Here is a 55,690-nt window from a genome sequence, read left to right on the forward strand (position 1 = left end):
GCAAGCCAGCTCCCACATTTTGATTGGATTACCAAAGTTAGAACGTGTATTCGACCATCCCCATCACCGACGTCTGCAAGCGTCTCTCCACAATCGGGCTTTGCCCGGCCTTGTCTGCCAGGTACTGCACATCCAGCAGCGTCGAAAACTGTGTGTGTTCGCTGATCGGCAAGCTCCACACCAGATTCATCCCGTTGCTGATGTTGCCGCCGCTGGCCTTGTAGGCCTTGAAGCGACTCTGTGCGGCCTGGCCGGTGGTCACGCCGTACCAGGTCTGCAGGTAGTTGCTGTCGCCAAAATGGCTGCTGAGGCTGGCATCCAGCGAACCGTAGTCGCCGTCGTACAGGTTGGTGCCCAGGCTCAGCTCCAGGTGGGTGAACGCCTTGCCGGAATCCTTGTGATCATCTTCCTCAAGCGCATGCTCCAGGGTTGCGCCGAGAATCACCCCGCCCAGGTTATAGCTGCCACTGACACCCACCTGGGCGCGAGTCTTGATCTCGCCCATACCCTTGAGTTTCTTCGAGCCCGGGCGCCCGGTCTTGCTTTCGTCCTTGCGTGAGCCGCTGGCGCCGACGTAGGCGCTGAAGCTCGCACCGCCGCCGTCATAACCCCAGCCCAGGCCCTTGTCGGTGTCGAGGAAAATCCCCCACGGGCTGACGATGGCCGCCCCCAGCACCGGCGCGGTGACTCGCTCGTCGCTGCCGCTGTAGCGGGGCAGGTTGGCCACGCCGGCCTTGAGGGTGTATTCCCAGTCGTCGGCCAGCAGGGTGTCGGCGCTGGCCAGCAGGCACAGCGACGTCAGGGACAGGCACAGGTGTTTTGAACGCATGATGGTCTTCATGTGAGGTCAGAGACTCAAGGGGTTGTGGGGAGAATCGGTACGTTTGAAGTGGTAGCCGGAGGCGCTCAGGCCGTTGACCTGGCGACTCACGGTATCGCCCAGGCCATAGCCGTTGCCGGCCAGCACCGCGTGGGCGTTGTCCACAGGCAGCAGGATGTAGTCGGTCAGCGGCTCGTCGTGCAGTTGGCCGCGGATCACCAGGAAGCCGTTTTCCAGGCGCACGCTGATGCCGCTCAGGGGCGCGTCGGGCTCATGGGTGTTGAGCACTTGATAGGTACCGATGGTGTCGGCCCAGGCATTGCTCAGCGGGGTCGGTTCGATGCGTTCGCCCACCGGGACGCGTTGGCCGTGGCTGCGGGCGGTGAGCATCTGGCGCCCTTGCACCGTTACCACATCCAGCTGCACGCGGCCCAGTTCACCGAGGTCCTTGAGCCAGAAACCGAGGAATTTCTGCTGCGCCCGCAGCCAGCCCTGGCCGTCGCGCAGCAGTTCGAAACGGGTGTCGGCCAACTCGCCATACAGCTGGCCGTTTTCGTCCTTGATACGGAAGACACCCCAGGCCGTGGCGTAGAAACCCGCCAGGCGCCTGCGGTCGATCGCGGCGGGCACCTGGCGGATTTTCAGGCCGTGGGCGGGCGCCTGGCAGTCGTCGGAACACACCGGGTCGCCGGTCTGGGCCTGAAGCATCAGGCGCAGGGTGTCGGTGGTCAGGGACGCCACCATCTCTTCGGCGCTGCTGTCGTTGGCCATCACGATCACGGCCAATTGCTGGTCCGGCAGCATCGTGAGTTGTGCGGCGAAATCATCCCCGCCACCGCTGTGCTGGAAGGTGCGAATGCCGGGGCCCACCGGCTCATCGCCGCAAGGGGCGAGAAACCACCCCAGGCCCATCTGGCAGTCGAAGTCCAGGGCGTTGCCGGTGTTTTGCTGGCTGAACATCTCGTCAATCGACTGGCTGCCCAGTACCTGTCTGTCTTTATAGAGGCCCCGGGCGAAGAGCATGCGCACGTAGTGGCTGAGGTCCTTGGGGCTGCTCCACAAGCCACCGGCCGCAAGGTCGCGCACCTGGGCGTCGGCGCTGACGGTGCCGTCTGCATAACCCCTGGCGCGAAAGCCCGGTTGCGCGCCGGTGCCGACGAAGCTCGACTGGTTCATCTCCAGGGGCTTGAGCAGGCTGCTTTGCAGTCGGGTTTCGAAATCCTGCCGACTGCTGCGTTCGATGGCGGCGCCGACCAGGGCGTAGCCGAGGTTGGAATAGGCCACCTGGGTCCCCGGTGGCGTGCTCAGCCAAACCCCTGAAATACGCATTGGCATCTGGCCCATGGCGAAGGTGTTGCGCACGTCCCGCAGGTGTTCGCTGGGCAGGCCGGACTGGTGGCTGAGCAGGCGGCGCAGGGTGATGTCGCGGTCGGCGGCAGCCTGGTCGGAATGAAAGCGCGAGCGTACGTAGAACTCCCGCAGGGTGTCCTGGATCGGGGCGTCGAGGGCCAGGCGCTGTTGCTCCACCAGTTGCAGGGCGGCGGTGGCGGTCAGCAGTTTGGAGAGGGCGCCGGCGCGGAACGCGGTGTTGGGCGTCACCGGTTTGCCCAGGGCTTTGTCGGCAACGCCGAAGCCGTGGGCCCAGATCAGTTCCTGGCCATTGACCAAGGCGATGGACAGGCCGGGTATGTTTTGCCTGGCCATTTCAACGGGGATGCGTTTTTGCAGGTAGCGGATGATTGCGCTGTAGTCGCCCTTGGGGATAGGCGGCGGGGCCGGCGGTTGGCCGTGGCAGCCGAGACTGCCCAGCAGGAAACCCAGCAGCGGAATACTGCGCAATGTGCGAAACATGAGGAGCACCCGAGGGGTGGTTTGGATGCTCGAATGCTAGGGGCGGGCCGTCCATGAGTCTTTGTGAGCTTTGTCGGGAAACTGTCAAAGACTGTTAATGCAGGCCGCCCCGAGCGGGCTCGCTTCATTGCCGCAGCTCCAGCATCAGCTATACCTAATGCTCAGCGCTTCCTCAACGTCAGCCAAGGAGTATCGCGATGAAACTGGGAATAATGATCAGCACCGTGTGTATTGCCACGATCGGGGTGATGGGGTGTTCCAGCAAGGTGACGCAGCCGGACGAATACTCCGGGTTTCTCTCCGACTACAGCAACCTCAAGGAAGCCAGGTCGCCCTCGGGCGCGCAGGTAATGCGTTGGGTGGACCCCAACCTGAGTCTGAGCCGCTATAACGCGGTGTACATCGAGCCCACCCAGTTCTACCCCAAGCCGCAAGCCAGCACCAAGATCCCTGAAAGCACCCTGCAGGGCATCAGCACCTACTACAGCCAGGCGCTCAAGCGCGAACTGGAAAAGTCCTTGCCTCTGGCCGACGGACCAGGCCCGGGCGTGATAGTGGTGCGTGCGGCGATCACTGCCGTCAGCAGCAAGACCGAAAGTCTCAAGCCCTATGAGTACATTCCTGTCGCCCTGGTAGTCGCCACGGTCAGCACGGGCGCCGGGATTCGTGACCAGGAAACCACCTTGGGCACCGAAGCCCAATTCCTCGACGGTGCCAGTGGCAAGGTGGTCGCCCAAGTCGTGCGCAAAGGCACCGGTAAACCGTTGGCAAACGACTCCCAGGTGATGAAAGCCGATGACGTGAAAAACGTCATCGACGGCTGGGCGTCGGACCTGCATCAATCGTTTTTGAAGCTTAAAAAAGGCTAAGCCTCAAACGGTGCGCGACTTGAGCGGGTGCTATTTGATCGGTGTGAGCGGTGGCTGCTTCCATTGCCCGTTACCCACTTCAGGCTTGGGCAGGTAAATGCGCAATAGGGCATAGAACGGGCCGGGTGGTGCTGGCAGCCAGTTGCTTTGTTCCGCCTTCGGTGGCTCGTGGTGCGCGACCAACAGCGTCAGGCCGCCATCGGCGTCGAGCTTGAAGTTGGGCAACATCCCCGACGTGAGCACGTAGCGCTTCTTCAGGTTGGGGGTCAGCAGATTGGTCTTGGCGTTGTACATGGTCAGTGACCAGAATGCGTCGGTCGGTGGCAACTGGTCCTTGGCGAAGTGCAGGGTGTAGCTGTGGCGTGCGCCGTTGGCGGGTTTGCCCTCGCTGTCCACGGAGTAGCGCAGGTAGGCCGTTTCATCGCCGGAGTTGCCAAACAGGTGCAGGTTGGCGCCAGCGTAGCGGTACAGGTAGTTGTTTTGAAGGTGGTCGCGATTGCCGAACAGGTCTGCACTGGATACTTGATGGGTATCGATCTTGTCTTTTTTGAAGGCTGCATACTCGGCTTTGCCGTCGGCGATGCCGTCATCCAGCGCTTTGCGTTGCTCAACCGTCAGGGCCTTGAGGTCGAACGGTTTACCCGCCTCGACGCCGATCCTGGCAAAACGCGCGAGCACGTCTTTCTCACTGTCCTGCGGTGCTGCGTAGGCCAGCATGAAGTTCAGATAGCGGAACAGATGCACGCTGTCGCTCATGTTCGGCGTAGGCTTGGGCCAGGCAATTTTCGGCGGCTTGATGGGTTTGGGCTGCTTCACGTAGCTGCTCAGGGTCTGGACCTTATAGCCGCCCTGGATCTGTCTGACTTTGCCCAAGTCCTTTTCATCGAACAATTGAGTGCGGTACAGGGCGTAGGCGATGTTGCTTTCGCTGTACACGACGCGGTCGATATCGGTTGGCTGCTGGCCTTTCCAGCCCGGGCCGGCAATCATGTAGTGGCCACCGTTGTTACCGGTGCTGCGGGTACCCAGATAGCCGAAGTTCTGCGTATAGAGGTCGACCAACTGCACGGCGTAGTAGCGGTTGTCTTCGATCCTGGGCAGGGTCAACACCACGGGCTCAGCCCGCAGATCGAGCCAGACAAAGGAGTTGGGCGTGTCCGGGTTGGGGGTGGGGATCGCTGTATCTTTAGGGGTTATCGCCTGCGCGGTGTTCCCGATGTGGTTGAACGGCGCCTTGAAGTTCGCCCCGGTCTTGTCGACAGCCTGGGTGTAGAGAGTCTTGTACATCTCCACCACCGGGAAGCCATAAAGATAGGCTTCCTTGGCGATGGCCCGGGCTTCACTCGGCGTGGCGGTGAAATCGGCCCAGGCGCCGGTACTCATGAAAATCGAGAGGCTCGCCAACAGCAGGCGCGTCGGTGTTCGAATCATGTTGTTGCGTCCTTACTGAGTCAGTCGGATGTCGTCGAGTTTTCAGCTGTTATAAAAGCAGGCTCCGGTGGGCGCGTACAGTCGCAACTAGCTGAACCTTTGCGTGTCAGGCAGAGTTTGCACTCAGTTGCTCGGGAAGTCTTTTGGCACGTGAGGTTCAACGCAAAGATCTATCGATCAGTTGACATCAACGAGATCAAGTGCCGCCTGTGAAAGGCGGCATCGGGGGGCAGTCAAGGCAGTATGGACTTAACCTTGTCACGCAACTGATCAATCGAGAACGGCTTGCCGATCACCTGCATGTCGGCTGGCGAATCGATATTTTCGGCATAACCGCTGGCGAACAGGATGGGCAGGGCGGGGCGTATTTCACGGGCCTTGAGGGCCAGTTGCTTGCCGTCCATGTCCGGCAGGCCGACGTCGGTCATCATCAGGTCGATGGTCTGGTCGGTGTCTTGAACTATTTTCAAGGCTTCTTCGGCATCGGCCGCTTCAAGCACTTGGTACTCCAGCTCTTCGAGGACATCGACGATCAACATGCGCACGATGGCGTCGTCTTCGACTACAAGGATGGTGGAGGGGGCGGCTGACATAGTGGAGGTTCCCGAACAGTGGAAGGGGCAGGTCTTGGGCGATGGGAAGACCGTTTTCATCCTGAGTATTGTCGGTCCCGGCAAGTTCCCCAGATAAGCAAAACATTGTGCCGGTAACGGCTACAAATGTCGCGTATCACCGCCACTCACTTGCCAGGGGCTTGCTGGAACAACCAGCAAGCCCCGGCCATGGTCTCAAGCTGCCGGTTTTATCGGTTAAAGGGATCCGTACACCAACCCATGTACCCGGCTCTGGTTCTCGCTTGCCTTGAAGGTGCTGACCGTATATTCCGGGTTTGTCGGCGTCCCAAACGCTCCCGGGATGAGCGGCGTCTTACTGTTGGCCAGCGATTCCTTCATTCCTTTTTTCATGGCGTCCTCGGTCGGAAAATTGACCAATCCGAAATTGGGGTCGAAATAGAACCATTTTCGCGTGCCGCCTTCCACGATCACTCCCGCTGTCATCGCGTGGACGGGCGTGGCGATGATGAGTGTCTTGGACGTCGTCGCGTTGGCCAAGTCATCGATGATGGCCTGATAGGACTTTTGCGTGACGACTTCAGCCGAGTGCGGTCGCTTTCTGAAGTGATCCTGGGCTTCGCTCATGTCCTTGATGAACCTCGCCGATTTTGGGTTGGTTTCCTTGGTTGCCGCCGCAATGAAAAGCTTGTCGATGTACTCGTCCTGTTTTCCAACGGACACGGTGTAGGCCATTGCGTTGGCTAACACGCCACATTCGCCTCCGGTCACCGTGTCCACCTGGCTCAAATAGAAATTCTGGGGCATGCCCCGGAGCTTGATGCCGGGGATGCGCTCAATTTCGGCTTTGTAGAACTCATAGTTTTTAAGGCCGACTTCTGATCGCTTTTTGCCTATTGACTGTGCCAGGGCGCCGATTTCTTCGGGGCTTCGATTCGGCTTAAGTGCCAGTTCCATGAGCTCTGCGATATCCATGGAGCCCGAGTAGCCCGGGATGTCATCCACTACCCCGTTGTTATAGCCACGCATATACGCATCGTGGCTCGTTGTTCTGGCGTGTTCCTGCGTAGCCTTGAATGAGTTGGATAATTGCTTGGAGGGTGTGTTTTGCGCCTTGGTGGCCGGCCCTCCGACAAAGTACTCCCAGAAGCTTTCAACGTTGTCCTGGACCGACACGGTCTGTGGCGTGAACCCCTTCAGCGGTGGGCCATAGGGTTGTTTCTTGAGGGCGTCGTACGCGTACCATTCGCCCTTGTTCAATACAGCGGAGGCTTCGACGGTTTGATCCGCCAGCTTGATGGTGCCGATTGCCGCGACGCCATGCTCCTTGCCGGCGGCTTTCAACAGGTCATGGCTGCCGGCTGCCCCCTTGAGTTTGTTTAGCCCGTTAATGCTTTTTTCGACTACAAACTTGCCGCCCCGGTTAATCAGTCCTGCGCCTCCCAGAAGCAAGTCGCCCAAGCCGCCCACCGGGTTCAAGGCGCCGATGGTGGCGACACCGATCTTTTTGGCAACATTCAGCGCCTTGGCGCCTGCACTGAGGGCTTTTGTGCCCGCCTGTGCCGCTTTGGACGAACCCAGGCTGACAAAGCCCAGCAGGTCCAGCTGGAGGTCAATCGCCCCCTCCAGGTAATTACCCTTGGTAAAGTTGTCAATCGCTGACTTGAAGGGAATGAGGTCGAGGAAGAAATGGGTCACCTTCAACTCGGTTTCCATTTGCTTGTCGTAGGTCGTGGCGCCTTTGGCTTGCTTGACGACATCCTCGTTGCCCAGGTCGAGGTTTTCGACAAATGCCTCCGCGATGTACTGGGTTCGGGCGGTGGCAAAGCTGTTGGGAGGCAGTGGGTTCGTGTCTGTACTGGCTGAGCGCTCGGGCTCACTGGCCTCTGAAGCGTCGAATTTTTTTATTCTGTTTTCCTCGATCGCCAGTTCCCAGGTACTCGCAGAGAAATCCTGGGGCATTACTTTTTTGATGCTGCCGTTTTTTATGTCCAGCCTATAGGTAACAGGTTCCGTGCCACCCTCTACCTTTATCAGCAGCTCATTTTTAATCGGTTTGAAAAGCGAGGTGACCAGGTTTGGGCCCAATTGATAAACAGAGGGCTGGTAAAAAGTGAGGTTGCCCTGCTCGATGTTTTTTCGATCTTCCAGCGGCAGGCTGGCGATCAGGTGCTTTACGGTGGTGGCGACCCCGTCGTTCAGCGACTTGATCGACTCTTCAAACTGCTTCTGAAATGTCGCGTTTACGTCGAACTTGAGCGACTGGCCTTCCAGTGCCTGGGTGATGTCTGGATCCTTGGATTCCCAGGTGTAATCGCCCAAGCCACTCATGGCGATGTCCAGCAACGAATGCAGGCCCGCAGGTGCGCGGTTTGGGTCGTAGAGCGGTGAGCCAAATTGTTGTTGGCGGGTGTCCTTCACCGTCAGGGCCTTTTTTTCAAACGGCACATCCTCGCCAAATCGCTCTTTGAGCTGGGCCAGTGCAATGGCCTTGCGGCTCGGGATATCGGTCTCCAGCAGGGTGGAGGCCTTCATGCGTTCATCCACCTGCTGAGTGAACTCGACGCGTATCGCTTCCAGCTGGTCGGGGCTGTAGGCATCGTTGGGTTGTTTGCTGATAACGCCGTTGGCCACGGCCCAATCAATCAGCGCTGCCCTCTGTGCGCTTTGGGTCACGGCGGGCTCGGCGAGTGCAGCGCTTTCGGCCATGAGCATCACTTGGGCGAAAGTCATGTTCGGTACCGAGCCCGGCGACTGCGCTTCAATCGACGCCGCCGCAACCGCCAGGTTGACCCAGGCCGGGCTGCCATAGGTCACGCTGGCCGGGATGTCTTTGATCAGGAACTCCGGGGCTGTTCTTGCCAGCAATACGTAAGCACCCGCCTGGGCCATCTCGGGGCTCGTTCTGCCCTCGCTCGACAGGTGTGCGCTCAGCCCGTTGACGATGGCAGAGGCCGGCTTGCCCCAATGTTCTTCACTGGCCACGTCGAAACCGGCCAGTTTGTTCCGTTGAGGCGCCTGGATTGACTCGGGATCCATCTGTGCACTGATGGCGGCCAGCAGGTAGTCGTAATGGCTGTTCTTGGTCTCGATACCATTGAGCCCGCGCTGCAGGGCCTGGCCCATCAGTTGGCCTTCGGGCGAGCTTAAAAGAAACTCGAGGATCTTCGCCGGGTCGTTCAAGGCGGCTGCAGGAATGGGATTCTGGTACGCGAGAAAGTCCAGGACGCTCTTTGTCTGCGTGACTTGCGGCTGATCGCCGAGGTGGTGGGAGTGGTTCATCGCAAGCAGACGCAACTGAGTTTGCTGGTTCTGGTCCAGCGGTGCGGGCCAGGACAGGGCACCGCCCAGGTCACCGAAAGGGTGGGCGGCGATCCTGACGGTCGCTTCCAGTTTCAGCTTGAGCAACTCGGCCTTGGAGGTTGGCAGAGGCACCCCGTTGGCATTCAGGAATGCCTCCAGGCTTTGGTTGACCCTGGTCCCCATGTTCATGGTGTTGTGATGGGACGAGTCCGGATGAATGGCCATTTGTGTGAGCTTCAGGACGGACTGTACATAGGGGGCGGTGTCGTAGTCTTGCAGGGGTGAGGCTGCGAGGTTGATGGCGTCCAGCAGGTTCTGCCAGTTCTGCCGGTCGGCCAAGGGCTGTTTCAGCACATCGGAGCGGGTGGCGACTGATGCTGGCGCTGCTGCAACGGCAGGGGGTGTGGCTGGCTGGGGGCTCAGGGACGATGCCCCGGAAGCTGGGGAGGAAAAGAATTGGGGCGCAGCCTGTTGCACGGAGAGGTTGCTGACATTTTGCATCGGTGGGTACCTGTTTTATTAGGAGATACGTGCCTTTTCCGAGGAGGTTCCCTGTTCCCCACGGCACCCCTTTGGGTGGGGCGGCCCACACACAACGTTCCAGGCTCACTTCGGTTCCCATGTAAGAAGGAAAGTCAATTGCCGAGTGTTAAAAACACATACATTCGTCGATTTATCAAAGAGTTATGTAATCCATGTCGCCAGGGTCAGTAGAAAAATAGCGCTCAGGCGCAACTTTGGGGCAAACTCCTCGTTTTTCCGTATTGGCCAAGGCATGCCCATGACTCCCGCGTCGTCTGTCGATGAGAAAAGCTTCCGTAAATTGCTGGGCCGCAACGTGGCACTGCCGTTGGGCGTTGGCGTGCTCAGCGCGGTGTTTTTCGTCGTTCTGATCACCTACCTGTTGTCGGTGATCCAGTGGGTCGAACACACCGACCGGGTAATCAACAATCTCAACGAAACCTCGAAACTGACCGTAGACCTGGAAACCGGCATGCGCGGCTTCCTGATTACCGGTGACGAGCATTTCCTCGACCCGTACGAAGTGGCCAAGCCGCGGATCATTTCCGACTTGCGCAACTTGCAGGCACTGGTGGCGGACAATCCGGAGCAGGTGGACCGGCTCAAGCGTCTGGAATCGTTGCAACAGGCGTGGAACACCTACGCCCAGTCGATGATTGACATGCAGCGGCAAAACGGCGATTACCGCACCGCCGTGAAAGCCGGGCGTGGCAAGAGCCTGACGGACGAGATTCGCAAGGAGTACGACCGGGCGGTGGCGATGGAGCAACAGTTCCGCATCACCCGCAATGAAGACGTTACCCGCACCACGATCATCAGCGTCACCTTGTACCTGGTGTTTGTGCTCGGCCTGAGCGGCTTCCTGGCGTATGTCGGCCGAAAGAATCTTCTAGAACTTTCAAACAGTTACAGCGAAAACCTGATGTCGCAGCAGAGGATCGCCAAGCGCCTCGAGCAGCAAGCCTGGTTGCGAAACGGCCAGACCGAGCTGGCCGAGCAGGTCCTTGGCCAACTGACGCTGAACCTGCTGGGGCGCAACATTTTGCAGTTCTTCGCCCAGTACATGGGCTCGGCGGTGGCGGCGTTGTACGTGCGTGAAGAGCACGGCGGCCTCACACGCGTGGCGACCTATGGCTTCTCCCGCGAGCAGGAGCAGCAGGAACAGTCGATTTACAACGACGAAGGCATCGTCGGCCAATCGGCCCGGCAGGACCGCCTGATTCGCCTGGACGATGTGCCGGTGGATTACTTCAAGGTCAGTTCCGGCCTCGGCGAGGGTTCGACCCGCAGTGTGATGGTCGTACCGACCAGCGATGATGGCCGGGTCAACGGGGTGATCGAACTGGGTTTCCTGCGTGCACTCGATGACCGTGATGTCGAACTGCTGGAGTTGATTGCCGACAATATCGGCACCTCCATCGAAGCCGCGCGTTATCGCCAGCGCCTGCAAGAAGTGCTGGCCGAAACCCAGCAGCTCAATGAAGAGCTGCAAGTGCAGCAGGAAGAGCTCAAGACAGCCAACGAAGAGCTGGAAGAACAGTCGCGCATCCTCAAGGAGTCCCAGGCCCACCTGGAAACCCAGCAGGCGGAACTGGAACAGACCAACGAGCAACTCGCCGAACAGACCCAGACCCTGGCCGAGCAGCGCGATGCCATGGACCAGAAGAACGTCCAGCTCAACCGCGTACAGATCGAGCTGGAAGAGCGTGCCGACGAGTTGCAGCGTTCCAGCAAGTACAAGTCCGAATTCCTCGCCAACATGTCCCACGAGCTGCGCACGCCGCTGAACAGCTCGTTGATCCTGGCCAAGTTGCTGGCGGAGAACCCCCAGGAAAACCTCAGCGCCGAACAGGTCAAGTTCGCCGAGTCGATCTACTCGGCCGGTAACGACTTGCTCAACCTGATCAATGACATCCTCGATATCTCCAAGGTCGAAGCCGGTAAGCTGGAAATGCGCCCGGAGAACACCAGCGTTGCGCGCCTGGTGGATGGGCTGCGCGGCATGTTCGAGCCGCTGGCGGACGACCGCAAGCTCGGGTTCCAGGTGGAGGTGCAGGAAGGCTCGCCACACATGCTGTTCACCGACCGCCAGCGCCTGGAGCAGATTCTGAAGAACCTGCTGTCCAACGCCATCAAGTTCACCGAGAAAGGTGAGGTCAGCCTGTCGGTATCCCGGGCACCGGGGGAGGGCATCGCCTTTACCGTACGCGACTCGGGGATTGGCATCGCCCCGGACCAGCAGGAAAGCATCTTCGAGGCCTTCCGCCAGGCCGATGGCACCACCAACCGTCGTTACGGCGGCACCGGCCTGGGCCTGTCGATTTCCCGGGACCTGGCGAACCTGCTGGGCGGCTATATCAGCGTCACCAGCGAACCTGGCCAGGGCAGTATCTTTACCCTGGTGGTGCCCGAGCACTATGTAGAGCGTGACGAAGACACCCCCGCGCTGGAACAGCCGCGCGCGGTGGCCCCTGCGCCTGCACCGGCGCCGATCAAGGTGTCGCCGATGCCGATCGCCCACGAAGCGCAGATTCCGCGCTTTATCGATGACCGCGACAAGGCTCCGTTCGCCACGCGTTGCATCCTGGTGGTGGAAGATGAGCCCAACTTTGCCCGCATCCTCTTCGACCTCGCCCATGAACTGGGTTACCACTGCCTGGTGGCCCATGGCGCAGACGAAGGCTACGCCCTGGCGGAACAGTACATTCCCGACGCGATCCTGCTGGATATGCGCCTGCCGGACCATTCCGGCCTGACCGTGCTGCAACGTCTCAAGGAACATGCCGGGACCCGCCATATCCCGGTGCACGTGATTTCCGTGGAGGACCGTGTCGAAGCCGCCATGCACATGGGCGCCGTGGGCTATGCAGTCAAGCCGACCACCCGCGAAGAGCTCAAGGATGTGTTCGCCCGCCTGGAAGCCAAGCTGACGCAGAAGGTCAAGCGTGTGCTGCTGGTGGAAGACGATGACCTTCAGCGAGACAGCATTGCCCGCCTGATCGGCGACGATGATATCGAGATCACCGCCGTAGGCTTCGCCCAGGAGGCCCTGGACCTGCTGCGCACCCACATCTACGACTGCATGATCATCGACCTCAAGCTGCCGGACATGCTCGGCAACGAGCTGCTCAAGCGCATGTCCATCGAGGACATCTGCTCGTTCCCGCCGGTGATCGTCTACACCGGGCGCAACCTGACCCGCGATGAAGAGGCCGAACTGCGCAAGTATTCGCGCTCGATCATCATCAAGGGCGCGCGTTCCCCCGAGCGCCTGCTGGACGAGGTGACACTCTTTCTGCACAAAGTCGAATCGCAGTTGTCCCATGAACGCCAGACAATGCTCAGGACTGCCCGCAGCCGCGACAAGGTGTTCGAGGGCCGCAAGATCCTGCTGGTGGATGATGATGTACGCAATATCTTCGCCCTGACCAGTGCCCTGGAGCACAAGGGCGCGATTGTCGTGATCGGCCGTAATGGCCGCGAGGCGATCGAGAAACTCAATGAAGTCGATGACATCGACCTGGTATTGATGGACGTGATGATGCCGGAGATGGACGGGTACGAGGCCACTGCCTTGATCCGCCAGGACCCGCGCTGGCGCAAGCTGCCGATCATCGCGGTGACGGCCAAGGCCATGAAGGACGATCAGGAGCGCTGCCTGGCGGCAGGCTCCAACGATTACCTGGCCAAGCCCATCGACCTGGACCGGTTGTTTTCATTGATTCGCGTGTGGCTACCCAAGATGGAACGGATTTAATTGGAACGAAGCACTGACATCGAACTGCGCTTGTTGATTGAGGCGATTTACCTCAAGTACAGCTACGACTTTCGCGACTACTCCGGCGCTTCGGTCAAACGCCGCGTGGCCCATGCGTTGCGTCAGTTCGACTGCGCCACCATCTCGGCCTTGCAGGAACGGGTGCTGCATGACCCGACGGCGTTCATGCAGTTGCTGCAGTTCCTGACGATTCCGGTCAGCGAAATGTTTCGCGACCCCTCGCACTTCCTGGCGATTCGCAAGGAAGTGGTGCCGCTGCTCAAGACCTACCCGTCGATCAAGATCTGGATCGCGGGCTGCAGTACCGGGGAGGAGGTGTATTCCATGGCCATCCTGTTGCGTGAGGAAGGCCTGCTGGAACGCACCATCATCTACGCCACCGACATCAACCCCCGGTCCCTGGAAAAAGCCAAGCAGGGGATCTTTTCCCTCGAGAACATCCGCGCCTATACCCACAACTACCAGCAGGCCGGTGGCCAGCGTTCGTTTGCCGATTACTACACCGCGGCTTACGATCATGCGATCTTCGACAAAACCCTGCGGGAGAACGTGACGTTTGCCGATCACAGCCTGGCGACCGATAGCGTGTTTTCCGAAACTCAATTAATTTCCTGTCGCAACGTATTGATTTACTTCAATAAAAAGTTGCAGGATCGGGCGTTTGGACTGTTCCATGAGTCGCTGTGTCATCGCGGCTTCCTGGTGCTGGGCAGCAAGGAAACCCTGGATTTTTCCGCCTACAGCAAACAGTTCGAACCCCTGGTCAAGCAAGAACGGATCTACCGAAAATTATGAATGAAGCTACTGCCAGCCCGGTATCCGGGATCGAGGCCATTGTGATCGGCGCTTCCGCAGGCGGTGTCGAGGCATTGCTGAGCATTTTTGGCGAGCTGCCGGCGAGCTTCGGCCTGCCGATCATTACCGTGCTGCATTTGCCGGACGAGCGCCGCAGCCAGTTGGCGGAAGTGTTTGACCGTCGCGTATCGATGAAGGTGGTGGAAGCGCGGGACAAGGAAGTGATCCAGCCCGGTACCCTGTATTTTGCCGGCCCCGGTTATCACCTGTCGGTGGAGCACGACCGCAGCCTGTCACTGAGCCAGGAGGACCGCGTGCACCATTCCCGCCCGGCAATCGACTACCTGTTTGATTCAGCCGCCGATGTCTACGGCAAGGGCTTGCTGGCGATTTTGCTGACGGGGGCCAACCAGGACGGCTCCCGGGGCCTGGCCCACGTCAAGCAGAGCGGCGGTACCACGGTGGTGCAGGACCCTTTGGAGGCCCGCGTCGCCGTGATGCCCCGGGCCGCCCTGGCGCTGCATGAACCTGACCATATCCTCACCTTGAGCCGCATCGGCACCTTGCTGGCTTCCCTGGAATCCTCCCCATGTTAAGTACTGTCCAGGCCAAACTGCTGATCGTCGACGATCTGCCGGAAAACCTGCTGGCCCTTGAAGCGCTGATCAAGCGCGAGGACCGCCAGGTCTATAAGGCATTGAGCGCCGACGAGGCCTTGTCGCTGCTGCTGGAGCACGAGTTCGCCATGGCCATTCTCGACGTGCAGATGCCGGGCATGAACGGCTTCGAGCTGGCCGAGCTGATGCGCGGCACCGAAAAGACCAAGAACATTCCCATCGTGTTTGTCAGCGCTGCCGGCCGTGAGCTCAACTATGCGTTCAAGGGCTACGAAAGCGGCGCCGTGGATTTCCTGCACAAGCCGCTGGATATCCACGCGGTCAAGAGCAAGGTCAACGTATTCGTTGACCTGTACCGCCAGAGCAAGGCGATGAAGCAGCAGGTTGAAGCCCTGGAGCAAAGCCGGCGCGAGCAGGAAGCCTTGCTCACGCGCTTGCAGGCCACCCAGGCCGAACTGGAGCAGGCCGTGCGCATGCGCGATGACTTCATGTCGATCGTCGCCCACGAAGTGCGCACGCCCCTCAACGGGCTGATCCTGGAAACCCAGCTGCGCAAGATGCACCTTGCCCGGGACAACGCCGCGGCGTTTACCCTGGACAAGATGCACGCCATGGTCGACCGCGATGAGCGGCAGATCCAGAGCCTGATCCGCCTGATCGAAGACATGCTCGACGTGTCGCGCATTCGCACGGGCAAGCTGTCAATTCGCCCCGGTCGCTTTGACCTCACGCAACTGGTGCACAACCTGCTGGAAAATTTTGCGCCGCAGGTGGCGGCGGCGGAGTCTTCGGTGGCCTGGGTCCAGGAAGGGCCGGTGGTGGGCAACTGGGATGAATTCCGTATCGAACAGGTGGTGTCCAACCTGTTGACCAACGCCTTGCGCTACGGGGCCAAGAGCCCGGTGGAAGTGCGGGTGTACGCCGAGCATGGCGAAGCACGGGTAGAAGTACGTGACCACGGGATCGGCATCAGCGAAGACAACCAGAAGCGTATTTTCCAACAGTTCGAGCGCGTGTCGGCCAACCATGCCGTGGCGGGCCTGGGCCTGGGGTTGTTTATCTCCGAGCAGATTATCGCGGCCCACGGCGGGACCATTGAAGTGGAAAGCCGGATAGGCGAGGGCGCGTTGTTCCGCGTCTGCCTGCCCCTGGAGGCCGGGGCATGAAATCAATCGCAAATCCGACGCAACCTCTGCGTGACCCCATGGTCGTATCAGCAGCAATTGACCGGACAAAGGCTTCCCATGAGTGAAGATGCACAAGATGTTGTACTGATCGTCGAAGATGACGAATCGATTATGTTTGTGTTGGGCGAGTACCTGGCGGGCCTGGGGTATCGGGTGTTGAAGGCGATTGACGGTGAGCAGGCGTTTGAAATCCTGGCCACCAAGCCGCACCTGGACCTGATGGTGACCGACTACCGCCTGCCTGGCGGCATTTCCGGGGTGCAGATCGCCGAGCCTGCGATCAAGCTGCGACCGGAATTGAAAGTGATCTTCATCAGCGGTTACCCGCAGGAGATTCTCGACTGCGACAGCCCGATCACGCGCAATGCGCCGATCCTGGCCAAACCGTTTGACCTGGATACGTTGCAGGAACATATCCAGCGGCTGTTGGCTTAACGTCTTGAGAAGAGGGAGCACACTCCCTCTTCAAGCCTTGATCATCTCCCTCACCTTTGCCGTCAACAGATCAAAGGTGAACGGCTTGGTGATCATCTGCATGCCCGGGTCCAGAAAACCGCCCCGTACAGCCGCATGCTCTGCATAGCCGGTAATAAACAACACCTTCAACTCGGGCCGCACCTGCCGGCCGATCTCCGCCAGTTGCCGGCCGTTCATGCCGGGCAGGCCAACGTCGCTGATCAGCAGGTCAATGCGCTGGCTGGACTCGATGATCGGCATGGCACTGTCGGCATCACCGGCTTCGACGAAGGCATAGCCCAGTTCACTCAGCACGGCGCTGACCAGCACCCGCACGGCCGGGTCGTCCTCGACGATCAGCACGGTCTCGCCGGCATTGGCGAACGGCAGCAATGCCGGGTTGAGAGGTTCATCTGCAATGACCTCGCCGACATACCTCGGCAGGAACAGGCTGACGGTGGTGCCTTGGCCCACCACACTGCGGATCGACACATGCCCGTGGGATTGGCGCGCAAACCCGTAGATCATCGACAACCCCAGCCCGGTGCCCTGGCCGATGGGTTTGGTGGTGAAGAACGGATCAAATGCGCGGCTGATCACGCTCTCGGGCATGCCGCAGCCGGTGTCGCTGACGCTCAGTTCCACATAGTCGCCAGGGGTGAGGGTGCCGTAGGCTGCGGTAAACACACTGTCCAAGTGGCGGTTGGTGGTTTCCACCACCAGTTTGCCGCCGTTGGGCATTGCATCCCGGGCATTAATGGCCAGGTTGAGCAGGGCGCTTTCCAGTTGATTGGGGTCGACCTCGGCGGTCCATAACTGTTCGGTCAGGCGGATATCCAGGGTGATGCTTTCGTTGAGGCTGCGGTGCAGCAGCTCACCCATCGAACTCACCAATTGATTGATCTGTACTGGTTTTGAATCCAATGACTGTCGACGGGAAAACGCCAGCAAGCGGTGGGTCAGGGCTGCCGCCCGGTTGGCTGAAGTGACACCCAGGTCGATCAGGCTGTCGAGGTCTTCAGTGCGGCCCCGGGCGACGCGCCTTCGCAGCAGTTCGAGACTGCCGATAATCCCGGTCAGCATGTTGTTGAAGTCATGGGCGATGCCGCCGGTCAATTGGCCGACGGCTTCCATTTTCTGTGACTGGCGCAACGCTTCTTCGTTATTGCGCAGTTGAGCCGTGCGTTCTTCCACTTGTTGCTCAAGGGTTTCCAGGGTGCGTTGCAGGCGCTGCTCGCTCTGGCTCAGTTCGATCAAACGGTCGCGGGCCTCGTACTGCCGGCGGCGCCCGCGCAGCGCCGTGGTTACGAGACTGATCAAGGTGATCGGATGGAAGGGCCGCTCGAGGAACGTCACGTTGCCCAGTAACTTGCTCAAGTGCGAGGAACCGTTCTGTTCGCTGCCGCCATGGTGCGTCATCAGCACAATCGGCAGGTCTGACCACGCCGGTTGTTGATGAAGGTGCGTGAGCAGCGGCTCCAGGTCTATACCGCGCATGGCTTCAGCGGCAACGATCAGCAGCCCGGCGCCGCGCTCCAGCTCTTCGCAGAGCATCTGCAAATGGTTGGCGATGATGCCGCTGAAACCGGCCTCATTGAGCATCATCAATGCCAGGGAGCTGTCGCGGCCCAAGGGCGCCAGGATGATCGCCCGTTCGGAAATGGCCGACGCTCCACTCATGAACTTTCATCCTTGAGCAGCGGGTTACCGGTACCCATGTACGTCGGCACGCCGCACAACACACCCTGGAACGTATCCAGAGGTTCACCGATGGTCATGCCCTTGCTGCCGATACGGTATTCGCGAATCGTCGATTCATGGCTGCCGGTGCGTTTCTTGATGATCGAGATAGCCCGGCGGACTTTGCCGAGGGCTTCGAAGTAGCGCAGCAGGATGACGGTGTCGGCCAGATAAGTGATGTCCACTGGCGCCTGCATGTCACCCACCAGGCCGTGTTGGGCGACGGTCATGAAGGTCGCGGCGCCACGGCGGTTGAGGTACAGCAGCAGCTCGTGCATGTGCAGGATCAGCGCGTTCTCTTCCGGCATCGCGGCCTGGTAGCCGTTGACGCTGTCGATCACCACGGTCTTGATCCCGCGCTCGTCCACGCAACGCCGCACCCGGTGGGAGAACTCGCCGGGAGACAACTCGGCGGCGTCCACTTGTTCGATCAGCAGATTGCCGGTGGCTTGCAGGGCGTCCAGGTCGATGCCCATGTTGCGCATGCGCTCGAAGAGCAGGCCCAGCTCTTCATCAAAAATGAACAGCGCGGCTTTTTCGCCACGGGCGACTGCCGCTGCGGCGAAGATCATCGAGATCAGCGATTTGCCGGTACCGGCCGGGCCCAGGATCAAGGTGCTGGAACCGGTCTCGATCCCGCCGCCCAACAGGGCGTCCATCTCGCGGATGCCGCTGGTGAGGGTCTGGCGGTTGTAGCCGCCACGGTGCTCGGCTGCCACCAGGCGCGGGAACACATGTACGCCGTCTTCCATGATGGTGAAGTCGTGAAAACCGCCGCGGTATTTCTGGCCACGGTACTTCACGATCCGCACGCGGCGGCGCTCGGCACCGTAGTTGGGGGTCAGTTCTTCGAGACGAATCACGCCGTGGGCCACGCTGTGTACGGTCTTGTCGAGGGACTCGGTGGTCAGGTCGTCCAGCAGCAGCACGGTGGCGTCGTAGCGCACGAAGTAGTGCTTGATCGCCAGGATCTGCCGGCGATAGCGCAGGGAGCTTTGCGCCAGCAGGCGGATTTCCGAAAGGCTGTCGATCACGACGCGGGTAGGTTTGACCCGTTCCACCACTTCGAAGATCTGCCGGGTGGCTTCGCCCAGCTCAAGGTCCGAGGAATACAGGAGGCTTTGCTGGTGCTCGGCATTGAGCAGGCTTTCGGGGGGAGTCAGTTCAAAGATGTGAATGTGTTCGTCCAGGTCCCAACCATGGGACTTGGCACCCTGGCGCAACTCGCGCTCGGTTTCCGACAGGGTGATGTACAGCGATCGTTCGCCGTTTTTTGCGCCGGCCTGGAGGAAATGCAGGGCCACGGTGGTTTTACCGGTGCCGGGTTCACCTTCCAGCAGGAACAAATGGCTACGGGAAAGCCCTCCGGCAAGAATGTCGTCCAGACCTTGAATACCGGTGGCCGCCTTTGCTGTGAACAGCTCTTTGGATGTAGACAAGAAGTGCCCTCGGGTCACAAATAAGTAGTCGGCAGCGCCGTCTGGGGCGCGCCATATTTACTTGACCTTGCCGCCGTGTGGCGGTTCAACGTTTTGTATCAAATACCGCTTTTACAGGCCCTGTTGCAGCGCCGGGTCGTCCGGATTCTGCTGTTCAAGCTGTGCCAGCAGCACCTGCACATTCTGCAACTGGCCGGTTTCCTTCCAGTAATTGACCAGCAGCACCCTGGCTTTGCGATTGGCCGGGTTGCGCTGGATGATTTCTTCCAGCTGGCGCTGGGCGGCCTCCAGCTCCTGCTGGGCGTGCAGGGTGGTGGCCAGGTCGTAGCGGTAATCCTGATTGTTCGGTTCGAGCTCCACCGCCCGGGACAGGCTGAGCAGGGCAAAGGCGCGCTCGCCATGGTGCAGCAGCCACATGCCCAGGGCATGTTGCAGGTAAGCCGAATCGGGGTGCGCCTGCAACTGTTTGGCCAGGAGTTGGCGGGACTCGTCGACCTTGCCCTGCTTGTCCAGCAGTTCAATTTGCGCGACCACGGCTTGCAGGTTGTCCGGTTGCAGGCGCATCGCCTGCTCCAGGGCGTTTTGTGCGTCGGGCAACAGCGCGCTGTGAATGTACAGGCGTGCCAGCTGGATCCAGCCTTCGGGGCTTTCGGGTTGGCCCTTGAGCAGCTTTACGTATTCGTCGAGCACTTGCTGCAACGGGCCGAAGTACAGGCCCAGGGTATCCGGGGACAGCCCGAGCAAGGCATTGGCCGCGGCAAACCTGACGCTTTGCTCGGGGTCATCCAGCAGTGGCCCGAGCAACAGCGTGCGCTGGCCGCTGGGCACCAGGCCGACAATGCTGTGAATCGCCGCCTCGCGCACCATTGGCGCGTCGTTGGCCAGGTCCTTGTCCGCCAGCTTCAGGGCCTGGGGGCTGGGGTAGTTGGGCAGTTCGGCATGCAGGGCGGCGCGGCGCACATCGGAGAGGTCCGGGCGGCTCAACTGTTGATACAGCACCCGTGCAGCGCCGGGTTCACCGTTGTGCGCCTGTTTCAAGGCCTTGGCGTAACCATGGGCGATGGCCGGGGGCACGACCACCGGCGTGGTGCGGGTGAAATACCAGGTGATCAGCACAATAAACAACAGGGCGCACAGGCCGACGATGGAGTAACGGCGTGACTTTGACATGCAGGCGTCCGAAAGCTGGGCAGCTAGTGCAAAGCCATCAGCTTCGGTCAGGTTATCGCGAGTGTCAAACCCGCATCACGTCAGCACGAACTCAATCGGCTCAAGGGCCGGCGGCAGCGTGGTTTCGCCGAGGGCGGCGAGAATCTCGCGCTCCAGGGTGCGCACGATGGCGTTGCAGGGCAGGTCGTTTTCGTCGAAGCCGAACGGGTCTTCGAGGTCGTCGCCGATTTCGTCCAGGCCGAAGAAGGTGTAGCTGACGATGGCGGTGAACAGTGGGGTCAGCCAGCCCAGCGGCTCGGCCATGGCGAAGGGCAGCAGGATGCAGAACAGGTAGATGGTGCGGTGCAGCAGCAAGGTGTAGGGGAAGGGCAGCGGGGTGTGTTTGATCCGCTCGCAGGAGGCCTGGACCTGGCTCAGGCCGTACAGCCGGGTTTCCAGTTGGGTGTAGCGCCAGTCGCTGATGTGGCCCTGTTCGGCGAGGTTCGAGCAGCGGGCGCCGAGGTCTTGCAGGATGCTGTCGGGCAGGTTCGGGTGGCCGGGTTCTGGGTTGGCCCACGGTTTGATCGCCTGGCTTTCGTCTTCCAGGCGCAGGCGGGCGATCAGGCCATGGGCGAAACCGCACAGGCTGCGCAGGACGTGTTTGCGTTCGGCAGGGTTGAGGACCTGGGTTTCGCGGATCAGTGAGCGGATCTCGATGATCATCTGGCCCAGTTGTTTGCGGCCTTCCCACCAGCGGTCGTAGCAGGCGTTGTTGCGAAAACTCATGAAGATGGACAGTGACAGCCCCAGCAGTGTGAAGGGTGTGGCGTTGACCTTGGAAAAGTAGGCCGGGTGCAGGGTTTCTACCAGCACGATGACTGAGGCCAGGAGGGTGACCAGCAGGCTGCGCAGCGCAATGCGTTTGGCGATCGAGCCCTTGAGGGAGAACAGGATGCCGAGCAGGTTGGGTTTGGGACGGACGATCATGGGCGGGCTTCTTGGGTGGCGCAGGCTGTCAGGTTAGAAGCATGTTTGCGTTGCGTCCAATTGCTTGGGCTGACCGGGTGATTGGTGGGGTCTATCGGGATTAAGTACATATCCGTTTTTTCGGTGACCAGAGCGAAAGCAGATCTGCTTTTCTGTGGGAGCGGGCTTGCTCGCGAAAAACCTGAGGGCGCCGCGTTCATCCAGAATGCCMGCGTCATCGTTAACGACCTTCGCGAGCAAGCCCGCTCCCACATTTGGACCGTGCCCGCTTTAGCTTTTGATTTGGCTTYTAAACACTCAAGCCGGCCGGKAGGCCGCTGTGCTCTTGCTTTTGATCTTGATCTTGATCTTAGGCGCCCCGTTAAACCACGCTGGCCGAACGCAGGCTTTGGAGCGTGGGTAACCCGGCAGGACGCCGGGTTAGCCGTCCTGGGCCAAGGATGGCCCATGACGGCGGCCCACGGTCCAAAGCCGGAGTGAGGGCACACCGAGCCTAGGCGAGGTGCCGAGTGGTGGGGCAAGAGCGTTTTGCTTACTTTTGCGCTGTTCAAAAGTGAGCCGCTGTGAGAGCGGAACCAATACAAGCCATCACCCAAAAAACGGATATACACACACACCAAACAGCGCCCCCCATTGGCCAAACCAGTCAACCAAGTTGAAAGCTTTGACCATTGCCCACCCACCGCTCTAGAGCGACTATTTCACCGGTCTACGTACCCATCCTGAAAATAAAAAACACACAGGGATTTGAAGCGATGCGTGATTACTCGGCTGCCACCACCCAGTTCAACTACCAACACACCGTCGACGCTGCCTTGTCGGGCAACCTGCAGGCCCTCAACGCCTGCGTCGAATGCTGCGACCGCCACGCATTACCTGGCCGCATCGCACTGTTCTGGGAGGGCAAGGACGGCCGCAGCGCCACGTCCACCTTCACCCAACTGCAAGACCAGGCCGCACGCTTCGCCAACTTCCTCCTGGCCCAGGGCGTCAATCGCGGCGACAAGGTGGCAGGCCTCCTGCCACGCACCGCCGAGCTGCTGGTGGTCGTCCTCGCCACCTGGCGCATCGGCGCGGTCTATCAGCCGCTGTTCACCGCCTTCGGCCCCAAGGCCATCGAACACCGCCTGAACAGCTCCGGCGCCGCGCTGGTGGTGACCGATGCAGTAAACCGTCCCAAACTGACGGAAGTGGCCGACTGCCCGACCATCGTCACCGTCGCCGGCCCCAACGGCGAAGGCATCGTGCGCGGCGACTTCAGCTTCTGGGCCGAGTTGCCCAACTATTCCAACCTCTGCGAACCCGTATTGCTGGGCGCCGACGATCCGTTCCTGCTGATGTTCACCTCAGGCACCACCGGCCCGTCGAAAGCCCTGGCCGTGCCGCTCAAGGCAATCGTTGCGTTCCAGAGCTACACCCGCGACGCCGTCGACCTGCGCCCCGAAGACGCATTCTGGAACGTCGCCGACCCGGGCTGGGCCTACGGCATCTATTTCGGCGTGACCGGCCCCTTGTCCATGGGCCACCCGATCACCTTCTACGATGGCCCGTTCACCCTCGAAAGCACGTGCCGTGTCATCAACAAATACGGGATTACCAACCTCACCGGTTCGCCCACCGCCTACCGCCTGCTGATCGCCGGGGGTGAGCAGTTCGCCAAGTCGATCAAGGGCAAGCTGCGTATTGTCAGCAGTGCCGGCGAGCCGCTGAACCCGGAAGTGATCCGCTGGTTCGCCGATAACCTCGGCGTGACCATCCACGACCACTACGGCCAGACCGAGTTGGGCATGGTGCTGTGCAATCACCATGGCCTGGAGCATCCGGTGCACGTCGGCTCCGCGGGCTTTGCCTCGCCGGGCCATCGCATTGTGGTGCTGGACGACAACCATCAGGAGTTGCCCGCCGGCCAACCGGGCATCCTCGCCATCGACCGCGAGCAATCGCCGATGTGCTGGTTTGCCGGTTATGACGGCGTCAAGACCAAGGCCTTCGTCGGCAAGTACTACCTCAGCGGCGATACGGTGGAGCTGAACCCCGATGGCAGCATCAGCTTTGTCGGGCGCAGCGACGATGTGATTACCACCTCCGGCTATCGCGTGGGGCCGTTCGACGTAGAGAGCGCCTTGATCGAGCATCCGGCCGTGGTGGAGGCCGCCGTAGTGGGCAAGCCATGTCCGGAACGCACCGAGATCGTCAAGGCGTTTGTGGTGCTCAGCGAGCAGTACCGCGCCGAGCCGGCCCTGGCCGAAGAGCTGCGCCAGCACGTGCGCAAGCGCCTGGCCGCTCACTCGTACCCGCGGGAAATCGAATTTGTCAGCGAGCTGCCCAAGACCCCGAGCGGCAAGCTGCAACGCTTCATTTTGCGTAATCAGGAAATTGCCAAGGCCCAGGCGGCCACGGCGTGACCCATTCTTCAAGGAAACAATGATGCAGATTGAGAACAAGGTTTTTCTGGTCAGCGGTGGCGCTTCAGGCCTCGGCGCGGCAACCGCCGAGATGCTCGTGGCGGCCGGAGCCAAGGTGATGCTGGTGGACCTGAACGCCGACGCAGTGGCCGCCCAGGCGCAAAAGCTCGGCGCGCAGGCCCGCAGCGCGGTCGCCGATATCAGCCAGGAAGCCGCTGCCGAAGCGGCGGTACAGGCCACCGTCGCCGCCTTTGGCGGTTTGCATGGGTTGGTCAACTGTGCCGGTGTGGTGCGGGGCGAGAAAATCCTCGGCAAAAATGGCCCGCACGTGCTGGCCAACTTCGCCCAGGTGATCAACGTCAACCTGATCGGCAGTTTCAACCTGCTGCGCCTGGCTGCAGCGGCTATCGCTGAAACCGAGGCGAATGCCGATGGCGAGCGCGGTGTGATCATCAATACCGCTTCAGTGGCAGCGTTTGACGGCCAGATCGGCCAGGCGGCCTATGCCGCGTCCAAGGGCGCGATTGCCAGCCTGACCCTGCCGGCGGCCCGCGAACTGGCGCGCTACGGGATTCGGGTGATGACCATCGCCCCCGGTATTTTCGAAACTCCGATGATGGCGGGCATGACGCCGCAAGTGCGCGAATCCCTCGCCGCCGGCGTGCCATTCCCGCCGCGCCTGGGCAAGCCGGGCGAGTACGCCGCGCTGGTGCGGCATATCATTGAAAACAGCATGCTCAACGGCGAGGTGATCCGTCTCGACGGGGCCTTGCGCATGGCAGCCAAATAAGGAGATTTTCATGACTGATCCAATCGTTATTGTCAGCGCGGTACGCACCCCGATGGGCGGGTTCCAGGGCGATCTCAAAGGCCTCACCGCTCCGCAACTGGGCGCTGCGGCGATTCGTGCAGCGGTCGAACGCGCCGGTATCGCTTCCGATGCCGTGGATGAAGTGCTGTTCGGTTGCGTGCTGCCCGCCGGCCTCGGCCAGGCGCCGGCACGCCAGGCGGCGCTGGGTGCTGGCCTGGACAAGTCCACGCGCTGCACCACCCTCAACAAGATGTGCGGCTCGGGCATGGAAGCCACGATCCTGGCCCATGACGCGTTGCTGGCAGGCAGCGTGGAGGTGGTCATCGCCGGTGGCATGGAGAGCATGTCCAACGCGCCGTACCTGCTGGACCGCGCCCGCAGCGGCTATCGCATGGGCCACGGCCGGGTGCTCGACCACATGTTCCTCGACGGCCTCGAAGACGCCTACGACAAGGGCCGCCTGATGGGCACCTTTGCCGAGGACTGCGCCGAGCACAACGGCTTTTCCCGCGAGGCCCAGGACGCGTTTGCGATTGCGTCCCTGACCCGTGCGCAACAGGCGATCACCGACGGCAACTTCATCGCCGAAATCGTCCCGGTGCAGGTCACCGTGGGCAAGGAACAGAAAACCATCATCCACGACGAACAGCCGCCGAAAGCCAAGCTGGACAAGATCGCCACCCTGAAGCCGGCCTTCCGTGAAGGCGGCACGGTGACGGCAGCCAACTCCAGTTCGATTTCCGACGGTGCGGCGGCGCTGCTGCTGATGCGCCAGTCCGAAGCGCACAAGCGCGGGCTCAAGCCTCTGGCGGTGATCCATGGCCACGCGGCGTTTGCCGATGAGCCTGGCCTGTTCCCGGTAGCGCCGGTGGGGGCGATCCGCAAGCTGATGAGCAAGACCGGCTGGAACCTCGACGAAGTCGACCTGTTTGAAATCAACGAAGCCTTTGCCGTGGTCAGCCTGGTGACCATGAGCAAGCTGGAGATTCCCCACAGCAAGGTCAACATCCACGGCGGTGCCTGTGCCCTGGGCCATCCGATTGGCGCGTCCGGCGCGCGGATCCTGGTGACCCTGCTTTCGGCCCTGCGCCAGAAAGGCCTCAAGCGCGGCGTTGCAGCGATCTGCATCGGCGGCGGTGAAGCCACGGCCATGGCCGTTGAATGCCTGTACTAAGGAACACCTATGCTGCCGAATGACGAACAACTGCAAATCAGCGAAGCCGCCCGGCAATTTGCCCAGGAACGCCTTAAACCGTTCGCTGCCGAGTGGGACCGCGAGCATCGCTTTCCCAAGGAAGCCATTGGTGAAATGGCCGAGCTGGGCTTTTTCGGCATGCTGGTCCCGGAGCAATGGGGCGGCTGTGATACCGGCTACCTGGCCTACGCCATGGCCCTGGAAGAGATCGCTGCCGGTGACGGCGCCTGCTCGACCATCATGAGCGTGCACAACTCCGTGGGCTGCGTGCCGATCCTCAAGTTCGGCAATGATCAACAGCGCGAGCAGTTCCTCAAGCCCCTGGCCAGTGGTGCGATGCTCGGTGCGTTTGCCTTGACCGAGCCCCAGGCCGGTTCCGACGCCAGCGGCCTGAAAACCCGTGCCCGGCTGGAGGGCGATCACTACGTCTTGAATGGCTGCAAGCAGTTCATCACCTCCGGGCAAAACGCCGGGATCGTGATTGTGTTTGCAGTCACCGATCCGGCTGCCGGCAAACGCGGCATCAGCGCCTTTATCGTGCCCACCGACTCGCCGGGCTACAGCGTCGCGCGGGTCGAGGACAAGCTCGGCCAGCATGCTTCCGACACCTGCCAGATCCTGTTTGAGGATGTGAAGGTGCCGGTGGCCAATCGTTTGGGCGAGGAGGGCGAAGGCTACCGGATCGCCCTGGCCAACCTCGAAGGCGGGCGTGTCGGCATTGCTTCGCAAGCGGTAGGCATGGCACGGGCGGCATTTGAAGCGGCCCGGGACTACGCCCGCGAGCGGGAAAGCTTTGGCAAGCCGATCATCGAGCACCAGGCCGTGGCCTTCCGCCTGGCGGACATGGCGACGCAAATCGCCGTGGCGCGGCAGATGGTGCATTACGCCGCCGCCCTGCGTGACAGCGGCAAGCCGGCGCTGGTGGAAGCGTCCATGGCCAAGCTGTTTGCTTCGGAAATGGCCGAAAAGGTCTGCTCGGCAGCCTTGCAAACCCTCGGCGGTTACGGTTACCTGAGCGACTTTCCCCTGGAGCGGATCTACCGCGATGTGCGGGTCTGCCAGATTTACGAAGGCACCAGCGATATTCAACGCATGGTCATTTCACGCAATCTCTGAGGAGTCTCTATGAGTTACGAAAGCATTTTGCTGGACGTGCAGGGCCGGGTCGGGCTGATCACCCTCAATCGCCCGCAAGCGCTGAACGCCCTGAACGCGCAACTGGTCAGCGAGCTGAACCAGGCGCTGGACAGCCTGGAAGCCAACCCGGAAATCGGCTGCATCGTACTAACCGGCTCGAAAAAAGCCTTTGCCGCCGGTGCCGACATCAAGGAAATGGCCGAGCTGACCTACCCGCAGATCTACCTCGACGACCTGTTCAGCGACAGCGATCGCGTGGCCAACCGCCGCAAGCCGATTATCGCGGCGGTCAACGGGTTTGCCCTGGGTGGCGGCTGTGAACTGGCCTTGATGTGCGACTTCATCCTGGCGGGTGACAACGCCAAGTTTGGCCAGCCGGAAATCAACCTCGGCGTGCTGCCGGGCATGGGCGGCACCCAGCGCCTGACCCGCGCCGTGGGCAAGGCCAAAGCCATGGAAATGTGCCTGACCGGGCGCTTTATCGATGCGGTGGAAGCCGAGCGCTGCGGGATCGTCGCGCGCATCGTGCCGGCGGATGAGCTGTTGGACGAAGCATTGAAGGTCGCGACCCTGATCGCTGGCAAGTCGGTGCCCATCAGCATGATGGTCAAGGAAAGCGTGAACCGTGCGTTTGAAGTGAGCCTTTCCGAAGGCGTGCGCTTTGAGCGCCGGGTGTTCCACGCGGCGTTTGCCACGCTGGATCAGAAGGAAGGCATGGCGGCGTTTGTGGCCAAGCGTGCGCCGGAGTTCAAGGACAAGTAAACACTGTCCTGAAACGCTGAAGATCAAAAAATGTGGGAGAGGGCTTGCTCGCGAAGGCGGTATTACAGTCACCCGATGTATCGACTGATCCACCGCCTTCGCGAGCAAGCCCGCTCCCACATTGGTTCTGCGAAATACCTGTTACAGCTGGTAGTTTTTCAACTCTCTGGCAATCACCATCCGCTGAATCTCGCTGGTGCCCTCGTAAATCTGGGTAATCCGCGCATCCCGGTAGTAACGCTCCACCGGGTAGTCCTCCAGATAGCCATAACCCCCATGAATCTGCATGGCTGAAGAGCAAACCTTCTCGGCCATTTCCGAGGCAAACAGCTTGGCCTGGGAGGCCTCCGACAGGCATGGCTTGCCCGCACTGCGCAATCGGGCGGCATGCAGGATCAGCAGGCGCGCCGCATTCAGGCGGGTTTGCATGTCGGCCAGCAAGTTGGCCACGCTCTGGTGCTCGATGATCGCCTTGTCGAACTGCACCCGGTCACGGGCATAGGCCAGCGCGGCCTCAAAGGCGGCACGGGCGATACCCAGCGCCTGGGCGGCAATCCCGATGCGTCCGCCTTCGAGGTTGGACAGGGCGATGGCCAGGCCCTTGCCGCGTTCACCCAGCAGGTTGGCTTCCGGTACGGTGCACTGGTTGAGGGTGACGGCACAGGTGTCGGAGGCACGAATGCCCATCTTGTGTTCGGTACGGTCCACCACGAAGCCCGGGGTGTTGGTCGGCACCAGGAACGCCGAGATGCCTTTCTTGCCCAGCTCCGGGTCGGTCACTGCAAACACGATCGCCAGCTTGGCGCGCTTGCCGTTGCTGACAAACTGCTTGGCGCCGTTGATCACCCACTGGCCGTCCCGCAGTTCGGCACGGGTGCGCAGGTTGTGCGCTTCGGAACCGGCCTGGGGTTCGGTAAGGCAGAAGCAACCGATGGCATGGCCGCTGGCCAGTTCCGCCAGCCAGGTTTCCTTTTGTGCTTGTGAGCCGTAGTTGAGGATTGGCCCGCAACCCACTGAATTATGGATACTCATCAGTGCACCGGTAGCGCCGTCGCCAGCGGAAATCTCTTCCACTGCCAGGGCGTAGGCCACGTAGTCGACGTAGGTGCCGCCCCATTCTTCAGGCACCACCATGCCCAGCAAACCCAACTCGCCCATCTTGGCGACCAGGGCATCGTCGATCCAGCCGGCCTTTTCCCAAGCCTGGGCGTGGGGGGCGATTTCGCCACGGGCAAAGTCCCGCGCCATGTCGCGGATCATCACTTGTTCTTCTGTAAATTCAATATCTTGCATGATTTAGTTCCCGTTCTTGTCGAAGTCGCGGAAGAAGCTTTCGACATGATCAGCCTCCAACGCCTGCAGGGTTGGAGGGTTCCAGCGAGGGGTTTTGTCCTTGTCGATCAGCAGGGCGCGGACGCCTTCGATCAGGTCGCCACGGGCAAACCATTGGCGGTCCAGGTGCAGTTCCAGGGCAAAGCACTGCTCCAGCGGCAGGTGGCGCCCGCCACGCAGCATCTGCAGGGTCACGGCCATGGCCAGGGGGGAGCGCGTCTGCATCAGGCTGGCGGTGGTCAATGCCCAGTCATGGCTGTCGGCGACGGTGACTTGCTGCAATTGCTCAACGATGCTCGGCACGTCCGGCAAGGCAAAGAAGTGATCGATGGCTGGGCGTAGCGCCGCCAGAGGGGCGTCGGGCAATTGTTGCACCGCGAGGCTGGCCAGCAGGCCTTGCAGGTCCTTGAGGGGAGAATCGTGCCATTCCAGGCGGTCCAGGCGCTGGTCGAGGTCGGCGAGCCGGGTGCTGTCGAGGTACCAGTCCGCCAGGCCGCAATACAGGGCGTCGGCGGCGCGAATCTGCACGCCGGTCACCCCGAGGTAGATCCCCAGTTCCCCGGAAATGCGCGGCAGGAAATAGCTGCCGCCCACGTCAGGGAAATACCCGATGGCCACCTCGGGCATTGCCAGGCGGCTGCGGTCGGTGACCACCCGCAGGTCGGCGCCTTGCACCAGGCCCATGCCACCGCCAAGGACGAAGCCGTCCATCAGTGCCAGGACCGGTTTGCGATAGTTATGAATGGCGAGGTCGAGGGCGTATTCCTCGACGAAGAAGTCTTCATGGAGGGTGTCGCCGCTCTTGAAGCTGTCGTACAGCGAGCGAATGTCGCCGCCGGCGCAGAAGGCTTTTTCACCGGCACCGCGCAACACCACGGCATGCACCTGGGGATCGTCCGCCCACGCCTGCAAATGCCGGCTGAGGCTGCGGACCATGTCCAGGGTGAGGGCGTTAAGGCCTGTGGGGCGATTGAGGGTCAGGTGGCCAATATGGTTGCGTACGTGCGCCAGGACCTCGTCTTGCACAATCCCGGCGCTGCTTGCCTCGGATGAAACCTGAGCAGTCATCTCTAACTCCCTGCTTTTATTGTTCTTTATCAAGATGTTCGCGGGCGAACCATCTCGCGATCGTACCAGTGCAAATTTGCCCAGTACAAGTCGGAATCATGCAGGTCGTTTTTGCATTTTTGCCTTATGGAGGAGGCTGGCCCTGGTGCTGGAAAACCGCGCCGATGGTGCGCCGCCGGGCATACCGCTCGCTGGCCTGGATCAGCTCTTCCAGCTCCTGCGGGGTAACGTCCAGGAACTGCTCGCGCTCGGCGAGGGCCTGCTTGAGGTCCTCGGCGCTGATCCCGGGGTTTTCGGTGGCGATTGGCATAAAGATCGGCGCAGCCGGTTCGCGGGTGCCCTTGGGGTAACGCGTGCGCGTGGCGTTGTTGTAGGCCAGCGCGCAGGCCAACAAGGCTGTGGCTCCCAGCATGACTGCGGCAAGTTCGTGCCAGCCCATGGCAATCGAGGCAGGGTCAGCCAGCACCAGGCTCATGGCCAGGCCGCCCGCCGGTGGATGCAGGCAGCGCAGCCAGCAGATCAGGATCACGGTCATCCCGGCAGCCAGGCATGCGCTGCCCAGCGTTCGGCCCAATACCCGGGCCACCAGCAGCGCAACAATCCCGGCACACAGGTAGCTGCCGATGATCGACCAGGGCTGGGCCAGCGCGCCGGAGGATACGGCAAACAGCAGCACCGCCGAGGCTCCCAGCGGGCCTATCAGGTGCAGGGCCACCTCGGTGCCGAACACCTGGGTGCACAGCCAGACGCTTAACAGTGTGCCCAGGGCCATGCCGATGGCGGCACGACTCCATTCGGCAGGGCGGGTATTGATGGCAGCGGGTAACCAGCGAGCGAGCATTGACAGACGATCCGTGAAAAGCGGGCGAAAAAAAAGGCTTGCCTGGTTTCCCGGAAAAGCCCTTTAAAGAAGTTCCTGCATTTGGGGGAGGAACCTGCGCAGTGTGCCAATCGATGAAGACTGCTGCCAATGCATATTAATGCAGGTCAAGTGCAGTGTTTTTGCAGTAAAACGTGTCAGCCAAACGGTATCAGGCGGGTTGGCGGTGGCATGGGGTTGCTGATCTTGCCCAGCACACGGTCATCGGTTTCCTCGTTGATCAGCAGGTTTTGTACATTTTCCCGCAGCGATGGATTGTTGGCCAATGGCCCCTTGAGCACCACCAGTGCATCACGCAGTTCCATCAGCCGATCCAGTTTTGGCAGCGGGATGTAACCCGCATTGACTCTGTCGCGGGACAAAGGCGCGACAGCGTCAGAGGTTGAGGGGTCGGGCAATCGACGGTCGGACACAAAACATTCCTCTAAATGAAATAAACGGCAGCGCTGAATGCTGTTTAAAAGGTCTTTATTGTTATTTCGACTGTTCGTTTAAGCGGGGCATGTCTTGATTGATGGCTTGCTGCTACGTTCGTCGAGTTTCTTTCGAAAGTAACAGGAATGCCTTACACCGCACCTTTGGAACTTCTGAAAATAGTTAAAAGGTATTAAATAATTAACTCGCTTGGCAGGCGAGTCTACAGTCGAGGGCTAGGGGCGGGAAGAGGGCGTCTTATCGGTAGCAGCGTATAGATGCGTAGGATGTTTCTCGATAGTTGCTACGCTAAAAGTTTCGAAGTTGAAGGGGCAAAGAAGTTTCTTACATACACTTGGATTTATAACTACTGAATGTACTGGCGCGGGATAAGCGGTTGGTTCCGCTTATCCCGCGCCCTGTATCAAGGTTGTGCGGGTTTGATCAAATGCAGCAGTACGTAGGGGTTCTTGTCGAACTGGCCGGTCAGTACCGGCTGCAGTGAACGAAAACGCGGGTCGCTCAACGCTTCATAGTCCGACTGGCTCATGATCAGCCATGCAGGAGCCTGGATCGGCGCCAGGTCGGCAGGCAACTGGGTAAACAACGGCACCCGGTCGCAATCGAGGTTGACCATGAACTTGATGGCTTTTGCGTCCTTGCCGAGTGCGTGCAATACCAGCGGCGCCGGTTGTTGCTGGGTCAGCGCATGGGCCTGGAGGGTAAAGGTGCGCGTGTCATACAACCGGCGCTCCAGCGGCTCGACCATCACGATATACGCCAGCCACACCGCCAATACCGCGGCGAAGGCCGGGCCCACGTAGCGAAGCCGCCGGTTGAACAGCAAGCCCAGTGCCAGCACCTGGATCGCGATCAGGATCCCGAACACCGGATTGAGGCTGCCAATCTGCTCGGGGAAGCGGTGACGCGCCACGAACAAGCCTGCGATCAGCAGCCCCGGAATGACCGTCCACAACCCCAGCATCAGCCAGCGCAGCCCGGCGAACAGTCTGCCTCGCGACACCTGGAACGGATACGCGGCGATGATTGCTGCCAGGGGCAGCATCGGCAGTACATAGCGCGCTTTTTTTGCTTGGGGCACAGACAAGCCGATCATCACGATCAAGCCTGCAGCGAGGCAGTACAACACCAGCTTCAGCGCCGTGCCCTTGTCCTCCCGGCCACCGGCGACAATCGCAACCAGCGCGAGTATTGCCAGCGGATACGCCGGTGCGTAGTTGCCCAGCGAACTGCTGAAATAATACAGCGCGCTGCCGGAGCCTTCGGTGCCATCCATGCGACCCAGGAACTGCATGCGGATTACGTCCTGCATGAACGTTTCACCGCCACTGAGCTTGGCCAGCAGCAACAGCAGGCCCACGCACGCCGCCAGTAACGCCAACGCGAGCAGGCCGAAACTGAACAGCTGGCGCCATTGCCGGTTGATCAGGTAATAGCTGCACAGCATGCCGGTGGGAATGACCAGGCCAATCGGTCCACGGATTGCAAACCCCAGGATCAGCAGCGCAAATAGCCAGTGCAGGCGCTTGGCGGCGCCGAAGTGGTCATGGGCATAACCCAGGTAAAACACCGCCAGGGCCACGGCAGCCAACATCTGGTCGAGGGACACCGCGCGGGTTTCGCTGATGAAGGTGCTGCTGAGCAGCATCACCGCGATGCTCAGCAGCGCCCAGCGCCGGGAGTAGGGCGCCGTCAGCCGGTAGACCAGCACCACGAGCAGCGCCGAAGCGATGGCCGTGGGCAGCCAGGCCGTCAGGCTGGTGACCTGCCCCAGGGGCAGGGACAGCAGCCAGGTCAGCAGCGTCGAGGTGGCCAGGTAATCGGCATAAGGTTGCCCGTACGTCGTCGGGAAGAACCCCGGCCCATGGCGCAGCATCTCCTGGGCGAACAGCACGAAGCGCGAATCAAAGCCGATGATTGCCTGGTTCCAGTTGCCTGCGATAAACAGGACCAGTGCCAGCAGCCCTAGCACCCATGAGTGTCGGCGGATCGTCGGGCTGAGCAGGGGCGGATGAGCTTTGTCCACGTCTCAGGCTTCCTCGGCCTGAGGCGCCCAGTTTTGCTGGGGGATCGGCAAGTTGCAGGAATCGCCACGGCCCATCGGGAAGTACTGGATGCCTTTGCGTGCCAGGCGTTCGCCGTCGTACAGGTTGCGGCCGTCGAAGATCACCGGGGTTTTCAGGCGTTGCTGGATCAGGTCGAAGTCCGGTGCCTTGAACTGTTGCCATTCGGTGCAGATGATCAAGGCGTCAGAGCCACTCAGGGTGGATTCCGGGGTGCCCATCAGCATCAGGCGCGGGTCATCACCGTAGATGCGCTGGGTTTCCTGCATGGCTTCCGGGTCAAACGCACGTACATTGGCGCCGGCCGCCCACAAGGCTTCCATCAGCACCCGGCTTGGCGCATCGCGCATGTCGTCGGTGTTGGGCTTGAACGCCAGGCCCCACAAGGCGAAGGTCTTGCCGCGCAGGTCGCCCTTGAAGAATGCATTGGCACGTTCGAACAGCTTGCTCTTCTGGCGCTGGTTGATGGCTTCCACGGCTTCCAGCAGGTCGCTGGAGCAGTTGGCGGCCTTGGCGCTGTGGATCAGGGCGCGCATGTCCTTGGGGAAACAAGAGCCGCCATAACCGCAACCTGGGTAGATGAAGTGGTAGCCGATACGCGAGTCGGCACCAATGCCCAGGCGCACGGCTTCGATGTCGGCGCCCAGGTGTTCGGCCAGTTCGGCGATCTGGTTGATAAAGCTGATCTTGGTGGCCAGCATGCAGTTGGCGGCGTACTTGGTCAGTTCGGCGCTGCGCAGGTCCATGAAGATGATGCGGTCGTGGTTGCGGTTGAACGGTGCATACAACTCACGCATCACCTCGCGCACTTCCTCACGTTCGCAGCCGATGACGATCCGGTCCGGGCGGCGGCAGTCGGCAACGGCCGAGCCTTCCTTGAGGAATTCCGGGTTGGAGACGATATCGAACTCCAGGTGGCGGCCGGCAATGCGCAGGGCTTTTTCCATGTGCGCACGCAAGGTGTCGCCGGTGCCTACGGGTACGGTGGATTTTTCCACGAGGATCACCGGGTCGATACGGTGGCGAGCCACTGCATCGCCCACGGACAGCACGTATTTCAGGTCGGCCGAGCCGTCTTCGTCCGAAGGGGTACCCACGGCGATGAACAGCACTTCGCCGTGTTCGACCGCGAGTTTTTCGTCATAGGTAAACGTCAGGCGTCCGCCTTCGAGGTTTTCCTTGACCATGGCCGCCAGGCCCGGCTCGAAAATGCTCACATGGCCCTGTTGCAGCAACTTGACCTTTTTCTCGTCAACGTCCATGCAGATGACATCGTGGCCGACTTCGGCCAACACGGTGGCCTGTACGAGACCGACGTAACCGCTACCAAATACACTGATTTTCATGGGGCATTCCTGGGACTTGTGGTGCTAGCACGACGAGAGTTGATAGTCAGGACTCCGAGGATGACCAAGGCCACTCCCGCAGTTTTTGAAAGCGAAAAATGTTCGTTGAACACCGGCAGGCTGGCGGCCAGCAGGTAGACCAATGCGTAGCTGATGCTGAGCAGCGAGTAGGCACGGCCCAGCGGCAGGTCTTTCAGTGCGCCAAGCCAGCAGAGCATCGACAGGGCATAGGCGATGATCGCCAGGATCACCACGCCCAGTGCGCCGAGGTCGATGGCACCCGTGTTGAGTGCTGTCAGCCATTCGGTGGGCAATGGCAGGCGCGTCATGCTCCAGCGCATGCCCAACTGGGCACCGCTGACCAGTGCCACGCTGCCCAGGGCCAGGGTAAAACCGCGAGCGCGACTCATACCTGGCGCCCCAGCAGCACCACACCGGCAATCACCAGCAGCACGCCGAACCAGTGGCGACCATCGATGTGTTCATGGAACACAAAGCGCGCCACCAGGGTGACCAATACAAAGTTGAGGCTCAGCATCGGGTAGGCGATGCCGACTTCCAGGCGTTGCAGCACCAGCAGCCACACCAGCAAACCCACGCCCAGGCACACCAGCGCCGACCACAGCCACGGCGAGCGCAGCTTCAGGGCCCAACCGTCGGGCTGGTCACGCCAGCCTTCCACGGCAAACTTCTGGGACACCTGGCCCATGCAGGTCAGCAGGCAGGCACCTAACAACAGCAGCAGAGTGGTCATGGCGCGCTCTGCGGGAAGATCAGAATCACGATATTGCCCTGCTCGTAACGCTTGCCGTCTTTGGGCAGCAGGTCCACTTCCTGGCGTTCGTCGTCACCCTTGACCCGCATCACCACGCCCACCGAGCCTTGCTTGCGCGCCTCGCTCATCCATTGCTGGACGCTGGCGGCATCGATCTTGCGATAAGCGGTGTCCGGGAAGGCGATGCCGTATTTCACTTCGCCAACGGTGTTGTAGAGCATCACTTCAGGACGCTGCAGGCGCCATGACAAGGCCGATGCGGCGCCGAGGTCGTTGCTCAGCAACGCAGTGGTCGGCTGCAGCTCCTGGAGGTGGTCGATGATGAACTGGTCGGGGGTCTTGTTATAAACCACCGAGTGCGGCAACGCGGCCGGCACCAGCGCCACCAGCAACCAGCTGCCGATCACCGGTGCGGCCCACATGTGCAACGGGCGGGCGGCTTGCAGCAGGTTGGCGATGATCCAGCCGAACAGGAAGACGAACACCAGCACCAGGCTGAGTGTTTCCTGGCCGTGCTCGTACACCGGTTTTTTCAGCTGGAACCAGGTCAGGGCCAGCAACGCCAATATGCCAATGACCAGATTCACCCAGCCGTTGATGCGCAGTACGCGGCCACGGGCCTGGGCCAGTTTGTCGGCGAGGGTATGCCCCATCAGCAGCGCCAGTGGCAGCAGGCACGGCATGATGTACGACGGCAGCTTGCCCTTGGCCAGGCTGAGGAACGCCAGCGGCATCAGTAGCCACAGCAGCAGGAAGGCGACCTTGCTGTTGCGTTTTTCCAGCCATGCCTGCTTCACGGTGGACGGCAGCAACGCCATCCACGGCAGGGTGAACGCAACCATCAGCGGCAGGTAATACCAGAAGGGCTCGGAGTGCTGGGCGTCGTCGCCGGCAAAGCGCTGGATGTGCTCGTGCCAGAAGAAGAAATTCCAGTAGTCCGGTTCCTGGGCATGCACCATCAGCGCCCAGGGCAGGCTCACGACAATCGCCACCACCACGGCCACCAAGCCATAGGTGAGCAGTTCACGAATGCGTTTTTGCCAGAGCACGTAGGGCAGGGCGATCAGCACCGGCAGCAACCAGGCAAGGAAACCCTTGGTCATGAACCCCATGCCGCAGGCGAACCCGAGCAAGGCCCACGACCACAGCCGGCCGCGGGTGGTGGTGCTGTCGAAGCAGAACCACAGCGCCGCCCCGGTCAGGTTGACCCAGAAGGTGAACTGCGGGTCGAGGTTGGCATAGCCCGCAAGGAACGCGACGCTGACAAAACTCATGTACAGCACGGCGCTGACCAGGCTCTTGCGCGGGTCGTTCCACAAACGCCGGGCCACGAAATACACCAGCAGGATGCTCAAGCCGGTGCTCAAGGCCGAGGCAAAACGCACGCCGAACAGGTTCTGCCCGAAAATCGCCTGGCCCAGCGCGATCATCCAGTAACCGGCCGCCGGTTTCTCGAAGTAGCGAATCCCCATGAAGTGTGGCGAGGCCCATTTGCCGGTCAGCAGCATTTCCTGGCTGATCTGTGCATAGCGGGTTTCGTCGGGAATCCACAGCCCGTGGGTGGCCAACGGGATCAGGTAGAACACCCCGAAGGCCAGCAGGAGCAGGGGCAGGGCCCAGCGCCGGATCATGCCTTTTGCACTCCGAGCCAGCCTTCACGGCCGCTCAACGCACCACGCACCAGCTGTTGCTGGGGCAGGGTGGTGAGGTCGGCGGGCAACAGGTCGCCCAACGGTTTGAACGCGATGCCGCGCTGCCCTGCCTGGGCGAGCAACTGGCGAAAATCATTGGCCATCAGAATCCCTTCTACTTCTGCGTGGATCGTATAGACGTTGAGCTTCGACGGCTTGAAGCGGTCGAGGATGTAGCTATTGAAATCCTTGGCGGCCACCACCGGGCCCACGACTTCGTCGAAGGTCGGCATGTCCACCGGAATTTGTGGCGTGCCGGCACTGCCATCCGCCAGGGTCGGCCGGAACAGGCTGGTACCACGGCAATCGCTGTTGTAGCGGAAGTTGAACTGTTGCTTGGCTTGCACCACGCGCTCATCGGCACGCCAGCCCGCGGCGGCTGAGCAGTCGATGGGTTCACCGAGGATGTCGCTCAAGGTGTCGACGCCACGGCGAATCTGCTCGATCAGCTGTGCATCGCTCCAGCGCCCGGTGTTGGCTTGCCAGCCGTGATGATCCCAGGCGTGCAGCCCGACTTCATGCCCCGCGGCCTTGGCCTGGCGCATCAGGTGCCCCAGGTCGCGACCGATGGGTTTGCCCGGCCACGCGGTGCCGGCCAGCAAAATGTCCCAGCCGTACAAACCGGCAGCGTTGGAGCGCAGCATCTTCCACAGGAACTGCGGGCGGATCAGGCGCCACAAGTGGCGCCCCATGTTGTCCGGCCCGACGCTGAAGAAGAAGGTCGCCTTGACCCCGGCTTCGTCGAGCGACTCCAACAACCTTGGCACCCCTTCGCGGGTGCCTCGGTAGGTGTCGACGTCGATGCGTAGACCCGCTTGCATCAGCGCTTGTCCGCGATTTCGAGCATGGCTTCACGCAGGAAGAAATCCAGGGTGTTGCCGATGGTTTCGCTCATCTCCACGGTAGGCTCCCAGTTCAGCAGGCGCTTGGCGTTGTCGATGCTTGGCTTGCGGTGCGCCACGTCCTGGTAACCGGTGCCGTAGAACGCCTTGCTCTCTACGTCGCGGAAACCGGCGAACGGAGGGAAGTTGCTGCGCAGCGGGTGAGCTTCGAACTGACGCAGCAGTTCTTCGCCCAACTGACGGATGCTGGCTTCGTTTTCCGGGTTGCCGATGTTGATGATCTGACCGTTGCAGTTGTCGTTGTCGTTATCGATGATGCGGGCCAGGGCTTCGATGCCGTCGGCGATGTCAGTGAAGCAACGCTTCTGCTCGCCACCGTCGAACAGACGGATCGGCGTGCCTTCCACCAGGTTCAGGATCAGCTGGGTGATGGCGCGGGAGCTGCCGATACGGGCCGAGTCCAGGCGGTCGAGGCGCGGGCCCATCCAGTTGAATGGACGGAACAGGGTGAACTTCAGGCCTTTGTCGCCGTAGGCCCAGATCACGCGGTCCAGCAGTTGCTTGGAGACCGAGTAGATCCAGCGCTGCTTGTTGACCGGGCCCACCACCAGGTTGGAGGTGTCTTCGTCGAAGTACTGGTCCTGGCACATGCCATACACTTCGGAGGTCGACGGGAAGATCACGCGCTTGTTGTACTTCACGCAGTAGCGAACCAGTTTCAGGTTCTCTTCGAAGTCCAGTTCAAATACGCGCAGCGGGTTGCGGGTGTATTCGATCGGGGTGGCGATGGCCACCAGCGGCAGGACCACGTCGCACTTCTTGATGTGGTACTCGATCCACTCGGAGTGGATGCTGATGTCGCCTTCCACATAGTGGAAATTCGGGTGGCTGCGCAGGCGCTCGATGGCGTCGGAGCCGATGTCCAGGCCGTAGATTTCGTAACGGTCGTCACGCAGCAGGCGCTCGGACAGGTGGTTACCGATGAAACCGTTCACACCCAGGATCAGCACGCGGGTACGACGGGGCTTGCGGCCGGACTCGGCGCCGCGCAGTACGGAACCGTCCACCAGGCCCAGTTCATCAGCCAGGGACGGGCCGACCAGGTACAGGCCGTTTTCGTTGCGCTGGCCGAACTTGACCACCAGGGAGTCTTCACCGCAGGCGATGCGCAGCGGGTTGACGCTGATCACGCGGCCTGGCGCCAGGCCTTCGTTGCCCTTGACGACTTCGGCGTTCCAGACGATCAGTTTGTGCTCGCCCACGGCGCAGAAGGCACCCGGGTATGGTTGGGTAACGGCGCGAACCAGGTTGAACAGCTCTTCAGCCGGTTTTTTCCAATCCAGCTTGCCGTCCGCTGCGGTGCGACGACCGAAGTAGGTGGCCTTGCTTTCGTCCTGGGCGGTTTCGGTCAGCTTGCCTTGCGCCAGTTGCGGCAGGGCATCGCGCAGCAGGTTGGTGGCGGCGTCACGCAGTTTGGCGTGCAGGGTCAGGCCGGTGTCGGTGCGCTCGATCACGACTTTCTGCTGGGCCAGGATCGCGCCGGCATCGGCACGCTTGACCATGCGGTGCAGGGTCACGCCGGTTTCGGTTTCGCCGTTCACCAGCACCCAGTTGGCCGGTGCGCGGCCACGGTATTTAGGCAGCAGGGAGCCGTGCAGGTTGAACGCGCCTTTCTTGGCGGTGGCCAGCAGGGCTTCGCTCAGCAGGTTGCGGTAGTAGAACGAGAAGATGTAGTCCGGGTTCAGCTTGGCGATGCGCTCGATCCACAGCGGGTGGTTGGCGTCTTCCGGGGCGTGCACCGGGATACCGTTGCGGGCGCACAGTTGGGCGACGGAACCGTAGAAATTGTTTTCCTTGGGATCATCGGCATGGGTGAACACGGCAGCAATTTCGTAACCCGCATTGAGCAGGGCTTCAATGCCAGCACAGCCAATATCGTGGTAAGCGAAGACAACAGCTTTTGAATTCATGACGAAACCTGATCGGAAGGAGAAGTAGAGGTGTGGGAGGACGTCAGGCCGTCGACCGTAAAGGTCTCGGCCGGTGCTGCCGGTTGGTTGCGCAGCACTTTTTCGATAAAGAACCGTGGGCGGGCCCGCACATCGCTGTACATGCGGCCCAGGTATTCACCCAGGAGGCCCATGCCGATGAACTGGCCACCGGTGAACACGAACAATACGGCGAACAGCACGAACATGCCGTCGCCAGCCCAGCCGGAGCCGAAAGCGAGACGCAGCACGATCAGTGCAAAGGCGAAGAGCATGCCCAGGGCCGCCAGGCTGAAACCGACGATGCTCAACAGGCGCAATGGCGTGGTGGTCATGCAGGTCAGCAGGTCGAACATCAGGCTGATCAGGCGCATCGGGCTGTATTTGGACTCGCCGTGTTCACGCTCGGCGTGATGCACCAGGATTTCCGTGGTGTGGCGCGCAAAACTGTTGGCCAGGATCGGGATAAAGGTGCTGCGCTCGCGGCAGGCCAGCATGGCGTCGACGATGGTGCGGCGATAAGCACGCAGCATGCAGCCGTAGTCGCTCATGGCCACGCCGGTGGAGCGTTGCACGGCGAGGTTGATCAGGCGCGACGGCCAGCGGCGGAAGGCCGAGTCCTGGCGGTTGTTGCGTACGGTGGCAACCACGTCGTAGCCCAGGGCGGCCTGTTCGACCAGACGCGGGATTTCTTCCGGCGGGTTTTGCAGGTCGGCGTCCAGGGTGATCACCACGTCGCCCCGGCAATGCTCGAAGCCGGCCATGATCGCGGCGTGCTGGCCGTAGTTGCGGTTGAGGATCACCGCCACCACATTGCTGCCTTCGAGCGCGGCGGCGTCTTCCAGCAATTGCGCGGAGTTGTCGCGGCTGCCGTCGTCCACCAGGATGATTTCGTATTCGTAAGCCAGTTGTTTGCAGGCCGCCATGGTGCGGCGCAGCAGTTCAGGCAGGCTTTCTTGTTCGTTGTAGACCGGGATAACGATCGACACGCAATGAATTGGATAGGGTTTCAAAGATTCATTACCTCGGGGGTTAGAGCAACTTGGAGCGTAAAGACAGCAGTTATCGTCAGCCTCGGATGCCGGGCATCCGATCAAAGATAGCGTTGATTTGTGGCATTCATTCGACAGTCCTGACAGGTCACAGTGGTTCTTCCATGGCTTACGTGAGTAAAGACTAAAATGCTCAAAGGTAAAGCGGAATCAACGAGTTAACCTGCAAAGTACGGTTCGTTCTCAAGTCGTGCCGCCAAGATTAAGCGCAAAAATGTTCAACGAATATGAAACGCAGATGAAAAAGTCGTTTTTTTGGCAGGTAGACAGCTAGGGTTCAGGTAAACAGCAGAAGCACGGACAACGCCGTACCGATGAGGGGAGAAGGGCCGGTAGCCTTTTTCTTCACGCGGGCAGGTTCCTGAAGAATCTTCTCTGCAATGCCACGCAAGTGCCGGTAAAGTAAGCCATCTCTTGCCAGGGCAGTCGGATGAATAGCGTGCAGCGTTTACGGCCAATGTTGATGGTGTTGTTGATGACGGTGGCCTGGGCCACGAGTGTGCGGGCCGATGACGGCGTGGCACTGACGTCCATCGACCAGGTGCCCGATGGCGTAGAAGTGCGGGGTAAACAGGTCGGCGCCTTCGTCTGGAGCGACAAACAGGGCAAGAACCTGTTGGTACTCGCAGAGCAAGTCAGCGAACGCGACGACGACGGTGCGCAGTCGGCCTTTGTCTACGCCGCCCAGTACCTGCTCGACGGTGACCGGCCCAAGCGCCTGTGGATGCTCTACGACGACGTGCAGCATTGCGAGTTCGATGCCGGCGCGCACTTCAACAGCGACGCCACCCGGGTCACCGACCTGCTGGGCGATGGCATCAGCCAGGTCACCGTGGGGTATAGCCGCACCTGCACCAGTGACGTCAGTCCCAATGATTTCAAGCTGATCATGCACATCGGCAAGTCGCAGAAGTACCGCCTGCGCGGCATCGACCGCTATGGCGCCAGCTGGTGGGATGAAGACGCCGGCGCCCTGCAAGGCATGCCGTTGCCCAAGGATTGCAGCATCGCCGCCCAACAGGCGCTGGTCAGCCAGTACAAGGAGCAGGGTACCGAGCTGCCGCTTCCTGGCTGTTACGGCGACGAAGAAGATTTTGCCAAGGCGCCCAAACCGTACCTGGAGTTCATGCGCCAGCACTGGTTTGCCTTGATGCAGAAGCAGGACACCGACTGGAGCCAGCAGCAGACGCCAGCCCCGGCGGAAGACGATCAGGAATAGCCCCGGGGATTGACCTGCGCTAGACTCGGCGCTCGCCAATTCACTAAATATGTCGATTAAACAGATGGTTAGTCGACATATTTAATCCAAAGGCTGATCTACCTTGACTGAGTCTACCCGCAACCCGCTGACCCTCTATCTCACCCGCCTGGCGCCCTCCAGCCAGCTGACCATGCGCTACGTGCTGCAGGACGCCGCCGACCGCCTGGGTTTTGAAGACATCAACCTCGAAGACATCGACTGGCACCTGCTGCAGCCCGAACACGTCATGGCCCTGGTGGCGGTGCTGCGGGAAGACGGGTATGCGCCGAACACCTCATCGCTGTACGTCAACGCCGTGCGCGGGGTGATGAACGAAGCCTGGCGCATGAGCCTGATCAGCCAGGACCACCTGCTGAAGATGCGCTCGGTCAAGGCCATGGCCGGCACCCGCCTGAGCCAGGGCCGCAACCTGCGGCGTACGCTGATTCGTGAGTTGATGGAAGTCTGCGCCGCCGATCCGCGCCCCCAGGGCCTGCGGGATGCGGCGGTGATCGGGATCCTGTATGGCTCGGGCATGCGCAAGTCGGAATCGGTGAACATCGAACTGGGCCAGGTCAACTTTGACGAGCGCAGCCTGCAGGTTACCGGCAAGGGCAACAAGCAATTGATCAAGTACGCACCGGCCTGGGCCTTTGCCAAGCTGGAGGCATGGCTGGAGTTTCGCCGCAGCCAGCTGAAACCGGGGGAACAGGACGACGGTTTCCTGTTCAACCGGATTCGCCGGGGCAGCCATATCACCCGCGAGCGCATCACCAAACACGCGATTTACTACATCGCCCGCCAGCGTGGGGAACAGGTCGGCGTAAAAATCATGCCCCATGATTTCCGCCGTTCGTTCATCACGCGGGTCATTGAAGAGTACGACCTGTCGATCGCCCAGAAGCTGGCGCACCACACCAATATCCAGACCACCGCCACCTACGATGTGCGCGACGACAATGAGCGGCGCAGGGCCGTGGATCGGTTTGACCTGTAGGGCCGCCCGTAACCTGGCCCACCAACTGCCTTGAACTCTGCCCGGCAGCCGCGCTCGCAATAGTAGGGCGCGGGTTTTGCCGCGTGGCGTGTTTATTCAGGCGAAGGAGCAGACCATGGATACCTACAACATCAACAAGACCGGCACCGGTTGGGCGTTGACCAAGCAGGGCTCGGCACGGCCGTCGAAAACGGCGGAGACCAAGGAGGCGATCGTTGAGTTGGCGAAAGAGTTTCTCAGCGACAAGACGGCGTCGCTGAGGATTCACAGCATGGATGGGCGGATTCAGGAAGAAAGAACCTACCCGCGCAAGGCTGACCCGACACGATCTCCGGGCTGACCGAGCACCCAATGTGGGAGCGGGCTTGCTCGCGAAGGCGGTGGTTCAGTCACAGATGCATTGGCTGACACTCCGCCTTCGCGAGCAAGCCCGCTCCCACACTGGATCTGCATTCGACCCTAGAGAATCGGCTTGCCGCCCGTCACCGCATACCGCGAGCCCGAGATGTAACTCGCCTCATCCGACGCCAGCAATACATAGATCGGCGCCACTTCCACCGGCTGGCCGGGGCGGCCCAGCGGTGTCTCGCTGCCGAAGCTGTTCACGTCTTCGTCCGGCATCGTCGAGACAATCAACGGCGTCCAGATCGGCCCCGGCGCCACGCTGTTCACGCGGATGCCCTTGCTGCCCAGCAGTTGTGCCAGGCCACCGGTAAAGTTCGCAATCGCGCCCTTGGTGGCGGCGTAAGCCAGCAACGTTGGCTTGGGCATATCGGAATTCACCGAGCTGGTATTGATGATCGACCCGCCGGCCTTCATATGCGGCAGCGCCGCCTTGCAGATGCGAAACATCGCGGTGATGTTGATATCGAAGGTCTTGACCCATTCCTCGTCGGGTATCTCTTCGAGGGTCTCGTGGGTCATCTGGAATGCGGCGTTATTGACCAGCACGTCGATCCGCCCGAACTGCTCGACGGTCTGGTCGACAATCGCCTGGCAGTTGGCTTTTTGCGCGAGGTCGCCGGGCAGCAACAGGCATTGGCGGCCGGCTTCTTCCACCCAGCGTGCGGTTTCCTTCGCGTCCTCGTGTTCGTCCAGGTAGGCGATGGCCACATCGGCACCTTCGCGGGCAAAGGCAATCGCCACGGCGCGGCCGATACCGCTGTCGGCGCCGGTGATCAGGGCGATCTTGTTGGCCAAGCGGCCGGAGCCGGTGTAGCTCTTCTCGCCGCAGTCGGGATAGGGGTCCATCTTCTTCTGCGAACCGGGAACGGATTGGGCCTGGCTGGCGAAAGGTGGGCGTGGGTAGTCAGTCATCTCAATCTCCATAGATCACAACGGGTTCTATGGATTAGTGATTTTCAGCTGCCGGATAGTTGTAATCGATGCCGGCCGAGCCCGACGAATGGTTTGCGCTCAACCGTGCTGGCAGGCATCGCCCAGGCGCATGTAGTCCAGTTCATGACGCACGCCGTGGCTGTCGATGTAGACCATGTGACCCTTGACCGGCCCGCACTCGGTGGAGGATTCGGTACTGACGCGCACCACCTTGGCGATGTCCAGGTCCTGGGAATAGTCGTACGCCTCGCTGGCGGGGGCGTTGGCACTCACAGTGGGTGCCGGGGTTTCGCCCTGGGCGAAGGCAAGTGTGCTGAACAGGCCCAGCACGGCGATAAGCAGATAACGCATGAGAACCTCCGACACCACGAAGGTGGTGGCTTGACTGTGGGGTTCATTCTACAAAGCGCCTGGCGCGGGGATGAACGCTTGCGGGCCAATAGAAGACATCAGCCAAATCGATGCAGCAAGCCTCTTATAACCGGTTATAAACTCATAGCATCTTCGCCTAAACGCAGCCCTATAAATATCCGTCTGCCGTTGCTCATCCCTGTAGACACATACAACAGGGAGCTCCTCGATGTTTTTATTCAAACAACAACTACCAAGGCTGACGCTGGCGGCGGCGCTGGCGATGGGAGTGTGCACGACATCGGTGATGGCCCAGGAAGCGGCCGGCCAGGTGTTCACCTTCGATATCGCTGGCGGCCCGCTTGATACGGTGCTGCTGGATATCTCCCGGCAGACCGGGGTGATGATTTCGTTCAATCAACAGTGGGTGCAGGGCAAGCGCAGTGCCGCCATCCGCGGCGATTTGGGCAGCCTGCAAGCGGTGGACAAGGCGTTGCAGGGCAGCGGCCTGCAAGTGAGCGACAGCGAACAGGGGCTGACGGTGCATCCAGCACCCGTGACGTCCACCAGCGTCGCACCGGCCGAGGGCAAAAGTACTGATTACCGCCTGGAAAAAGTCACGGTGACCGGCTCGGCGATTCGCCGGGTGGACGCGGAAACGGCAGTGCCGGTGACCATCCTACGGGTCGAGCAATTGCGCGAGCAGGGTGTGAGCACCACCGAGGAGTTGATCAACCGCATTTCGGCCAACCAGTCGTCCGTTGGCTCCGGGCGTTCGGTGGGTTCCAGCAGCGGCGGTGCGGCGTATGCCGACTTGCGCGGGATTGGCGCGAACAAAACCCTGGTGCTGCTCAATGGCCGGCGCCTGAGCAACAACGCCGTCAACACCACCAACGGTTCCGGGGTGGACTTGAACACCATCCCGTTCGCCGCCATCGACCGCGTGGAAGTCCTGCGCGATGGCGCCTCGGCGCTGTATGGCACCGACGCGATTGGCGGGGTGATCAACTTCATTACCAAGACCAGCCTCACCGGTGGGCAACTTTCCACCAACTACGATTCGCCCACACGCTCCGGCGGCGGCGACAGCCATAACTTCAGCGGCAGCTACGGTTTCGGCGACCTTGAAGAGGACCGCTTCAACGTGTTCGGCGTGGTCAGCTACGACAAGCAGACGCGCCTGGCGGCCAAGGACCGTGACTTCACCTACAACTACCAGCCCGGTCGCGGCCTGGATTTCACCTCCGGCACCGCCGCGCCGGCCAACTGGAGCCAGGGCAGCAACGCGACCAACCCGCTGGCCGGCTCCGGTTGCAACTCCCCCGGGCTGCTGTCACGCAATGGCATCTGCCGCCAAAGCCTGTGGAGTTACCTGGACCTGGTGCCGGAAACCGAAAAAACCTCGGCCTTTGCCAAAGCCACCGGCAAGCTGGCCGATGACCATACCGTCAGCCTCGAATACTTCTGGGCGCGCAACGAAAACCGTACGCAGATTGGCCCAGGCACCCTGATGGGCGCCCAGGTCAATCCGGGTACGCCTTTCTATCCGGGCAACGGTATCACCCCGGGCCCCACGGGTTTCGCCCTGGACCCGACACAACCGGTAGACGTGAACTGGCGTGAAACCGATGCCGGCGCGCGCAAGCACGAAGATGACAACACGAGCCAGCGGCTGCTGCTGAGTTTCGAAGGTAATGTAGCGAACTGGGACTACAACGTCGGCGCGTCCTACAACCAGAACAAAGTGGTGCAAACCATTCTTGACGGCTACGTAAACGACCAGACCATCAGCCAGGGGATTGCCAACGGTGTGATCAACCCGTTCGGGCCGCAGAGTGAAGCGGGCAGGGCGTTGCTCGCCTCCAGCCGCGTGGATGGCGATTACGCCACTGCCGTGGGCCGAGTGAAAAGTATCGACGGGCGCGTAAGCCGTGAAATCGGTGACTGGTTCGGCGCGGGGCCGACGGGCCTGGCGCTGGGCGGTGAATATCGCAAGGAGGATTTCCACCAGGATTTCGCCCAGTTTGCCGAGACCGTGCAGAGCCTGGGCGTAGACCCCAATGGCGCGGTGCGCGGCAATCGCAGCGTGTCGGCCGAGTACGCCGAGGTCAACGTGCCGGTGCTCGAAAGCCTGGAGCTGTCTGCCGCCGTGCGTCATGACAAATACAGCGACTTTGGCAGCACCACCAACCCGAAATACTCGTTCCGCTTCCAACCGTTCAAGGAACTGGTGGTGCGCGGTGCCTACAGCGAAGGCTTCCGTGCGCCGTCGCTGTATGAGTTGTACAACCCGACCTACACCAGCTACACCGTGGCCAACTACAACGACCCGCGCCTGTGCCCGGGCGGCACCCCGGCCAATGGCGGGATCGGCAACCGCGACTGCGCCCAGCAGTTCCGCCGGCAAAGCGGGGGCAACGGCAGCTTGAGCCCGGAAACCGCACGTAACGTGACCTTTGGTTTCGTGTTCCAACCGATCGAGCGCCTCAGTGCCGGCCTGGATTTCTGGTGGATCACCATCGCCAACCAAATTGCCGAGTTTCCTGAGTCGTCGGTATTCGATGACCCGGATGCCTACGGCGACCGCCTGATTCGCAAAGCTGACGGCTCCATCGATCACATCGTTACCGGCCTTGCCAACCTGGGTAAAACCAAGACCAACGGCGTGGATGTGAGTTTCGACTACCGCTTCCCGAGCACCGCCATCGGTGACTTCGGCATCGGCCTGCAAGGCACCTACGTCAACGAATACAAATACCAGCAGGAGCTCAAGGGCGACTACATCGACAAACTCGGTGATTTCCGTGGCGGCGAGTTCTCCACCGCGGGCGCCGTTGCACGCTGGCGCCACAGCCTGACCGGCACCTGGGCCCGCGGACCGCTGGGCGTCAGCCTGACCAACCGCTACACCAGTGGCTATCACGACTCGGACCCCGACACCCACGACTCCGTAGGCTCCTACAACGTCTGGGACCTGGCGGGTACCTACAACTGGAGCAAGTCCCTGGCCGTCACGCTGGGCGCGAAAAACCTGTTTGACCGCGCGCCGCCGTTCAGCAACCAGACCTATGCGTTCCAGAGCGGGTACGACCCGAAATACGCCGACCCGTTTGGCCGCATCCTCTATACCCGGGTCAGCTATAACTTCTGATTGTTCATCAGGTCCAGACACTGCTCTATAAAACAGGCGGATCCACTGCACCCATCCCGTAGGTGCAGCGGGATTCGCCGGTCCATAACCTTATTCCAAAACGGTATTTCCAGGCTTTTCATAAGACTCCTTATGATCACGTCATAACTCGTTATGACAAGTGGTCCTGATGAACGAATCAACCGTCGCCTTATCCCCTCTGTCCAGCGTTCCGCTGCATGCCCAACTGCGGGACCTGCTGCGCAGCCGCATCCTTGATGGTGAGTACGCGCCGAACACCCAGATGCCTTCCGAGAGCGAACTGGGCGCGCGCTTCAAAGTCAGCCGCATCACCGTGCGCCAGGCCCTGGGTGATCTGCAAAAGGAAGGCCTGATCTACAAGATCCACGGCAAAGGCACCTTTGTTTCCAAACCCAAGGCTTATCAGAACGTCAGCACCCTGCAGGGGTTGGGCGAGTCTATGACCGAGCGCGGCTATGAAGTGATCAACCGCCTGCGCAGCTACCGCTTCGTGCCCGCCGACAAGCTGGTGGCCGAGCGCCTGGGCGTGGAGGAGGGCAGCACTGTCGCGCAGATCAAGCGGGTACGGCTGATCAACCGCGAACCGGTGTCGCTGGAAATCACCTACCTCAGCCAGGCCCTGGGCGAACGCCTGGAAAACGCCGACCTGGTGACCCGCGACATCTTCCTGATCCTGGAGAACGACTGTGGCTTGCAACTGGGTCACGCCGACGTGGCGATTGACGCGGTACTCGCCGACAGCGAGCTGACCCAGGCGCTGAACGTCGAGGCCGGCTCGCCGATCATGCGCATCGAACGCCTGACCCACACCGCAGACGGACAGCCCGTGGACTTCGAACACCTGTATTACCGTGGCGACGCGTTTCAGTATCGCCTGCGCATCGACCGTCAGCGAGGTAGCCGCCCGTGAGCCGCCAAACCCTGGAACTGGAATACGACATCGTGGTGATCGGCGGCGGCACTGCCGGCCCCATGGCGGCGATCAAGGCCAAGGAGGCCAACCGCGATCTGCGCGTATTGCTGATCGACAAGGCCAACGTCAAGCGCAGCGGCGCCATCAGCATGGGCATGGACGGCCTCAACAACGCGATCATTCCCGGCCACTCCACGCCGGAGCAGTACACCAAGGAAATCACGATTGCCAACGACGGCATCGTCAATCAGGCGGCGGTGTACGCCTACGCGACCCACAGTTTTGAAACCATCGAGCAGTTGGACCGCTGGGGCGTGAAGTTCGAGAAGGACGAAACCGGCGATTACGCGGTGAAAAAAGTCCATCACATGGGCGCCTACGTGTTGCCGATGCCTGAAGGGCACGACATCAAGAAGGTGCTGTATCGCCAGCTCAAGCGCGCCCGGGTCAGTATCACCAACCGCCTGGTGTGCACCCGCTTGCTGACCGACAGCGAAGGCGCGGTGAATGGCGTGATGGGTTTTGACTGCCGCACTGCGGACTTCCAGGTGATCAAGGCCAAGGCGGTGATCCTCTGCTGCGGCGCGGCCGGCCGCCTGGGCTTGCCGTCCTCGGGTTACCTGATGGGCACCTATGAAAACCCGACCAATGCCGGCGACGGCTACGCCATGGCCTACCACGCCGGAGCCGAACTGGCGAACCTGGAGTGCTTCCAGATCAACCCGCTGATCAAGGATTACAACGGCCCGGCATGCGCCTATGTCACCGGCCCCTTGGGCGGCTACACCGCCAACAACAAGGGTGAACGCTTCATCGAGTGCGACTACTGGAGCGGGCAGATGATGTGGGAGTTCCACCAGGAACTGGAAAGCGGCAACGGCCCGGTGTTCCTCAAGCTCGATCACCTGGCGGAGGAAACCATCCAGAACATCGAGCAGATCCTGCACAGCAACGAGCGCCCCAGCCGTGGCCAGTTCCACGCCAACCGGGGCACCGACTACCGCAGCCAGATGGTCGAGATGCATATCTCCGAGATCGGCTTTTGCAGCGGGCATTCGGCGTCGGGCGTGTGGGTCAACGAGCGCGCGGAAACCTCGGTCAAGGGCTTGTATTCAGCGGGCGACATGGCGGCGGTGCCACATAACTACATGCTCGGCGCGTTCACCTATGGCTGGTTTGCCGGCACTAACGCGGCAAGCTTTGTGGCCGGGCGCGAATTCAGCGCGGTGGATGCCCGGCAAGTGGCCGCCGAGCAGGCTCGGGTCTATGCGCCGCTGGACCGCGAAACCGGTCTGCCGCCGGCCCAGGTCGAGTACAAGCTGCGGCGCTTCGTCAACGATTACCTGCAGCCGCCCAAGGTCACCCGCAAGATGGAAATCGGCTTGCAACGCTTCGCCGATATCGAGCGCGACCTGGACCAGATGAAGGCGCACAACCCCCATGAATTGATGCGCGCCATGGAAACCAGCGTGATCCGCGACTGCGCCGAAATGGCTGCCCGCGCCTCGCTGTACCGCGCCGAAAGCCGCTGGGGCCTGTACCACTACCGGGTCGATCACCCGCAACGCAACGACGCCGACTGGTTCTGCCATTGCCACCTGAAAAAGGGCGAGGACGGGCAGATGGTCAGCTTCAAGAAACCCGTCGAGCCCTATGTGATCCCGCTGGATGCCGAAGAGATGCAGGCTTACGACCGCCTGCGCGTAGGGGCTGACGCCGCCTGAATGTGCCCCCCAAGCTCGCTCACCACAGGACACCGTGAAATGGCCTATCAGCCCCAGGAAATATTCTTTCGCTCCAACGCCCCGGTAACGGTGGACGAGGACAAGTGCATCGCCGAAAAAGGCTGCACGGTCTGCGTCGACGTGTGCCCGATGGACCTGTTGGCGATCAACCCGGCAACGCAGAAGGCGTACATGGCGTTTGATGAATGCTGGTATTGCATGCCCTGTGAAAAAGATTGCCCCACCGGCGCAGTCAAGGTCGAGATTCCGTACCTGTTGCGCTGAGACCTGCCGCAAACGCCATCCGCCAACCCCGGACGCAGCCCTAGCCACACCCCCTCGTTTCCCACCGCGCCAGACCGTGGCGGAGACGATTCCTTCAACCATGATTCGAGGGGAACTACCCAATGTTATTGCGCGCAACCCTGGCCGGCCTGGTGCTGGCTTGCTTGAGCCTGTCGGCCCAGGCACAAACGATCCGGGTGGCCATCGGCACCCAGGACACCACCATCAACTGTGCCGCGGGCGGCTTGCTGATCCGCGAGCTGGGGCTGCTGGACAAATACCTGCCGCACGACGGCAAGTACAAGGACGCGACCTACGACGTGCAGTGGAAAAACTTCACCAGTGGCGCGCCGCTGACCAATGAAATGGTCGCCGGCAAACTGGACTTTGGCGCAATGGCCGACTTCCCCGGTGCCTTCAACGGCGTAGCGTTCGAGGCGGCGGGCAAGCACAGCCTGTTCATCAGCGTGTTGTCGGGCAACATCAAGGGCAGCGGCAACGGCATTGTGGTGCCGGTCGCTTCCAGCGCCCAGTCCCTGGCGGACCTCAAAGGCAAGACGATTTCCGTGCCGTTCGCCTCCACGGCCCATGGCATGTTGCTGCGCGCTGTTGCGGCCCAGGGGTGGGACCCGCTCAAGGACGTCAACATCATTGCCCAGGCGCCCGAAGTGGCAGGCTCGGCGTTGCAGGCCAACAAGATCGACGCCCATGCCGACTTTGTGCCGTTCGGCGAACTGTTCCCCAACCGTGGTTTCGCCCGCAAGATCTACGACGGCTCGCAATCCAACACCCCGACGTTCCACGGCGCGCTGGTGGACGAAAGTTATGCCAAACAGTACCCGGAAGTGGTCGTCGCCTACCTGCGCGCGAGTATCGAGGCCAATCAGTTGCTGGCCGCAGAGCCGGAGAAGTACAGCGAGCTGATCGAAAAAGTCACCGGCGTCGAAGCCGAGGTCAACTACCTGTTCCATGGCCCGCTGGGCGTGCAGACCCGTGACTTGAGCTGGAAACCCGAATACCGCCAGGCCGTGGGCACCGCGATCGACACCCTCAAGCTGCTGAAAAAGGCCGACCGTGGCCTGGACCTCAATACCTTTATCGATGACCAGTACATCCGTGCCGCGTTCAAGGCCTCGGGCCTGGACTATGCGGCGCAATTGGGCAACTACGCCCAGGCCCCGCTGGAGGCCAACGACGCCCTGAGCGGCGCGCCGATCACTGACTGGAAGCACGTCGCGCAAATCTGGGTCAAGGGTGAGCCCAAGGTGCGTGATTACGCGTCGGCCGAGGCGGCGTTCACCGCGCTGGACAGCCTGAACAAACAGGGCAAGGCGGTGCGCGCCGTGTATGCCCAGGCCGAAGACAGCGGCATCAAGCTGCTGGCGAGCCAGGCCTGGTTTGCCACCAACCAGCACGGCCAACTCAGTGCATTCCTGCTCAAGGGCCAGGCGCAGCAATTTGCCCAGGCCCAGGGCGGCAAGGTGTTCAATTTCACCGACGCCGGCGCGCAGGCCGTTGCCGGTCGCTGAGGGAGCGTGTTCATGACAAGCACCCCATGGCGCTGGTTGCCCAAGGCCGCTTCCTTGCTGTTGTGCCTGCTGTTCTGGCAGTTGGCGGCCAGCCAGCACTGGAACCTGTGGCTGGTGACATTTGCCAATGTGCCCACGCCGGGCTCCGTGCTGCAGGCTGCCCTGGGGCTGGCGGACTCGGGCAAGCTTGTGCGGCACTTGAGCGCAAGCCTGACCCGGGTGTTCGAGGGCTACCTGGCGGCCGCGCTGGTGGGGATCGGCCTGGGCATCGCGATTGGCCGCTGGAAGTGGGCGGAAGACCTGCTGTTGCCGCCGCTGGAGGTGATCCGGCCGATCCCGGCGGTGGCCTGGATTCCGCTGGCGATCCTGATGTTCCCGTCGTCGGAGCTGTCGATGATCTTTATCACCTTCACCGGCGCGCTGTTTCCGGTGCTGCTCAATACGGTGCATGGCGTGGAAGGCGTCGATCCTCGGCTGATCGCCTCGGCGCGCAGCCTGGGGGCAGGGCGCCGGGCGATCCTGCTGGAGGTGATTTTGCCGGGCGCCGCGCCGAGCATCGTCACCGGCCTGGCGATTGGCATGGGCACTTCGTGGTTCTGCCTGGTGACAGCGGAAATGATCTCCGGCCAGTACGGTATCGGCTATTACACCTGGGAGTCCTACACCATCCAGAACTATGCCGACATTGTCGTTGGCATGCTGTTGATCGGCGTGCTGGGCATGGGCAGCAGCCTTTTGGTCAAGCGTCTCGGCGCACTGTTCACTCCCTGGCATCGACCACGAGGTAAAGCCTGATGAGTCATCTTGAAGGCCGTGTCGACATACGCGGCTTGTCCATTGTATTGGGCGAACAGCAGCAGGCATTCGAGGCGGTGAAAGCCCTGGATTGCAGGATCGAGCCGGGGCAGTTCGTGTGCATCCTCGGCCCGTCCGGGTGTGGCAAGTCAACCTTGCTCGGCACGCTGGCCGGGCATCTCACGCCAAGCCAGGGCACGCTGGAAATGGATGGCCGGCCGGTTGCCGGCCCGTCCCAGCAACGGGGCATGGTGTTTCAGCAACACACACTGTTCCCTTGGCGTTCGGTACGCGAAAACGTCGCCTTCGGCCTGAAGATGCGCGGCGTAGGCAAGGCCGAGCGCCTGGCCGCCGCCGATGAGATCCTTCACCTGGTGGGCCTGGAAGGTTTTGCCGAGCGCTGGCCCAACCAGCTGTCGGGTGGCATGCAGCAGCGGGTGGAAATTGCCCGGGTATTGATCAATCGTCCCGGCCTGCTGTTGATGGATGAGCCGTTCGGCGCGCTGGATGCCCTGACCCGCATGAAGATGCAGGCCTTGCTGCTGGACATCTGGACGCGCATCCGCACCACCGTGGTGTTTGTCACCCATGACATCGACGAAGCGCTGTTCCTGGCCGACCGCATCCTGGTGATGAGCCCGCGCCCCGGGCGCATCATCGAGGATTTCCAGCTGACTTTCCCAAGGCCGCGCAGCACCGAACTGATGACCTCGCCGGAATTTACCCACCTCAAGCGCCATTGCCTGGAACTGCTGCACCACGAAGATGGTCGCCAGTTACCACGGCTGAACCCGCTCGGGCTACCCAACGATCACCCAAGACCGCGATTTGCCATATGACCTATGAAACCGAAAACCCCGACATCCAAGCCCTGCGCCCGCGGCTGCAAGCGCCGGATGCCGGCATGCGCCGGATCGCCCTGATTGACCTGGCTGACCTGGAAGACCCCGACGGCCTGGTGTGGCTGGTGGACAGCCTGCGCCACGACCCGGCCACCGACGTGCGCGCCCAGGCTGCCAGCCTGCTGGAGGCGTGGGAAGAAGACGCAGTGGTCAAGGCGCTGTGCCAGGCGTTGACCGACACTGAAGCGTCGGTACGTGATGCCGCCGCCCAGAGCTTGAGCGTACTCAAGACGACGCAGGCGGGCCGGCTGTTATTGCCATGGGCCACCCACGCCGACGCGAGCGTGCGCACGGCAATCTTCCGTGCCCTGCGCGAGTTGCGCCTTGAAGCGGCGGCGCCGTCGGCAATGCTGGCGCTGAGCGATACCGATGCGGGGGTGCGCCGCGAAGCGGTCGGTGTGCTCGGCTGGCTCAAGCACCTGCCGGCATTGGACGCCCTGGCGAGGTTGGCCAGCAGCGATCCGGACACCGAGGTCCGGCGTGCCGCCACCGGCGCCCTCGGCCTGGCCAGTGATGAGCGGGTACTGCCGGCGCTGTATGAAGCGTTGCAGGACGCCACCTGGCAAGTACGGGAAGAGGCCGCGACCACCTTGGGCAAAGTCGGTAGCACCCGCGCGGGCGACGCCTTGATCACGGCGCTGGCCGATGACTACTGGCAAGTCCGCCTGCGCGCTACCCGCAGCCTTGGGCGCCTGCGGTATGCACCGGCGTTGTCGGCGCTGCTCCTGACGTTGGGCCACAGCATCAGCAACCTGCGCAAGGAAGCCGCCCTGGCGCTGGGCGAGTTGGGCGACCGACAGGCCCTTGGCCCGCTGCGTGATGCGGCCGACGATGGCGACCCGGAAGTACGCAAGGCGGTGCGCATTGCCCTGGCACAACTGCAATGAACAGTGCACCGAACGGCATTGGCCGCGATGATGATGGGCGCTTGAGGCTGGAATGGCGCGACGGCGTGCAATGGATCGACCACGCTCGCCTGCGCCGTGAATGCCCGTGCTCGCAGTGCCGGGCCTTTCGGTTGAGAGGCATGCCGCCGCTGGTGTCGGACCGTGTCCGGGTGCTGGAGATCCATCCCCAGGGGTATGGCGTGCAGTTGATTTTCAGCGATGGGCACCAGCGGGGGATTTACCCGTGGGCTTATTTGGC

At 61.4% G+C, this 55,690-nt stretch carries 46 protein-coding genes; 23 read left to right on the forward strand and 23 right to left on the reverse strand.

Going from position 1 to position 55,690, the window contains the following annotated elements; genetic code table 11:
- Nucleotides 1-37: 37 nt before the first annotated feature.
- Entirely contained in the window at nt 38-841 is an 804-nt protein-coding gene (locus JV201_RS14195; RefSeq protein ID WP_087693017.1) for a MipA/OmpV family protein, read from the reverse strand.
- A gap of 6 nt (nt 842-847) precedes the next feature.
- On the reverse strand, nt 848-2,671 hold the full coding sequence (locus tag JV201_RS14200; protein ID WP_219407110.1) for a serine hydrolase: 1,824 nt from the start codon (nt 2,669-2,671) through the stop codon (nt 848-850).
- Nucleotides 2,672-2,868: 197 nt separating this feature from the next.
- Between JV201_RS14200 and JV201_RS14205 the strand changes: the two genes are divergently transcribed.
- A complete protein-coding gene (locus tag JV201_RS14205; RefSeq protein ID WP_008431019.1) occupies nt 2,869-3,540 on the forward strand; it encodes a DUF3313 domain-containing protein in 672 nt (223 codons plus the stop codon).
- A gap of 30 nt (nt 3,541-3,570) precedes the next feature.
- Here the strand turns inward: JV201_RS14205 and JV201_RS14210 are convergent, their stop codons facing one another.
- From JV201_RS14210 to JV201_RS14220, 3 genes are all read right to left on the reverse strand, one after another.
- On the reverse strand, nt 3,571-4,971 hold the full coding sequence (locus JV201_RS14210; RefSeq protein WP_003217572.1) for a DUF1254 domain-containing protein: 1,401 nt from the start codon (nt 4,969-4,971) through the stop codon (nt 3,571-3,573).
- 233 nt (nt 4,972-5,204) lie between these two features.
- Entirely contained in the window at nt 5,205-5,564 is a 360-nt protein-coding gene (locus JV201_RS14215; RefSeq protein ID WP_003217574.1) for a response regulator, read from the reverse strand.
- Between the two features lie 216 nt (nt 5,565-5,780).
- On the reverse strand, nt 5,781-9,347 hold the full coding sequence (locus tag JV201_RS14220; protein WP_257903322.1) for a hypothetical protein: 3,567 nt from the start codon (nt 9,345-9,347) through the stop codon (nt 5,781-5,783).
- Nucleotides 9,348-9,627: 280 nt separating this feature from the next.
- Between JV201_RS14220 and JV201_RS14225 the strand changes: the two genes are divergently transcribed.
- From JV201_RS14225 to JV201_RS14245, 5 genes are all read left to right on the forward strand, one after another.
- On the forward strand, nt 9,628-13,125 hold the full coding sequence (locus JV201_RS14225) for a response regulator (RefSeq protein WP_219407111.1): 3,498 nt from the start codon (nt 9,628-9,630) through the stop codon (nt 13,123-13,125).
- On the forward strand, nt 13,126-13,941 hold the full coding sequence (locus JV201_RS14230; RefSeq protein ID WP_003217583.1) for a protein-glutamate O-methyltransferase CheR: 816 nt from the start codon (nt 13,126-13,128) through the stop codon (nt 13,939-13,941). It begins immediately after the preceding gene.
- On the forward strand, nt 13,938-14,537 hold the full coding sequence (locus JV201_RS14235; RefSeq protein WP_219407112.1) for a chemotaxis protein CheB: 600 nt from the start codon (nt 13,938-13,940) through the stop codon (nt 14,535-14,537). The genes JV201_RS14230 and JV201_RS14235 overlap by 4 nt, the downstream gene beginning before the upstream one ends.
- Nucleotides 14,531-15,724 (forward strand): hybrid sensor histidine kinase/response regulator, encoded by a 1,194-nt coding sequence (locus tag JV201_RS14240; RefSeq protein ID WP_003217587.1) that lies wholly within the window; start codon nt 14,531-14,533, stop codon nt 15,722-15,724. Before JV201_RS14235 ends, JV201_RS14240 begins: the two co-directional genes overlap by 7 nt.
- 78 nt (nt 15,725-15,802) lie before the next feature.
- Nucleotides 15,803-16,180 carry a response regulator gene (locus JV201_RS14245; RefSeq protein WP_219407113.1) on the forward strand — a complete coding sequence of 126 codons (378 nt, stop codon included), beginning with the start codon at nt 15,803-15,805 and terminating at the stop codon, nt 16,178-16,180.
- A 30-nt stretch (nt 16,181-16,210) separates the two neighbouring features.
- Here JV201_RS14245 and JV201_RS14250 read toward each other — a convergent pair whose 3' ends face one another.
- The 4 genes from JV201_RS14250 to JV201_RS14265 all read right to left on the reverse strand — a co-directional run bounded on the left by JV201_RS14250 (nt 16,211) and on the right by JV201_RS14265 (nt 21,516).
- Complete coding sequence (locus tag JV201_RS14250) at nt 16,211-17,881, reverse strand: response regulator (RefSeq protein WP_219407114.1); 1,671 nt, start codon at nt 17,879-17,881, stop codon at nt 16,211-16,213.
- A complete protein-coding gene (locus JV201_RS14255; RefSeq protein ID WP_219407115.1) occupies nt 17,878-19,380 on the reverse strand; it encodes an ATPase domain-containing protein in 1,503 nt (500 codons plus the stop codon). The genes JV201_RS14250 and JV201_RS14255 overlap by 4 nt, the downstream gene beginning before the upstream one ends.
- A gap of 111 nt (nt 19,381-19,491) precedes the next feature.
- Nucleotides 19,492-20,550: a lipopolysaccharide assembly protein LapB gene (locus JV201_RS14260; protein ID WP_003217597.1), complete on the reverse strand. Its 1,059-nt coding sequence runs from the start codon at nt 20,548-20,550 to the stop codon at nt 19,492-19,494.
- A gap of 75 nt (nt 20,551-20,625) precedes the next feature.
- On the reverse strand, nt 20,626-21,516 hold the full coding sequence (locus JV201_RS14265; protein WP_102369053.1) for a bestrophin family protein: 891 nt from the start codon (nt 21,514-21,516) through the stop codon (nt 20,626-20,628).
- A 755-nt stretch (nt 21,517-22,271) separates the two neighbouring features.
- On the opposite strand from JV201_RS14265, the gene JV201_RS14270 reads away from it, so the two are divergent.
- The 5 genes from JV201_RS14270 to JV201_RS14290 are packed head-to-tail and all read left to right on the forward strand — an operon-like array spanning nt 22,272 to nt 27,826.
- A complete protein-coding gene (locus JV201_RS14270; RefSeq protein WP_087693009.1) occupies nt 22,272-23,921 on the forward strand; it encodes an AMP-binding protein in 1,650 nt (549 codons plus the stop codon).
- A 22-nt stretch (nt 23,922-23,943) separates the two neighbouring features.
- Nucleotides 23,944-24,711, forward strand: a complete 768-nt coding sequence (locus JV201_RS14275; RefSeq protein ID WP_003217603.1) for an SDR family NAD(P)-dependent oxidoreductase — start codon at nt 23,944-23,946, stop codon at nt 24,709-24,711.
- Between the two features lie 10 nt (nt 24,712-24,721).
- A complete protein-coding gene (locus JV201_RS14280; protein ID WP_087693007.1) occupies nt 24,722-25,906 on the forward strand; it encodes an acetyl-CoA C-acyltransferase in 1,185 nt (394 codons plus the stop codon).
- A gap of 9 nt (nt 25,907-25,915) precedes the next feature.
- The gene (locus tag JV201_RS14285; protein ID WP_008433455.1) at nt 25,916-27,043 is read left to right on the forward strand and encodes an acyl-CoA dehydrogenase; all 1,128 of its coding nucleotides are present in this window, start codon (nt 25,916-25,918) and stop codon (nt 27,041-27,043) included.
- 9 nt (nt 27,044-27,052) lie between these two features.
- Entirely contained in the window at nt 27,053-27,826 is a 774-nt protein-coding gene (locus tag JV201_RS14290; RefSeq protein ID WP_003217608.1) for an enoyl-CoA hydratase, read from the forward strand.
- A 141-nt stretch (nt 27,827-27,967) separates the two neighbouring features.
- Here the strand turns inward: JV201_RS14290 and JV201_RS14295 are convergent, their stop codons facing one another.
- The 12 genes from JV201_RS14295 to arnC form a co-directional block, all read right to left on the reverse strand.
- Nucleotides 27,968-29,119 carry an acyl-CoA dehydrogenase family protein gene (locus JV201_RS14295; protein WP_219407116.1) on the reverse strand — a complete coding sequence of 384 codons (1,152 nt, stop codon included), beginning with the start codon at nt 29,117-29,119 and terminating at the stop codon, nt 27,968-27,970.
- Between the two features lie 3 nt (nt 29,120-29,122).
- Nucleotides 29,123-30,226: an enoyl-CoA hydratase/isomerase family protein gene (locus JV201_RS14300; protein WP_219407117.1), complete on the reverse strand. Its 1,104-nt coding sequence runs from the start codon at nt 30,224-30,226 to the stop codon at nt 29,123-29,125.
- 124 nt (nt 30,227-30,350) lie between these two features.
- Nucleotides 30,351-31,067 carry an HPP family protein gene (locus JV201_RS14305; protein ID WP_219407118.1) on the reverse strand — a complete coding sequence of 239 codons (717 nt, stop codon included), beginning with the start codon at nt 31,065-31,067 and terminating at the stop codon, nt 30,351-30,353.
- A gap of 176 nt (nt 31,068-31,243) precedes the next feature.
- Nucleotides 31,244-31,423, reverse strand: coding sequence for a type VI secretion system contractile sheath small subunit (locus JV201_RS14310; protein WP_256344058.1), 180 nt, complete (start codon nt 31,421-31,423; stop codon nt 31,244-31,246).
- Nucleotides 31,424-31,944: 521 nt separating this feature from the next.
- The gene (locus tag JV201_RS14315) at nt 31,945-33,567 is read right to left on the reverse strand and encodes a glycosyltransferase family 39 protein (protein WP_219407119.1); all 1,623 of its coding nucleotides are present in this window, start codon (nt 33,565-33,567) and stop codon (nt 31,945-31,947) included.
- A gap of 3 nt (nt 33,568-33,570) precedes the next feature.
- Nucleotides 33,571-34,950: a UDP-glucose/GDP-mannose dehydrogenase family protein gene (locus JV201_RS14320; protein ID WP_008433443.1), complete on the reverse strand. Its 1,380-nt coding sequence runs from the start codon at nt 34,948-34,950 to the stop codon at nt 33,571-33,573.
- The gene (gene arnF / locus JV201_RS14325; RefSeq protein WP_008433440.1) at nt 34,947-35,360 is read right to left on the reverse strand and encodes a 4-amino-4-deoxy-L-arabinose-phosphoundecaprenol flippase subunit ArnF; all 414 of its coding nucleotides are present in this window, start codon (nt 35,358-35,360) and stop codon (nt 34,947-34,949) included. The genes JV201_RS14320 and arnF overlap by 4 nt, the downstream gene beginning before the upstream one ends.
- A complete protein-coding gene (gene arnE, locus JV201_RS14330) occupies nt 35,357-35,704 on the reverse strand; it encodes a 4-amino-4-deoxy-L-arabinose-phosphoundecaprenol flippase subunit ArnE (RefSeq protein ID WP_219405554.1) in 348 nt (115 codons plus the stop codon). Before arnE ends, arnF begins: the two co-directional genes overlap by 4 nt.
- Entirely contained in the window at nt 35,701-37,356 is a 1,656-nt protein-coding gene (gene arnT / locus JV201_RS14335) for a lipid IV(A) 4-amino-4-deoxy-L-arabinosyltransferase (RefSeq protein WP_219405555.1), read from the reverse strand. Before arnT ends, arnE begins: the two co-directional genes overlap by 4 nt.
- Nucleotides 37,353-38,237: a 4-deoxy-4-formamido-L-arabinose-phosphoundecaprenol deformylase gene (arnD, locus tag JV201_RS14340; RefSeq protein ID WP_023658828.1), complete on the reverse strand. Its 885-nt coding sequence runs from the start codon at nt 38,235-38,237 to the stop codon at nt 37,353-37,355. The genes arnT and arnD overlap by 4 nt, the downstream gene beginning before the upstream one ends.
- Nucleotides 38,237-40,228, reverse strand: coding sequence for a bifunctional UDP-4-amino-4-deoxy-L-arabinose formyltransferase/UDP-glucuronic acid oxidase ArnA (arnA, locus tag JV201_RS14345; RefSeq protein WP_219405556.1), 1,992 nt, complete (start codon nt 40,226-40,228; stop codon nt 38,237-38,239). The genes arnD and arnA overlap by 1 nt, the downstream gene beginning before the upstream one ends.
- Nucleotides 40,225-41,259: an undecaprenyl-phosphate 4-deoxy-4-formamido-L-arabinose transferase gene (gene arnC, locus JV201_RS14350; RefSeq protein WP_008433430.1), complete on the reverse strand. Its 1,035-nt coding sequence runs from the start codon at nt 41,257-41,259 to the stop codon at nt 40,225-40,227. Before arnC ends, arnA begins: the two co-directional genes overlap by 4 nt.
- A gap of 469 nt (nt 41,260-41,728) precedes the next feature.
- Between arnC and JV201_RS14355 the strand changes: the two genes are divergently transcribed.
- The 3 genes from JV201_RS14355 to JV201_RS14365 all read left to right on the forward strand — a co-directional run bounded on the left by JV201_RS14355 (nt 41,729) and on the right by JV201_RS14365 (nt 43,875).
- The gene (locus JV201_RS14355) at nt 41,729-42,517 is read left to right on the forward strand and encodes a M949_RS01915 family surface polysaccharide biosynthesis protein (protein ID WP_023658829.1); all 789 of its coding nucleotides are present in this window, start codon (nt 41,729-41,731) and stop codon (nt 42,515-42,517) included.
- A gap of 103 nt (nt 42,518-42,620) precedes the next feature.
- Nucleotides 42,621-43,535: a tyrosine recombinase XerC gene (gene xerC / locus JV201_RS14360; RefSeq protein ID WP_008433427.1), complete on the forward strand. Its 915-nt coding sequence runs from the start codon at nt 42,621-42,623 to the stop codon at nt 43,533-43,535.
- Nucleotides 43,536-43,650: 115 nt separating this feature from the next.
- The gene (locus JV201_RS14365) at nt 43,651-43,875 is read left to right on the forward strand and encodes a DUF2188 domain-containing protein (RefSeq protein WP_003217639.1); all 225 of its coding nucleotides are present in this window, start codon (nt 43,651-43,653) and stop codon (nt 43,873-43,875) included.
- A gap of 119 nt (nt 43,876-43,994) precedes the next feature.
- On the opposite strand, the gene JV201_RS14370 is transcribed toward JV201_RS14365, so the two are convergent.
- Nucleotides 43,995-44,852: an SDR family oxidoreductase gene (locus JV201_RS14370; RefSeq protein WP_003217640.1), complete on the reverse strand. Its 858-nt coding sequence runs from the start codon at nt 44,850-44,852 to the stop codon at nt 43,995-43,997.
- A gap of 99 nt (nt 44,853-44,951) precedes the next feature.
- Nucleotides 44,952-45,224 carry a DUF2790 domain-containing protein gene (locus tag JV201_RS14375; RefSeq protein ID WP_008433423.1) on the reverse strand — a complete coding sequence of 91 codons (273 nt, stop codon included), beginning with the start codon at nt 45,222-45,224 and terminating at the stop codon, nt 44,952-44,954.
- Nucleotides 45,225-45,453: 229 nt separating this feature from the next.
- Between JV201_RS14375 and JV201_RS14380 the strand changes: the two genes are divergently transcribed.
- From JV201_RS14380 to JV201_RS14420, 9 genes are all read left to right on the forward strand, one after another.
- The gene (locus tag JV201_RS14380) at nt 45,454-48,375 is read left to right on the forward strand and encodes a TonB-dependent receptor (protein ID WP_219405557.1); all 2,922 of its coding nucleotides are present in this window, start codon (nt 45,454-45,456) and stop codon (nt 48,373-48,375) included.
- A gap of 169 nt (nt 48,376-48,544) precedes the next feature.
- The gene (locus tag JV201_RS14385) at nt 48,545-49,306 is read left to right on the forward strand and encodes a GntR family transcriptional regulator (RefSeq protein WP_219405558.1); all 762 of its coding nucleotides are present in this window, start codon (nt 48,545-48,547) and stop codon (nt 49,304-49,306) included.
- A complete protein-coding gene (locus tag JV201_RS14390) occupies nt 49,303-51,033 on the forward strand; it encodes a fumarate reductase/succinate dehydrogenase flavoprotein subunit (protein ID WP_003217648.1) in 1,731 nt (576 codons plus the stop codon). Before JV201_RS14385 ends, JV201_RS14390 begins: the two co-directional genes overlap by 4 nt.
- A gap of 39 nt (nt 51,034-51,072) precedes the next feature.
- On the forward strand, nt 51,073-51,318 hold the full coding sequence (locus tag JV201_RS14395) for a ferredoxin family protein (RefSeq protein ID WP_003217650.1): 246 nt from the start codon (nt 51,073-51,075) through the stop codon (nt 51,316-51,318).
- 122 nt (nt 51,319-51,440) lie between these two features.
- Nucleotides 51,441-52,847 (forward strand): ABC transporter substrate-binding protein, encoded by a 1,407-nt coding sequence (locus JV201_RS14400; RefSeq protein ID WP_219405559.1) that lies wholly within the window; start codon nt 51,441-51,443, stop codon nt 52,845-52,847.
- 12 nt (nt 52,848-52,859) lie between these two features.
- On the forward strand, nt 52,860-53,642 hold the full coding sequence (locus JV201_RS14405; RefSeq protein ID WP_177037165.1) for an ABC transporter permease: 783 nt from the start codon (nt 52,860-52,862) through the stop codon (nt 53,640-53,642).
- Nucleotides 53,642-54,481, forward strand: a complete 840-nt coding sequence (locus tag JV201_RS14410; RefSeq protein ID WP_219405561.1) for an ABC transporter ATP-binding protein — start codon at nt 53,642-53,644, stop codon at nt 54,479-54,481. Before JV201_RS14405 ends, JV201_RS14410 begins: the two co-directional genes overlap by 1 nt.
- Entirely contained in the window at nt 54,478-55,431 is a 954-nt protein-coding gene (locus JV201_RS14415) for a HEAT repeat domain-containing protein (RefSeq protein WP_219405562.1), read from the forward strand. The genes JV201_RS14410 and JV201_RS14415 overlap by 4 nt, the downstream gene beginning before the upstream one ends.
- On the forward strand, nt 55,428-55,690 hold a 263-nt coding region (locus tag JV201_RS14420), incomplete at its 3' end, for a DUF971 domain-containing protein (RefSeq protein WP_219407176.1). The genes JV201_RS14415 and JV201_RS14420, both read left to right, overlap by 4 nt.

This window comes from Pseudomonas sp. Colony2 (assembly GCF_019382755.1).
In the GTDB taxonomy this organism is placed as follows: domain Bacteria; phylum Pseudomonadota; class Gammaproteobacteria; order Pseudomonadales; family Pseudomonadaceae; genus Aquipseudomonas.

Coding starts and splice junctions, on each gene's coding strand:
- JV201_RS14270 (WP_087693009.1), top strand. CDS start 22,272: ATGCGTGATTACTCGGCTGCCACCACCCAGTTCAACTACCAACACACC.
- JV201_RS14295 (WP_219407116.1), bottom strand. CDS start 29,119: ATGCAAGATATTGAATTTACAGAAGAACAAGTGATGATCCGCGACATG.
- arnA (WP_219405556.1), bottom strand. CDS start 40,228: ATGAATTCAAAAGCTGTTGTCTTCGCTTACCACGATATTGGCTGTGCT.
- JV201_RS14370 (WP_003217640.1), bottom strand. CDS start 44,852: ATGACTGACTACCCACGCCCACCTTTCGCCAGCCAGGCCCAATCCGTT.
- JV201_RS14385 (WP_219405558.1), top strand. CDS start 48,545: ATGAACGAATCAACCGTCGCCTTATCCCCTCTGTCCAGCGTTCCGCTG.
- JV201_RS14405 (WP_177037165.1), top strand. CDS start 52,860: ATGACAAGCACCCCATGGCGCTGGTTGCCCAAGGCCGCTTCCTTGCTG.
- arnD (WP_023658828.1), bottom strand. CDS start 38,237: ATGCAAGCGGGTCTACGCATCGACGTCGACACCTACCGAGGCACCCGC.
- JV201_RS14200 (WP_219407110.1), bottom strand. CDS start 2,671: ATGTTTCGCACATTGCGCAGTATTCCGCTGCTGGGTTTCCTGCTGGGC.
- JV201_RS14220 (WP_257903322.1), bottom strand. CDS start 9,347: ATGCAAAATGTCAGCAACCTCTCCGTGCAACAGGCTGCGCCCCAATTC.
- JV201_RS14210 (WP_003217572.1), bottom strand. CDS start 4,971: ATGATTCGAACACCGACGCGCCTGCTGTTGGCGAGCCTCTCGATTTTC.
- JV201_RS14260 (WP_003217597.1), bottom strand. CDS start 20,550: ATGTCAAAGTCACGCCGTTACTCCATCGTCGGCCTGTGCGCCCTGTTG.
- arnF (WP_008433440.1), bottom strand. CDS start 35,360: ATGAGTCGCGCTCGCGGTTTTACCCTGGCCCTGGGCAGCGTGGCACTG.
- JV201_RS14365 (WP_003217639.1), top strand. CDS start 43,651: ATGGATACCTACAACATCAACAAGACCGGCACCGGTTGGGCGTTGACC.
- JV201_RS14395 (WP_003217650.1), top strand. CDS start 51,073: ATGGCCTATCAGCCCCAGGAAATATTCTTTCGCTCCAACGCCCCGGTA.
- JV201_RS14410 (WP_219405561.1), top strand. CDS start 53,642: ATGAGTCATCTTGAAGGCCGTGTCGACATACGCGGCTTGTCCATTGTA.
- JV201_RS14245 (WP_219407113.1), top strand. CDS start 15,803: ATGAGTGAAGATGCACAAGATGTTGTACTGATCGTCGAAGATGACGAA.
- JV201_RS14235 (WP_219407112.1), top strand. CDS start 13,938: ATGAATGAAGCTACTGCCAGCCCGGTATCCGGGATCGAGGCCATTGTG.
- JV201_RS14375 (WP_008433423.1), bottom strand. CDS start 45,224: ATGCGTTATCTGCTTATCGCCGTGCTGGGCCTGTTCAGCACACTTGCC.
- JV201_RS14320 (WP_008433443.1), bottom strand. CDS start 34,950: ATGAAAATCAGTGTATTTGGTAGCGGTTACGTCGGTCTCGTACAGGCC.
- JV201_RS14265 (WP_102369053.1), bottom strand. CDS start 21,516: ATGATCGTCCGTCCCAAACCCAACCTGCTCGGCATCCTGTTCTCCCTC.
- JV201_RS14275 (WP_003217603.1), top strand. CDS start 23,944: ATGCAGATTGAGAACAAGGTTTTTCTGGTCAGCGGTGGCGCTTCAGGC.
- JV201_RS14280 (WP_087693007.1), top strand. CDS start 24,722: ATGACTGATCCAATCGTTATTGTCAGCGCGGTACGCACCCCGATGGGC.
- JV201_RS14355 (WP_023658829.1), top strand. CDS start 41,729: ATGAATAGCGTGCAGCGTTTACGGCCAATGTTGATGGTGTTGTTGATG.
- JV201_RS14285 (WP_008433455.1), top strand. CDS start 25,916: ATGCTGCCGAATGACGAACAACTGCAAATCAGCGAAGCCGCCCGGCAA.
- JV201_RS14215 (WP_003217574.1), bottom strand. CDS start 5,564: ATGTCAGCCGCCCCCTCCACCATCCTTGTAGTCGAAGACGACGCCATC.
- JV201_RS14225 (WP_219407111.1), top strand. CDS start 9,628: ATGACTCCCGCGTCGTCTGTCGATGAGAAAAGCTTCCGTAAATTGCTG.
- JV201_RS14240 (WP_003217587.1), top strand. CDS start 14,531: ATGTTAAGTACTGTCCAGGCCAAACTGCTGATCGTCGACGATCTGCCG.
- arnE (WP_219405554.1), bottom strand. CDS start 35,704: ATGACCACTCTGCTGCTGTTGTTAGGTGCCTGCCTGCTGACCTGCATG.
- JV201_RS14300 (WP_219407117.1), bottom strand. CDS start 30,226: ATGACTGCTCAGGTTTCATCCGAGGCAAGCAGCGCCGGGATTGTGCAA.
- JV201_RS14305 (WP_219407118.1), bottom strand. CDS start 31,067: ATGCTCGCTCGCTGGTTACCCGCTGCCATCAATACCCGCCCTGCCGAA.
- arnT (WP_219405555.1), bottom strand. CDS start 37,356: ATGATCCGGCGCTGGGCCCTGCCCCTGCTCCTGCTGGCCTTCGGGGTG.
- JV201_RS14250 (WP_219407114.1), bottom strand. CDS start 17,881: ATGAGTGGAGCGTCGGCCATTTCCGAACGGGCGATCATCCTGGCGCCC.
- JV201_RS14195 (WP_087693017.1), bottom strand. CDS start 841: ATGAAGACCATCATGCGTTCAAAACACCTGTGCCTGTCCCTGACGTCG.
- JV201_RS14380 (WP_219405557.1), top strand. CDS start 45,454: ATGTTTTTATTCAAACAACAACTACCAAGGCTGACGCTGGCGGCGGCG.
- JV201_RS14415 (WP_219405562.1), top strand. CDS start 54,478: ATGACCTATGAAACCGAAAACCCCGACATCCAAGCCCTGCGCCCGCGG.
- JV201_RS14290 (WP_003217608.1), top strand. CDS start 27,053: ATGAGTTACGAAAGCATTTTGCTGGACGTGCAGGGCCGGGTCGGGCTG.
- JV201_RS14205 (WP_008431019.1), top strand. CDS start 2,869: ATGAAACTGGGAATAATGATCAGCACCGTGTGTATTGCCACGATCGGG.
- JV201_RS14400 (WP_219405559.1), top strand. CDS start 51,441: ATGTTATTGCGCGCAACCCTGGCCGGCCTGGTGCTGGCTTGCTTGAGC.